Annotated in this window: 55 protein-coding genes (2 of these 55 only partly in view); 9 read left to right on the forward strand and 46 right to left on the reverse strand. The window is 40.4% G+C overall.

What is annotated here, in order from left to right; genetic code table 11:
* Positions 1–323: the start of a DNA-processing protein DprA gene (dprA, locus tag EZV76_RS02355; protein ID WP_136564975.1), read on the reverse strand. 784 nt of this gene lie to the left of the window's left edge; only the first 323 of its 1107 coding nucleotides appear in the window; its start codon is at positions 321–323; the stop codon falls past the left edge of the window.
* A gap of 105 nt (positions 324–428) precedes the next feature.
* Between dprA and EZV76_RS02360 the strand changes: the two genes are divergently transcribed.
* Positions 429–1373 (forward strand): HU domain-containing protein, encoded by a 945-nt coding sequence (locus tag EZV76_RS02360; protein WP_136564976.1) that lies wholly within the window; start codon positions 429–431, stop codon positions 1371–1373.
* Between the two features lie 58 nt (positions 1374–1431).
* The gene (locus EZV76_RS02365; RefSeq protein WP_129653951.1) at positions 1432–1944 is read left to right on the forward strand and encodes an acyl-CoA thioesterase; all 513 of its coding nucleotides are present in this window, start codon (positions 1432–1434) and stop codon (positions 1942–1944) included.
* A gap of 342 nt (positions 1945–2286) precedes the next feature.
* On the opposite strand, the gene EZV76_RS02370 is transcribed toward EZV76_RS02365, so the two are convergent.
* From EZV76_RS02370 to EZV76_RS02465, 20 genes are all read right to left on the reverse strand, one after another.
* The gene (locus EZV76_RS02370; RefSeq protein WP_136564977.1) at positions 2287–3162 is read right to left on the reverse strand and encodes a HEPN domain-containing protein; all 876 of its coding nucleotides are present in this window, start codon (positions 3160–3162) and stop codon (positions 2287–2289) included.
* A 158-nt stretch (positions 3163–3320) separates the two neighbouring features.
* Positions 3321–4169: a hypothetical protein gene (locus EZV76_RS02375; protein ID WP_136564978.1), complete on the reverse strand. Its 849-nt coding sequence runs from the start codon at positions 4167–4169 to the stop codon at positions 3321–3323.
* 359 nt (positions 4170–4528) lie between these two features.
* Complete coding sequence (locus EZV76_RS02380; protein ID WP_136564979.1) at positions 4529–5365, reverse strand: aldo/keto reductase; 837 nt, start codon at positions 5363–5365, stop codon at positions 4529–4531.
* A gap of 3 nt (positions 5366–5368) precedes the next feature.
* Positions 5369–6595 carry a murein hydrolase activator EnvC family protein gene (locus tag EZV76_RS02385; protein WP_136564980.1) on the reverse strand — a complete coding sequence of 409 codons (1227 nt, stop codon included), beginning with the start codon at positions 6593–6595 and terminating at the stop codon, positions 5369–5371.
* A gap of 1 nt (position 6596) precedes the next feature.
* Positions 6597–7382: a lipoprotein insertase outer membrane protein LolB1 gene (lolB1, locus tag EZV76_RS02390; protein ID WP_136565536.1), complete on the reverse strand. Its 786-nt coding sequence runs from the start codon at positions 7380–7382 to the stop codon at positions 6597–6599.
* 2 nt (positions 7383–7384) lie between these two features.
* Positions 7385–8311, reverse strand: a complete 927-nt coding sequence (locus EZV76_RS02395) for a tetratricopeptide repeat protein (protein WP_136564981.1) — start codon at positions 8309–8311, stop codon at positions 7385–7387.
* A 37-nt stretch (positions 8312–8348) separates the two neighbouring features.
* Entirely contained in the window at positions 8349–9365 is a 1017-nt protein-coding gene (locus EZV76_RS02400) for a sugar phosphate nucleotidyltransferase (protein ID WP_136564982.1), read from the reverse strand.
* 26 nt (positions 9366–9391) lie between these two features.
* Entirely contained in the window at positions 9392–9826 is a 435-nt protein-coding gene (dut, locus tag EZV76_RS02405; RefSeq protein ID WP_136564983.1) for a dUTP diphosphatase, read from the reverse strand.
* Positions 9816–11285 (reverse strand): lipopolysaccharide biosynthesis protein, encoded by a 1470-nt coding sequence (locus tag EZV76_RS02410; RefSeq protein ID WP_136564984.1) that lies wholly within the window; start codon positions 11283–11285, stop codon positions 9816–9818. Before EZV76_RS02410 ends, dut begins: the two co-directional genes overlap by 11 nt.
* Positions 11286–11466: 181 nt before the next feature.
* On the reverse strand, positions 11467–12327 hold the full coding sequence (gene atpG, locus EZV76_RS02415; protein ID WP_136564985.1) for an ATP synthase F1 subunit gamma: 861 nt from the start codon (positions 12325–12327) through the stop codon (positions 11467–11469).
* 78 nt (positions 12328–12405) lie between these two features.
* A complete protein-coding gene (gene atpA, locus EZV76_RS02420; RefSeq protein ID WP_136564986.1) occupies positions 12406–13986 on the reverse strand; it encodes a F0F1 ATP synthase subunit alpha in 1581 nt (526 codons plus the stop codon).
* 2 nt (positions 13987–13988) lie between these two features.
* A complete protein-coding gene (atpH, locus tag EZV76_RS02425; RefSeq protein WP_136564987.1) occupies positions 13989–14528 on the reverse strand; it encodes an ATP synthase F1 subunit delta in 540 nt (179 codons plus the stop codon).
* 6 nt (positions 14529–14534) lie between these two features.
* The gene (locus EZV76_RS02430; RefSeq protein ID WP_136564988.1) at positions 14535–15035 is read right to left on the reverse strand and encodes a F0F1 ATP synthase subunit B; all 501 of its coding nucleotides are present in this window, start codon (positions 15033–15035) and stop codon (positions 14535–14537) included.
* A gap of 84 nt (positions 15036–15119) precedes the next feature.
* Positions 15120–15311 (reverse strand): ATP synthase F0 subunit C, encoded by a 192-nt coding sequence (gene atpE / locus EZV76_RS02435; RefSeq protein WP_045801726.1) that lies wholly within the window; start codon positions 15309–15311, stop codon positions 15120–15122.
* A 66-nt stretch (positions 15312–15377) separates the two neighbouring features.
* A complete protein-coding gene (gene atpB / locus EZV76_RS02440) occupies positions 15378–16514 on the reverse strand; it encodes a F0F1 ATP synthase subunit A (RefSeq protein ID WP_136564989.1) in 1137 nt (378 codons plus the stop codon).
* A 101-nt stretch (positions 16515–16615) separates the two neighbouring features.
* Positions 16616–17023: a DUF6168 family protein gene (locus EZV76_RS02445; RefSeq protein ID WP_136564990.1), complete on the reverse strand. Its 408-nt coding sequence runs from the start codon at positions 17021–17023 to the stop codon at positions 16616–16618.
* Positions 17023–17247: an AtpZ/AtpI family protein gene (locus tag EZV76_RS02450; RefSeq protein WP_136564991.1), complete on the reverse strand. Its 225-nt coding sequence runs from the start codon at positions 17245–17247 to the stop codon at positions 17023–17025. The genes EZV76_RS02445 and EZV76_RS02450 overlap by 1 nt, the downstream gene beginning before the upstream one ends.
* Entirely contained in the window at positions 17225–17659 is a 435-nt protein-coding gene (locus EZV76_RS02455) for a bactofilin family protein (protein WP_136564992.1), read from the reverse strand. The genes EZV76_RS02450 and EZV76_RS02455 overlap by 23 nt, the downstream gene beginning before the upstream one ends.
* A gap of 21 nt (positions 17660–17680) precedes the next feature.
* The gene (gene porW / locus EZV76_RS02460; protein WP_236640838.1) at positions 17681–20221 is read right to left on the reverse strand and encodes a type IX secretion system periplasmic lipoprotein PorW/SprE; all 2541 of its coding nucleotides are present in this window, start codon (positions 20219–20221) and stop codon (positions 17681–17683) included.
* 114 nt (positions 20222–20335) lie between these two features.
* Positions 20336–21349: a GlxA family transcriptional regulator gene (locus tag EZV76_RS02465; protein ID WP_136564993.1), complete on the reverse strand. Its 1014-nt coding sequence runs from the start codon at positions 21347–21349 to the stop codon at positions 20336–20338.
* Between the two features lie 203 nt (positions 21350–21552).
* Between EZV76_RS02465 and EZV76_RS02470 the strand changes: the two genes are divergently transcribed.
* Together EZV76_RS02470 and EZV76_RS02475 are read left to right on the forward strand one after the other, a co-directional pair.
* Positions 21553–21921 (forward strand): nuclear transport factor 2 family protein, encoded by a 369-nt coding sequence (locus tag EZV76_RS02470; RefSeq protein WP_136564994.1) that lies wholly within the window; start codon positions 21553–21555, stop codon positions 21919–21921.
* A 107-nt stretch (positions 21922–22028) separates the two neighbouring features.
* Positions 22029–23078, forward strand: coding sequence for a ferredoxin--NADP reductase (locus EZV76_RS02475; RefSeq protein ID WP_136564995.1), 1050 nt, complete (start codon positions 22029–22031; stop codon positions 23076–23078).
* Between the two features lie 8 nt (positions 23079–23086).
* On the opposite strand, the gene EZV76_RS02480 is transcribed toward EZV76_RS02475, so the two are convergent.
* Positions 23087–23863 carry a patatin-like phospholipase family protein gene (locus tag EZV76_RS02480; RefSeq protein WP_236640839.1) on the reverse strand — a complete coding sequence of 259 codons (777 nt, stop codon included), beginning with the start codon at positions 23861–23863 and terminating at the stop codon, positions 23087–23089.
* Positions 23864–24140: 277 nt separating this feature from the next.
* Here EZV76_RS02480 and EZV76_RS02485 point away from each other — a divergent pair, with 277 nt between their 5' ends.
* The 3 genes from EZV76_RS02485 (at position 24141) to arsS (ending at position 26378) form a co-directional block, all read left to right on the forward strand.
* Complete coding sequence (locus EZV76_RS02485) at positions 24141–24854, forward strand: TIGR04282 family arsenosugar biosynthesis glycosyltransferase (protein ID WP_161594381.1); 714 nt, start codon at positions 24141–24143, stop codon at positions 24852–24854.
* An 89-nt stretch (positions 24855–24943) separates the two neighbouring features.
* Complete coding sequence (locus EZV76_RS02490; protein WP_136564998.1) at positions 24944–25279, forward strand: arsenosugar biosynthesis-associated peroxidase-like protein; 336 nt, start codon at positions 24944–24946, stop codon at positions 25277–25279.
* A gap of 10 nt (positions 25280–25289) precedes the next feature.
* On the forward strand, positions 25290–26378 hold the full coding sequence (gene arsS / locus EZV76_RS02495) for an arsenosugar biosynthesis radical SAM (seleno)protein ArsS (RefSeq protein ID WP_201741813.1): 1089 nt from the start codon (positions 25290–25292) through the stop codon (positions 26376–26378).
* A 35-nt stretch (positions 26379–26413) separates the two neighbouring features.
* Here arsS and EZV76_RS02500 read toward each other — a convergent pair whose 3' ends face one another.
* Positions 26414–26851, reverse strand: coding sequence for a hypothetical protein (locus tag EZV76_RS02500; RefSeq protein WP_136564999.1), 438 nt, complete (start codon positions 26849–26851; stop codon positions 26414–26416).
* Between the two features lie 373 nt (positions 26852–27224).
* On the opposite strand from EZV76_RS02500, the gene EZV76_RS02505 reads away from it, so the two are divergent.
* The gene (locus tag EZV76_RS02505) at positions 27225–27836 is read left to right on the forward strand and encodes a TetR/AcrR family transcriptional regulator (RefSeq protein ID WP_236640840.1); all 612 of its coding nucleotides are present in this window, start codon (positions 27225–27227) and stop codon (positions 27834–27836) included.
* On the opposite strand, the gene EZV76_RS02510 is transcribed toward EZV76_RS02505, so the two are convergent.
* The 3 genes from EZV76_RS02510 to EZV76_RS02520 are packed head-to-tail and all read right to left on the reverse strand — an operon-like array spanning position 27833 to position 30439.
* Complete coding sequence (locus tag EZV76_RS02510) at positions 27833–28906, reverse strand: glycosyltransferase family 9 protein (protein WP_236640841.1); 1074 nt, start codon at positions 28904–28906, stop codon at positions 27833–27835. The genes EZV76_RS02505 and EZV76_RS02510 overlap by 4 nt on opposite strands.
* Positions 28866–29471: a DUF4254 domain-containing protein gene (locus EZV76_RS02515; protein ID WP_136565001.1), complete on the reverse strand. Its 606-nt coding sequence runs from the start codon at positions 29469–29471 to the stop codon at positions 28866–28868. The genes EZV76_RS02510 and EZV76_RS02515 overlap by 41 nt, the downstream gene beginning before the upstream one ends.
* 35 nt (positions 29472–29506) lie before the next feature.
* Positions 29507–30439: a DUF6427 family protein gene (locus EZV76_RS02520; protein WP_136565002.1), complete on the reverse strand. Its 933-nt coding sequence runs from the start codon at positions 30437–30439 to the stop codon at positions 29507–29509.
* Between the two features lie 39 nt (positions 30440–30478).
* Here EZV76_RS02520 and EZV76_RS02525 point away from each other — a divergent pair, with 39 nt between their 5' ends.
* On the forward strand, positions 30479–30700 hold the full coding sequence (locus tag EZV76_RS02525) for a DUF6341 family protein (RefSeq protein ID WP_136565003.1): 222 nt from the start codon (positions 30479–30481) through the stop codon (positions 30698–30700).
* Here EZV76_RS02525 and purD read toward each other — a convergent pair.
* The 20 genes from purD to rfbA form a co-directional block, all read right to left on the reverse strand.
* Positions 30695–31966, reverse strand: a complete 1272-nt coding sequence (gene purD / locus EZV76_RS02530) for a phosphoribosylamine--glycine ligase (RefSeq protein WP_136565004.1) — start codon at positions 31964–31966, stop codon at positions 30695–30697. The genes EZV76_RS02525 and purD overlap by 6 nt on opposite strands.
* A 227-nt stretch (positions 31967–32193) precedes the next feature.
* On the reverse strand, positions 32194–33165 hold the full coding sequence (locus EZV76_RS02535; RefSeq protein WP_136565005.1) for a UDP-glucuronic acid decarboxylase family protein: 972 nt from the start codon (positions 33163–33165) through the stop codon (positions 32194–32196).
* Positions 33162–34313, reverse strand: a complete 1152-nt coding sequence (locus tag EZV76_RS02540) for an MraY family glycosyltransferase (RefSeq protein ID WP_136565006.1) — start codon at positions 34311–34313, stop codon at positions 33162–33164. Before EZV76_RS02540 ends, EZV76_RS02535 begins: the two co-directional genes overlap by 4 nt.
* Before the next feature lie 24 nt (positions 34314–34337).
* Entirely contained in the window at positions 34338–35531 is a 1194-nt protein-coding gene (locus EZV76_RS02545; RefSeq protein ID WP_136565007.1) for a glycosyltransferase family 4 protein, read from the reverse strand.
* A complete protein-coding gene (locus EZV76_RS02550) occupies positions 35528–37114 on the reverse strand; it encodes an alginate lyase family protein (protein ID WP_136565008.1) in 1587 nt (528 codons plus the stop codon). The genes EZV76_RS02545 and EZV76_RS02550 overlap by 4 nt, the downstream gene beginning before the upstream one ends.
* A complete protein-coding gene (locus EZV76_RS02555) occupies positions 37096–39213 on the reverse strand; it encodes a bi-domain-containing oxidoreductase (RefSeq protein WP_136565009.1) in 2118 nt (705 codons plus the stop codon). The genes EZV76_RS02550 and EZV76_RS02555 overlap by 19 nt, the downstream gene beginning before the upstream one ends.
* 92 nt (positions 39214–39305) lie before the next feature.
* On the reverse strand, positions 39306–40667 hold the full coding sequence (locus EZV76_RS02560; protein ID WP_136565010.1) for a hypothetical protein: 1362 nt from the start codon (positions 40665–40667) through the stop codon (positions 39306–39308).
* On the reverse strand, positions 40668–41891 hold the full coding sequence (locus tag EZV76_RS02565; protein ID WP_136565011.1) for an O-antigen ligase family protein: 1224 nt from the start codon (positions 41889–41891) through the stop codon (positions 40668–40670).
* A complete protein-coding gene (locus tag EZV76_RS02570) occupies positions 41892–43007 on the reverse strand; it encodes a glycosyltransferase family protein (RefSeq protein ID WP_136565012.1) in 1116 nt (371 codons plus the stop codon).
* Between the two features lie 131 nt (positions 43008–43138).
* Complete coding sequence (asnB, locus tag EZV76_RS02575; RefSeq protein WP_136565013.1) at positions 43139–44968, reverse strand: asparagine synthase (glutamine-hydrolyzing); 1830 nt, start codon at positions 44966–44968, stop codon at positions 43139–43141.
* A gap of 82 nt (positions 44969–45050) precedes the next feature.
* On the reverse strand, positions 45051–46538 hold the full coding sequence (locus EZV76_RS02580; protein WP_136565014.1) for an MATE family efflux transporter: 1488 nt from the start codon (positions 46536–46538) through the stop codon (positions 45051–45053).
* Positions 46531–48483: an alginate lyase family protein gene (locus EZV76_RS02585; RefSeq protein ID WP_136565015.1), complete on the reverse strand. Its 1953-nt coding sequence runs from the start codon at positions 48481–48483 to the stop codon at positions 46531–46533. The genes EZV76_RS02580 and EZV76_RS02585 overlap by 8 nt, the downstream gene beginning before the upstream one ends.
* A gap of 35 nt (positions 48484–48518) precedes the next feature.
* A complete protein-coding gene (locus EZV76_RS02590; protein ID WP_136565016.1) occupies positions 48519–50639 on the reverse strand; it encodes a bi-domain-containing oxidoreductase in 2121 nt (706 codons plus the stop codon).
* Positions 50640–50645: 6 nt separating this feature from the next.
* A complete protein-coding gene (locus tag EZV76_RS02595; protein WP_136565017.1) occupies positions 50646–52265 on the reverse strand; it encodes an SGNH/GDSL hydrolase family protein in 1620 nt (539 codons plus the stop codon).
* Between the two features lie 5 nt (positions 52266–52270).
* Positions 52271–53725 (reverse strand): MBOAT family O-acyltransferase, encoded by a 1455-nt coding sequence (locus tag EZV76_RS02600; protein ID WP_136565018.1) that lies wholly within the window; start codon positions 53723–53725, stop codon positions 52271–52273.
* Positions 53726–54184, reverse strand: a complete 459-nt coding sequence (locus tag EZV76_RS02605; protein WP_136565019.1) for a hypothetical protein — start codon at positions 54182–54184, stop codon at positions 53726–53728.
* A 52-nt stretch (positions 54185–54236) separates the two neighbouring features.
* Positions 54237–55448, reverse strand: coding sequence for a UDP-N-acetyl-D-mannosamine dehydrogenase (wecC, locus tag EZV76_RS02610; RefSeq protein WP_136565020.1), 1212 nt, complete (start codon positions 55446–55448; stop codon positions 54237–54239).
* Entirely contained in the window at positions 55441–56577 is a 1137-nt protein-coding gene (gene wecB, locus EZV76_RS02615) for a non-hydrolyzing UDP-N-acetylglucosamine 2-epimerase (protein WP_201741814.1), read from the reverse strand. The genes wecC and wecB overlap by 8 nt, the downstream gene beginning before the upstream one ends.
* 73 nt (positions 56578–56650) lie before the next feature.
* Positions 56651–57190, reverse strand: a complete 540-nt coding sequence (gene rfbC, locus EZV76_RS02620) for a dTDP-4-dehydrorhamnose 3,5-epimerase (RefSeq protein ID WP_201741826.1) — start codon at positions 57188–57190, stop codon at positions 56651–56653.
* Positions 57190–57671, reverse strand: the 3' portion of a protein-coding gene (rfbA, locus tag EZV76_RS02625) for a glucose-1-phosphate thymidylyltransferase RfbA (RefSeq protein WP_136565541.1). It continues 388 nt past the right edge of the window; only the last 482 of its 870 coding nucleotides appear in the window; the start codon falls outside the window, past its right edge; the stop codon is at positions 57190–57192. Before rfbA ends, rfbC begins: the two co-directional genes overlap by 1 nt.

Raw genomic sequence — 57671 nt, forward strand, 5'->3', positions numbered from 1 at the left:
TTGCCCTTCTTAAAAATAAGAATGGGACCATCCACACAATGTTTCAAATAAGTCGGATAGTCTTCATCCATAAAATAGGATGCCACGATGTTTTCCTTGGAAAGAAATTGGTACTCGGATTCGGCCTCATCCAGATACATGGCATCGTGGAGTCCCTTCAAAGTAAACTGACCAATCCCCTCTATCTTTAAAAGGTGGTGCAGCTTGTCCTTAAAAACGGCCATTGGGCTACCGCAGTGGGAAATTAATTTTTTGGCCGTGATGTCGCCAATATTGGGAATGGCCTGCAGGCGGAGCGCCGCAATAATTTCAGGTTCAGTCATTTGATTTGGGTGTGATAATTGTTCACAAAATACAGATTTTCAAATGTTAATAAAAAGTTATCCCTCCTATTTTGTTCTCCTATATTTTTTGCAATATTTGTGGCCATGCGGATTGATTCTTACATAGAAAAATTGCTGTTCGATTACAATTGTGTTGTGGTTCCCGGTTTTGGGGCTTTTTTGGCACATGGAAAATCCGCAGAGATTGATGTGACCACCAACACTTTGGTCCCTCCTTCCAAAACCATTTCCTTTAATGCCCAATTGTCCAAAAATGATGGGCTTTTGGTGTCCCATATTGCCAAGGAAAAAAAATTGGGCTATGAGGAGTTGTTGCAAGAAGTGGAAGAAGTATCCCGTTCATGGAAAAGTAAGTTGGAACAAGGGGAAAGCATTGAACTTTTTGGGGTTGGAAAGCTTTGGCACAATAGGGAACAACGGATCCAATTCCAACCAGAGAACAAAACCAACTTTTTGACGTCATCTTTTGGGTTGTCTGCTTTTTCGGCCACCCCTATCCAGCGCGAGGTGCTCAAAGAGGAAGTTGAGGAACTCGAAGAAAAAATTCCGTTCATTATTACTCCTGAAAAACGGGAACAAACCTCCTTCAGGCCTTGGTTAAAATATGCTGCCGTGTTGTTTTTGGCCGTTTCCTTGGGTGTTACTTCATACCGCACTTATGGTGACCTTCAACAAAAACAGTTCGCCGTACAGCAAGAGGCCCAAGAACAGGTGTCACGTTTAATCCAGGAGGCCACTTTCTTTGAAAGTGATCCCTTGGAACTGCCTGCCTTGAATTTGGATGTAACCAAAAAGAAATTAGGCAAACACCATGTCATTGCTGGCGCTTTCCGTATGGAAGAAAACGCTGAAAAACGTGTGGAACAGCTAAAAAGTAAAGGTTTCAATGCATTTTATTTAGGCATCAACAAATATGGCCTTCACCAAGTGGCCTACGATAGTTTTGAAGATCCCAAGGAAGCCTTGGCTTTTCTTAAAAAGGTAAAGACCTCCGAATCCCGTGATGCTTGGCTCCTTTCCGAGAAATAAGCCTACTTTTCTTTAAAACGATACGACACTTCAATATCTTTGCGCAAAATTTAAAGGTATGCGCGCCAAAACTCCAAGCGAATCCAGAACTGTAATGACCGATTTGGTCCTCCCCAGCGAAACCAATCCCTTGAACAACCTGTTTGGCGGGGAACTCTTGGCCCGAATGGATCGGGCTGCCAGCATTTCGGCCCGTAGGCATAGCCGAAGAATCACAGTTACAGCCTCAGTGAACCATGTGGCCTTTAACCGGGCAGTGCCCCTAGGTAGTGTGGTGACCGTGGAAGCCGCTGTTTCCCGGGCGTTCAAGACCTCCATGGAGATTTTTATTGATGTGTGGATCGAGGATCGTTTTACCGGCGAACGCACCAAGGCCAATGAGGCCATTTATACCTTTGTGGCTGTGGACGATACTGGAAAACCTACCGAAGTCCCAGAACTTGCCCCTGAAACAGACTTGGAAAAGGAACGTTTTGCCGCCGCTTTACGGAGAAAACAGTTGAGCTTGGTCTTGGCCGGAAAATTGAAGCCCTCAGATGCTACCGAGCTAAAGGCTTTGTTTCTGGGTTGATTCTCGATCCAGTCTTTCTTGGCTTCAACAAGTTCATCTGAAGGAAAAACCACTCAGGTTGCCAATTTTTAAGGGAAATTATGACAAGTCGAGCGTAACCCATATCATATTTTAGGATTATGGGATTCCATGTCAAGCACGGAATGACGTTGGGGACGGACACGAATTCCCCCAATTGCCCGAATGTTCATGTCATTTCGACAGAGCGAGGTACGAGCGACGAGAAATCCATGGTTGGGTGAGATTTCTCAATCGTCACTCCGTTCCTCATATCGAAATGACGATGGCAGCACAAAACATATGCAATTTACTCTCAGTTTCTATAGATTCCTGATACATGTTTCACGAATCCACTCCCCCGATCCGTGCTATCTTTTCTTTACAGATTTCCCCTGTCCTGTTCTTTAGTTCCAGCACATAGGATGAGAGCTTTTCCAGTTCAGGTTTGGTCACCGTATATTCATCCATTTTATAGCGGGCATCTATATAGGCGCGCTTCAACAGTTCAAACAAATGTTTGTCCTCCTCGGTCTGCTTGGGGAAGACATTGAACCGCCTGTCGCACATTTCCACTTTGATTCCCAAGGTCTCCAGATTGTGGTCTTTGGGGCGATAGTCCGTAAACACCAACAAGATAGTGGTGTAATAACGTTCCGTGGCCTGATGGAGATTAAATGCAGCTAAATGAAAGTCAGGTTTATTCAAACAATACTCAAACAAATCTAAAAATCCATTCGCACTCTCAAACCACTGGTTAAAATAGTCCTGCGCCTTTTGTTGACTCTCGGCGGGCGTCAGTATCTTGGGGTCGGCCAGTTTAAACTTTTGCGAGTCGTACAACACGATGCCCTCTTTCTTGATGTCCCTAAAAAAGTAATTGCCCGCGCGAAGGGCCTGATTCAGGTGCTTTATGCCATGGAAAATAAGGTTTACGGGGGTGGTCACCTGGCCTGTGGTGACCAGTTCGGCTTTGATCTTGTCCTCAATGCGATATTTTTGTTTCAGGTCTTCGTGAGTGAGCACTACCAGCAGGTCATAGTCGCTCCGATATTCGTAGGTGATGCCTTTTTCCATATAGGTGTCCTCCACCCAGTTATCGCGGGCGTAGCTGCCAAAAAGAAGGACCATTTCCACTTCCTTAAAGCTGGACAGCAAAGCAGTGAGCTTGTGCAGCTCTTCTTGTTTTTGATTTGGGAGATGTGCCACGGTCTTGTTCAACGCTTCGGTCTGTTTATGCCTGAAAGGTAAGCATTGTTCTGCTTTTTTTAGCTGTGGGGTTTAGAGGTTGGCATTTGCCACAGAATATGATTTTGGGGTAGCGGGGTTCAAGGGCTTGTGCAACGGTTACCGTTGTTAGGTGCAGTTTTTACTTTTTATTAAATTAAATCAACATACATTCTTATGTTTCTACCTCCGTAAGTTTCAATATAAACTGGATAGGAACCATCTCCCATAAATGTATTAAAAGCAACTGCTGCGCCTTCGTGACCTTTTTCGTGCTTCATAGCCCCAAAGCCTTCATCACTTAAAGTCGCATAGCAAGCACCTGCATAAGAATATGAATATTCCGATTTTCTATCAACCTTTATTCGTTCGAATCTTTCTGATTCCAATAATTCATTAACTGTATTGTCAAAGCCTTTTATTTTTTCCTCAAAGTTGTTGAAGTCTTTTCTAAACTGATAGGTTTTTCCACTTTCTTTATCTTTAAAAAGTCTCAAATCTTCATAAGGCTGTTTTTTCCATTGAGAATCCACGTAACAAGGGTCAGTCAACATCAATTGTCCGCTATCTACATCTACATAACCAGCTAAAACAGTCTCTAATTCTTTATCTTTATCTAAAAAATCTCCAAACTCTCCAAAATCCTCAATTAGTTGGGAAATAATATTTTGTACTTCGCCTGTTTTCTTTAATTCACTTTTAAACAGAAGTAGTTCTTCATTCTTTTTTTGGATTTCAAGTGCGTGATTTTCTTTATCTAAATTTAGTCGTTCAATTTCTTCTTCTCGAATTTTTATTCTTTTACTCAAGGCATTTTCTATAAAATCGGGTGTCTTTCTTTCTAATTCAGACACTCTGTCTTTCCACAAGTTCAGATTTTTTTCTACAACTTTTATTTGCTCATCTTTAGCAGTAACTGTGCTTTTAAATTCTGAATATAAGCTTTGTAAATCCAACCGGCTGCACCAAGAGCGAAAGCATTGATGATTAGCTGAATCCATTTAATATAATCTTCTGGGTTCATATTATTTTTTCAAATTACACTTAAATTGTTTATATAAGTAAATTTTGTCATCACATCATACACCACCATTTTGGAAGGCTATGCCGAGGCTGTGCTGTTCTCTATCCAGTATTAAATGTAGGAATTTTCCAAAGATCTTAACACAGTGGTCTTGGAAATCGTGGGTTGGTCATTTCGACAGAGCGAGGTACGAGCGACGAGAAATCCATGGTTGGGTGAGATTTCTCAATCGTCACTGCACTCCTCATATCGAAATGACAATTGCGGATTTCCGATGGGAGTTGTTCACCATAAGATAAATACAACCTTGCGGTAGAAGGGTTTACTTCTTGATCTTTAGAAATCAAAATTATCCGGGTCCGGGCCAAAGCGTTTGCCACGGTCCAAGGAATCCAATCCTTGCATATCTTCTGGGCTGAGTTCAAAGTCGAAAATAGCTGCATTGGAGATGATTCGCTCTTTTTTGGAAGATTTTGGAATGGTGACCACCCCTTTTTGAAGGTCCCACCGCAACACGATCTGCGCAACGGTCTTGTTGTACTTGGAAGCCAAATCCTTCATAATCTCAAGGTCAAATATGTTCCCTTGCATCATTGGGGACCATGCTTCGTATTGAATGCCTCTGGCATGACAGAAATCTACCAAATCCTGCTGTACCAAATAGGGATGGAACTCCATTTGATTGACCATGGGGACAATTTCGGCCGAGGTCAACAAATCCTCCAAATGGTGCTGTAAAAAGTTGCTCACACCAATGGCTCGTACTCTTTTTTCCCTGTAAAGTTGTTCGAGGGCTTTCCAGGTTTCTTTGGATAGTTCACCTTTGGGCCAATGGATCAAGTATAGGTCCAGATAATTGGTGTCCAATCGTTTTAGACTCGCCTCAAAAGCTTTTAGGGTACTATCATAGCCTTGATCGGTATTCCAGACCTTGCTTACCAAGAAAACATCTTTTCGAGAAACATTGCTTTCTTTAATCCCGATGCCTACGCCTTCCTCATTGTTATAGATGGAGGCGGTATCCACATGCCGGTATCCGTGGTTCAGGGCATCCTTTACCGCGTTGATGACTTCAGTGCCGTCTTTGGAGAGATAGACTCCTAACCCAAAATAGGGCATTTGAACACCATTGTGCAGCGTAAAACTTCCTTGTAAATCCGTGATTTTTCGCATAAGTTATAATTGATAGATCCAATCCTCTGGGTTCAACCTATTGGAATCTTGATACAAATAGAACTTTAATTTTGTGGTGCCATCAAACCGATTGGTATAAACATCTCCCAAAACCTCCTTGGCCACAACCTTATCTCCTTTTTTTACATACAGTTTGGAGAGATTATAATAAGTGCTTATATAGTTTCCGTGCTTCACCGTTACTCCTTTACTCCCTCCTGGAACGGAAATAATGGCGATGACCTCTCCTTCAAAAATGGCCCTTGCCTGACCTCCTTTATCAGTTGTAATGGTGACACCGTTGTTCTGGTGCTTTATCCCGGGATATATCTTATCAGCATATACACCATACCCTTGGCTTTTTATCCCATTTTCCACTGGCCAAATAAGTCTTCCCTTATTTGCTGAAAAATTATCGGCCACCAACTTGGCTTCAGGTGTCAAAGCAAATTTTACCGCACTGGTAGACTTCCCTGAGCTTTTGTTGGAACTGGCAATGGCACTTTTGATCAACCTTTCTATTTCCCGATCAATTCTACGGGCCTCCTTTTGCTTTTCTGCTATTGCCGAAGTATACTTGGCCTCATTTTGGCGAACACTTCTTAAAAGGTCTCTTTGTGCCTCCACTTCGCGGGAAAGCTCGTTCTTGGCTTTGGTGTTCTCGGCCAACAATTGATCTTTTTCCTTACGTTGCATCACCAAATCTTGGTTGAGCTTGGCCAACTCTTCAGTCTTTAGAATAATTCCCTCTCCTTGTTTTTTTCGATGCTTCGCATATTGTTGCATGTATTGAAGCCTTTTAAAGGCCTGAAAGAAATTCTCGGCACTCAACAGGAACATCAACCGATTGTTCTGGGATTTGTTCTGATAGGTATTTTGGATAAGTTGGGCATAATCCTCCTTCAAAACTTTAAGGTCTTCTCGAAGCTTGCTAATGTTTCTAATGTTGACATTGATTTGCCTATTCAGCAAATTGGATTGTTGATTGGTAACTCTGATCAGCTCTTGGCGAACGTTTATTTTGTTGTCCAAGGCCTCCATCTGATCCAAAATGGTCCCTTTTTCCTTCCGTTCAGCGAATAGCAATCTGTTGATTTCCTTGATTTCCTGTTGTAGCCGTTCCCGCTTGGCCTCCAATGCCTTTTGCTCACTGGTCTGTGCAGTCGATGGAATAACAAAAAATATTGTAAAAAACAGAAAACAAATGCAATATGAAACTTTACTTCCCATATTACTTCAATGTGATTTTATCAAAACCTTTTGGAATTTTATAAGGAAAACTCATGGGTTTGTTCAATTCCAGATTCCTAAAGTTCAAATCTATGGTGGTTTTATCCTTGGCTTCGGCCGCCACAATCTTAATATCTTCAGGAAATATACTTCCAGAAATATCTTGATAGGTATATTTTATTTGAAGCTGTCTAGACTTTTCGGGTTGGGATATTTCTTGCGAAGCAATCTTGAAGTTTTTAGGTTCCAATTGCAGCAAGATCTTGAACAGCTCCCTTGCCCTTCTGGGTTTCAACTCATAGTTCTCCCCACTTACGGCAGAAGTAAACTTTTCCTTCCTTAAATCCAATACGGCATTGCCCAGTAATAAGTTCTGAACTTTGTCAAAATCCAAATCGGTTCCCAAAAGATCACTTAAGTAGCTGAAATCCCCATCAAAGTACTCGTTGTCCAACTTATTGTAAAAAGACACCTTCTCTGGCGTGATATGCGCTTTGACCACTCCCAACGGAGCACTCATCCAGATTACTTTGTCCTTTTCCATTCTTAGGCTCACGTTTACCCCTTGTGTGCCATCTCCATCTGAGTAATCTATCTTGACCCGTCCACTTAGAGTTTTAAATTTGGGTTGGTTACCATAATGGTTGTCAATGATGTTTTTTGCGGACATTCGCGAATCTACTTCGCCTCCTGTCACCGACTTGGTGCCTTTACAAGAAGCCACAAGTGCGGACATGGACAACAGCAAAATCACTGCCCTATTCTTACCTATGTCCCTTATTTGCATCCTCATAGTCCAGATTTAATCTTGTTTAAATATTCATTTGCCTTTGAGGTGTTTCCAATACTGGTATACGCCTTGGACAATTCTCTATACAAAAGGTTTGCCAAAGCATCTGTATCGTCCAATAAATAATCCAACCCACTTTCCAAAACTTCAATAGCCTTGTTAGCGTTTGATGTATTGTTCAGAGCAGCCCCATAAGCGTAATAAAAATAAGGCTGCAAGGGATACGTATCCAAAGCTTCTTTGGAAATGGCCAATGCTTCTTTATAGTTGGTATCTGCCAACAAATCGTCAATCTGACCTCGATATCGAGCTACTGGGTCGTCCTCATTTGTTTGGGGCTCCTTTCTAGTCACAACAGTTTCCGCTTCTTTCTTCCCATACTCCAAAGAATCCTTGATTTTGGAGGTCAAATCTGTGGCAAAAGTTGAATTTCCAATCTCCTTGAGTATATTCAAGGCATCCTGATACTTTTGCTTTTTGAAATATCCCAAAGCCAAGTTCTGCTTTAGCTGTCCGTTGGAATATGGAATTTGCTCTTTTACGGTATCCCACGACACCCCTTGTTTTTCCAAAATACTGAGCAGATTATCCAAATACCAAAAGTCTGTAGGTTCGGCATTTAGAGCCCTAATGGCATATTCTTGAGCTTGAATGTATTGTTTGTCCGACAAATAGGCTTTGGCCAGCTCGTAATCCACGACACTGTTCGCGGGATCCAATTGCTTGCACTTTAGGAACAAGTCAATTGCCCTGTCATAATTCTGAATCCCTTTTTGTTTGAGGGCCTCAAAAAAGCTTTCTTGGAACTCATCGGTGTACTCCTCCAAATAGACTTCGGAACTTTCTTGCTCTTCTTGGGCATGGCCTGTACTCCATGTCATCGTGGACACTGTCAAACACATCCATAAAAGAGCCGTTCTATCCATAACTATCAGGTCTCCATCGAAAACTAAAAAAGTGTCTTTACTCCATAACGGAATAATCCCCTATACTTATTGTCTCAAAGTTACCATTAAAAACCACATGATTGCCAATCATGGCATTGTCCAAATTGGCATTGGATATTTTGCTGTTTTTTTGAATAAGGCTATTCTTAACGGTTGAATTTTCCAAAACTGTGTTCGCCCCAACCGATACAAAAGGACCTACCGTGGTATTTTTGAGCACCACATTTTCACCAATAAAGCAGGGTTCTATAATATTTGCGTTTTCAGTTTTCACTGAATCGGCTATCAATTTTTCACCATCTTTTTCCAAAAAGCCCAACATGCGCTGATTGGTCTCTACGGTCACATTCTTGTTGCCGCAGTCCATCCACTCATCCACTTGTCCTGGCACAAATTTCATCCCTTTTTCCATCATGCGCTTAATACCATCGTTGATTTGGTACTCACCACCATTGGTGATATCGTTATCCAATACATGCTGTAGCTCGTTTTTCAATACGGCCACATCTTTAAAATAATAGATGCCTATCACCGCCAAATCGGATACAAACTCTTTGGGTTTTTCCACCAATTCCACAATGTGGTTGTCCTTACTCAATTTAACCACTCCAAAAGCTTCGGGGCGCTCCACTTGCTTCACCCAGATAACGCTGTCTGCTGTTTTATCTAGGTCAAAATCGGCACGGATAAGAGTATCTGCATAGGCAATGACCGCTGGACCACTCAAGGACTCCTTGGCACTCATTATGGCGTGGCCGGTTCCCAAAGGCTGATCTTGTCGGTAAATAGATCCTTTTGCTCCAAGTTCCTTGGCAAGTTCCATCAAACTCTCCACTACATCATCCCCAAAAAAAGCAGGGTCTCCCAAAATAAAGGCAACTTCCTCGATAGGTTCGCCCAGTACTTTGGCAATATCACTCACCAAGCGATGCACTATAGGCTTTCCTGCCACTGGAATCAATGGTTTTGGTACAGTTAACGTGTGTGGTCTCAGTCGGGAACCTCTTCCCGCCATTGGGACAATAATTTTCATGTTTTAAGTTATAAGGTTGTTCGTGTTTATTTTGTTCCGGTACTTCCAAAGCCGCCTGCTCCCCTGTCTGTTTCTGAAAGAAAGTTTACTTCTTCCCATTCAGCTCGTTCATGCTTTGCCAATACCATCTGGGCAATCCGCTCACCATTTTCAACAATGAACACTTCAGAGGACAGGTTCACCAAAATTACCCCCACTTCTCCACGGTAATCCGCATCAATGGTTCCAGGGGCATTCAAGACAGATATTCCCTTTTTGGCCGCCAAACCACTACGGGGCCTTACTTGGGCTTCATACCCTACAGGAAGTTCCATAAAGATTCCCGTGGGCACAACAGCTCTTTCCAAGGGTTTTAGTGTGATTGATTCTTCTAGGTTTGCCCTTAAATCCATCCCTGCGGAGGCCAATGTTTCATAATGGGGCAGTTTATGACTTGACTTGTTGATTACCTTAATTTTCACGCTTTAAAAATATGCTTCTTAGATTATCTCCTTCCATTCTATAAATCAGCATCAAAAATAATAAAAGAAGAAGGCTACCAGCTATTAAATTTCTATTAAAAACATAGAACGAGAGGATGGAAAACAGAAGTGAAACAGAAAGATAGAAGATTATTTTGCGCATATTATAAGGTACCGGATAGTATTTTCTTCCAAAGAAATACGACAGGAGCATCATGCTGCCATATGCAGCCAATGTGGCCCAGGCCGACGCCATATACCCCATTTTTGGAATCAATGCAACGTTTATGATTAAAGTGACCAAAGCTCCAATGGACGAAATATAGGCCCCAAACTTGGTCTGGTCCGTGACCTTGTACCAAACAGAGAGGTTGTGATAGATTCCCAAACAAAAACTTCCCAGCAGGATAATGGGCACAACATTTAAGGCTTCTCGATAAATTGCATTGCCGATTAGAATCTTGGCCAGTACATCTACAAAAACAATAACGCCCAGTAGAATAATACTGCCCAGAATTACAAAGTAATTGGTAATCTGTGCATAGGTTCGTTGGGGTTTTTCCGATTTGGCATGACTGAAGAAAAAAGGCTCTACACCCATCCGGAAAGCTGTACCGAACAAGGTCATGAACAAAGCCAATTTATAGCATGCACTATATTTCCCTACTTCGGCTTCCGCTATATCCTCTGGCAACATTTCGGTGAGTAAAATCTTATCGAATACTTCATTGATTGTAAATGCCACTCCGGCCAGCATTACTGGACCAGCATATTTTAACATCTTTTTCCAAAGATTTGTATCAAACGTATAGGGAACCTTAATATACGTTGGGAATAGAATCAACAGTGTAACACCGCTTGCGATAACATTCGAAATCAACACATAATGAATTTCCCAATCTGTTTTGTAAATAGAATGGTACAACCCACTTTCCGTTTCTTGGGCCATTTGGGGCAAAATCAGCAGGAAAAAGACATTAAAAACCAAGTTGATGACTACATTGATGGTTTTTAATACCGCGTAGCGCATTGGCTTTTCTTGGGCCCTCAATAGGGCAAACGGAATAATAACCAAGGCATCCAAAACCAAAATAAAGGCAGTGAACTTTATATAATCAGGGTTGATGTTGGTTACTTCAGACAGCCATTGTTTTAAAGAAAGTACCATTATCAAAAACAGCAATGATGACCCCAGTAAGGAAATAAGGGATGTTGAAACTACATTGTTTTTGTCTTCCCTCTTATGGTAAAACCTGAAGAAGGCTGTCTCCATACCATAGGCCAAAAACACGTTGAAAATGGCAATCCAAGCATAAATATTGGTATACTGCCCATACCCTGATGCATTTTCGAAAACTGAAGTGTATAGGGGTAGCAATAAGAAGGAAATGACCCGCGGCAGAACGGTGGCCAGGCCATAGATAAAAGTCTGCTTAAAAAGCCTTCTTAACGGGTTCAATAGGTGTGTTCTTTAAAACCTTTTAAATAAAGCCACAAGTTACACAAAACCCTTTAGTCCACTGGTGTCAAAATTGCGCAAACAAAAAAGGCCGCTTCAAGCGGCCTTTACATATCTTTCTTTTGAACTCTAGTTGTTCAATGCTTAAGCTTTTGACTATTTAGCCTCGCTTTCGTTCGGCTTAATTGTTCAATGCTTCCGCGCCACCAACAATTTCAAGGATTTCGCTGGTAATGGCTGCCTGGCGGGCCTTGTTGTACGTCAATTTCAATTGGGACCTCAATTCTCCGGCGTTGTCCGTAGCCTTGTGCATGGCCGTCATACGGGCACCGTGCTCACTGGCAAAGGAATCACGAATGGCCTTGAACAATTGGGTTTTTAAGGATTTTGGGATTAGCTGTTCCACTATTTCAGCCTTAGAGGGCTCAAAAATATAATCCGTGGTACCAGCAGCATCTCCCTCAACTGGAACAATAGGTAAAAATTGTTCGGTCATGACCTGCTGCGTTGCAGCATTTTTGAATTTGTTATAGACCAAATCTATTCGATCATATGTTCCTTCCGTAAACTGGTCCATCAAAAATTGAGCGATTTCAGCAACTTTATCAAAGGTCAAGTCGTCGTAAACATCACTATGGTTGGCCAAGATGGTGTTCTTTTTACGAAGGATATCGTTGGCTTTCTTCCCAATGGTCACAAAATCCACTTTTTTACCGGCATAGGTTTCCTCTAACAAGATTCTACTCTGTTTGATGATGTTGGAGTTGAATGCTCCACACAAACCACGGTTGGATGTGATTGCAACCACCAAAACCTTGTTTACCGGCCTTGCAGCGGCAAACTTACTTCCTGCATCCCCTTCCAAACTTGCACTTAATCCTTGTAACAATTCGGTAAGCTTATCAGAATAAGGACGCATGGCCGTAATGGCATCCTGAGCCTTTTTCAACTTTGCGGCCGATACCATTTTCATGGCACTGGTAATTTGCATCGTTGAAGAGATGGATGAAATCCTATTCCGTATTTCCTTTAGATTCGCCATACTATTTGTAGTATTTAGATTCTAGTATTGAGTATTGAGCTTTACCTTGACTCAGTACTATCTACTGAATACTCGTAACTAGTTTTTGTACTTACTTGAAAGGTCCTTACAAACAGCTGTCAATGTATCGGTAACCTCATCGGTTAATTTACCAGCTTTAAGGGCATCCAAAACATTTCTGTGCTTGGCGTTCAAAAACTCCAAGAAATCCTTTTCAAACTCTTTTACCTTGTCCACAGGAACATCTCTCAACAAGTTCTTGGAACCTGCAAAGATGATAGCCACCTGATCTTCCACTGTAAATGGATCGTTCTGTCCTTGTTTTAAAATCTCAACGTTTCTACGTCCTTTCTCAATTACATTCAAGGTGGCGGCATCCAAATCGGAACCGAACTTGGCAAACGCTTCCAATTCACGGAACTGCGCTTGATCCAATTTCAAGGTACCTGCTACTTTCTTCATGGATTTGATCTGTGCGGAACCACCCACACGAGATACGGAGATACCTACGTTAATCGCGGGCCGTACACCCTGGTTGAACAAATCTTGTTCCAAGAATATCTGACCATCTGTAATAGAAATCACGTTGGTTGGAATATATGCGGAAACGTCACCTGCCTGTGTTTCAATAATTGGAAGTGCTGTTAGCGATCCACCTCCTTTTACTATAGGTTTCAATACCTCTGGAAGGTCGTTCATGTCTTTTGCAATATCATCATCCGCAATCACTTTTGCGGCACGTTCCAACAATCTTGAGTGCAAATAGAATACGTCACCAGGATAGGCTTCACGACCTGGAGGTCTTCTCAACAACAATGATACCTCACGATAGGCAACTGCTTGTTTTGACAAATCATCATAGATGATCAAAGCTGGACGACCTGTATCCCTAAAGTATTCACCAATTGCTGCACCAGCAAATGGAGCATATACCTGCATAGGCGCAGGGTCTGATGCGTTGGCGGCAACAATAGTGGTATAGGCCAAGGCACCTTTATCTTCCAAAGTCTTTGCGATGGCAGCCACAGTTGATGCTTTCTGCCCTACAGCAACATAGATACAGTATACAGGCTCTCCGGCATCATAAAATTCTTTTTGATTTAGGATGGTATCGATACAAACGGTTGTTTTACCTGTTTGTTTATCACCAATTACCAACTCCCGTTGTCCACGACCAATTGGAATCATGGCATCAATAGCCTTGATACCAGTCTGCAATGGTTCGTTTACAGGTTGTCTATAAATTACACCAGGGGCTTTTCGCTCCAAGGGCATCTCATAGGTTTCTCCAGAGATAGGTCCTTTTCCATCGATGGGATTCCCCAGGGTGTCCACAACACGGCCAACAATTCCTTCACCCACTTTAATGGATGCGATACGTTGTGTACGTTTTACGGTAGCACCTTCCACAATCTCTTTGGATGGGCCCAACAAAACCACACCAACGTTATCTTCTTCCAGGTTCAAAACGATTCCTTCCATACCGCCATCAAACTCTACCAACTCCCCGTACTGGGCATTGGAAAGTCCGTAAACACGGGCAATACCATCACCCACTTGCAATACGGTACCTACTTCATCCAAAGAAGCGGTAGCCTCAAAACCTGATAACTGTTTTTTCAAAATTGCTGATACCTCAGCGGCTTTTACTCCTGCCATTTTTATAGACTATTTGTAAATTCTCTTTTTAAATTGTTCAATTTGTTTGCGATACTGGCATCGTACTGCAAATCGCCAACACGCAACACAAATCCTCCTATGATGCTTTCATCAATCTTGTTTTGGATAGTGACCTTATTTCCGGTAATCTTGTTTACCTCGGCCAACATCTTCTTCTCCAAATCAGCGGTCAACGGCACTGCTGTTGTCACATAAGCTACGTCTTCCCCTTTCAATTTTTCATGAAGTATGATGTATTTATAGGCCACTTCCCTTAACATCCCAATTCTTCGGTTATCCGTTAGTGTGGTGATAAGTCCTTTGGTTATCTCGTTGGCATTCTTAAAAACCTCCAATAACGCATTTTTCTTAACCTCACCTTTAACTATCGGGCTTTCCAAAAGATTTTGCAACTCTTTGCTTTCGGCAACTACCGAGGCAATGTCCCGCATGTCGTTCTCAACGGCATCTGCCGCCTTCTTTTCGATAGCAAAATCCAAGGTTGCTTTTGCATAGCGTATGGCTGCCCTGTTCTGGTTCATGCTCAATTAGTTCAGTTTGATGTCTCCCAACATGTCCTCGACCAACTTCTGTTGCTTTTTCTTGTCGGACAACTCTTCTTTTATCACTTTTTCCGCTATTTCTACGGAAAGATTGGCCACTTGAGATTTAATATCTGCCACAGCGGCTTTCTTTTCACTTTCTATCGCAGCTTGGGCCTGCTTGATCATTTTATCGCCCTCTACCTTGGCTTGTTCCTTGGCTTCAGAGATAATTCCTTCTTTGATTTCCCTTGCTTCTTTTAACAATGAATCTCTTTCGGCGCGGGCTTCTTTCAATAATTTTTCGCTATCGGCGGTAACGTTCTGCATTTCCTTTTTGGCAGCTTCGGCCGCATCCAATGCATTTTTGATACCTTCTTCACGGTCATTTACCGCATTAAGAATGGGTTTCCATGCAAACTTCCACAATAGGAACAACAGCAATCCGAATAAAATGGTTTGCCAAAAAAATAGTCCTACTGAAAACTCTTCCAATAACTTTTCCATATCTAAATTTACTTTGCTTCTTAATTATTTAAACTAAGCAAAAGCTGTAACCAACCGTTACAACTTTTGCTTTAGAGTTTTTGATTACACTGCAAATAGGGCAGCAAAACCAATACCTTCAATCAACGCTGCTGCAATCAACATCGCTGTTTGGATTTTTCCGTAAGCTTCAGGCTGACGGGCAATAGCCTCCATAGCAGAACCACCGATTCTACCAATACCAAGACCAACACCGATAACTACCAAACCTGCACCTACCATTACTGGAATTTCCATATCTATCTAGTTTAAAAATTAAAAATTCAACTTACTGGATTCCCACCTACGCGGGAATTACAACTATTATAAATGCACCAACTCGGGGTCATTTTCATGGCCCTCTTCATGATGGTCCTCGGAGGCAAATCCGAAGTACAACGCACTCAACATGGTGAATATATAGGCTTGTAGCAATGCTACCAATATTTCTATCAACGAGATGGCAAAGGCCAAGAAAAAGGACAATGGGCTTCCCAACCAACTCTTAAAGATGAACATTAACCCGATCAAGCTCATTAAAACGATATGCCCAGCTTGCATGTTCGCATACAAACGAATCAACAGGGAAAATGGCTTAATGAAGAGTCCCAAAATCTCAATGGGAACCAATATTATATATAAAGGTATCTTGGCATACCAAGGCATGGTGTTGCCCAATGGATTGAATTGGTGCATCCAATAGTCCTTGGTTCCCGTAAAGTTGGTGATCAAAAAGGTCATCAACGCCAACGCAAAGGTTATGGCGATGTTTCCTGTAACATTGATCCCAAGTGGAGTCAACCCAAAAATGTTCAAGAACCAAATAAAGAAAAAGATGGTCAGCAAGAACGGCATATATTTTTTGTAACGCTTTTCACCGATGTTCGGCCTGGCGATATCATCACGAATGTAAAGTACAATAGGTTCAAAGAAACGCCCTGCCCCAGTAGGTATCCCATTGTTCTTGGCATATGATTTTGCCAAGCTGGTAAACAACCACAACATCAACAATCCAGTGACAATGATCATGACCACATTCTTGGTGATGGAGAAGTCCAAAGGTTTTACATTGGTGGGATGATGTTCTTCATCATAGTTGATGGTGCCTTCGGAATCGGTCTTGTATATTTTGCTATGGTACAGCTTGTAGTGATTGCCATCTACTTCGGCAATGGTTTCGCCATGATGGAATTTTGAAGAGGAAAAGACTTTTAGCCCATTGTCCCATAAAATGACTGGCAATGGAAAGCCAACATATTTATGCTCACCATTTTCCTTGGTATAGGAAAACAAAGAAAAGTCATGGGAATCCTTAAGGTGATGGGAGATGTATTCCTTAATTTCGGTTTTTAAATCCTTGCCGTGCTCTTCGGCTTCATGTTCTTGCTCATTGGCAAAAGTGAACTGGGCCAACAATAGTGTTGCAACAAGAAAAAATCTCGTAAAAAAAGTCTTTCGCATTTCGCTCAAAATATCGGTCTCTCAAAATCGGTGCAAATGTAAGCCATTCTTCTAAAAAGAAAAAAGCTTTCAAACTTTTATTTTTGAGGATTTTGTGTGTGCTATTCTTTGGAAGCCTCTTCCAGATTTTTGAGGATTTTGGACATAAAATAGGTCTCCATCAACAGGGCTATGGCGTAGGGCACGAAAAAAGCAGCGAATTCCAGACCGGACATTTCGCCATCAGCTTTGTAGGTTGGGTAGAACAATAGGAAGAAAAACACAAATTTCAGTAAGCTGCCCGCCATAAACAAAAATCCCATCTGATTTTTCAGTTTTTCTCGAAAACGGTACAAAAGACCAAAAATCGTAGTTGCCAAAAGGCCGTTGACCACATAGGAGCGTACAATCAAATTTCCGAAAGGAGCAAGGTCCCTGCTTATAAGAACAAAAAGATGGATGCCAAAGGCCAGAAGGAGCAAAAGGAGCAGAAGTAGGGTAAATTGGATGAAAATATTTTGTTTCAACATCAGTATTTAATACGTTTCAACTGCTGCAAAACTACCCAAATAGAAATTGCCACTCCCAATAAAGTGGCAATTACCGTAAAAATATTTTTTTCATTTTGGTACTGGGCATCCAACCATTTCCCGCCTTGAACGGACAAATAGATAATTATCCCCATTTCAAAAGCGATTCCCGTAAGAATCGCTGCATTCTTGAATCCGTTCTTAGGAGGCTTTTGCTGGCTCATTGGTCTTTGAAGGCTGCATTTTTGGTGCCGCAGTGGTTGCACCGGCCATTGCTCCCTTGCCCATGGTACAAGCTGCGTTGAATGTGGCTCCCGGCTCTACGGCCAATTTGGATACACTGACAGTTCCCTCAATAATGGCAGAAGCCTTAAGTGAAAGTAGGTCTGTTACCGAAAGTTCTCCATTGAACTTTCCTTCAATATCGGCATTGACGCATTCTACTTTTCCGTTGATATAGCCATCCTTTCCAATGACAACCTTGCCAGAGGTTTTTACGTTGCCTTCAAGTTTTCCGTCGATTCTAAAATCGGCTTCGGAAGTAATGTCGCCTTTTATCTTCGTGTTCTTTTCTATTCTGTTGGGCTGTCCTCCAAATTCATTCATAGGTCGTGGTTTTTTGTTGTCAGAAAACATTGTGTTCTAGGGTTTTGGGGTTTAAAATTGTGCTTTGTATGATTCTAAGTTCTTATGTACTTGTATAATTTTATAATTGTCTGATAAAATTACGAAATTCTCATCTTTGATGCGGTAGTCCTTGTTGTTTTTTATGAGCTCGGCAAAGCCTAGGGCAAAGTCTTTGGAACGAAAACCATGGACCACCACAAACTCGTCCTCAAGGGTATATATGTCTTTGGAAACCGTATTCCTATAGTTGAGCTCCTTGATGGCTTCCACCAGTCTTTCTTGCAGTTTTAATGCTCTTTCATCATCCCGTATCTTAAACGGAAAAACCACTTTCCAATTACCAGCGCCACTAGATCCGGTTTCTGGAGAAAAATCCTTTTTTTCCAATTTGGGCAATTGCTCTTCAACCATTTCCTCGGCTTTTTTTCCCTCTGGATTGTTAGGATAGGTCAGAGCCACATAGTTCAAGGCCTCCTTAAATGGTTCAAAACCTTGCAGACGACCAATGGCATTGGCCTTCAACATTTCAAATTTGGGTACAATGGGATCTCCCGTGAATTGGTTGATGTATCTCTCAGACTGGGTAATGACCTGAAGGAACTCTTGCTTTTCATACAATTTAAAAAGGGCTGCGTAACGTGCATCCGGACTATCGGTGTTTCCTTCCAGAACAGCTTGTGGATTCAATAAAATTTCCGCATAGCGAGTATCAGGGTGATTGGAGATGATATCCTGCATCATGTTCTGGGCCAATGGACTGCCGCTTTCCTCATAAATCTTGAACAGGTTGTATTTTGATGGAAGAACCAATCGTTCCTCTGGATTGGAGGCCAATACCTTTTCCAACTTTGCGGCGGCCAACAGGTTGTCCTTGAATTTTTCCTTGTAGATCAACCCCAATTGGTAGTTGGCAAAGTTTCTTTCCGTTCGAAGGCTGTCGATTTCAGCTACATCGGTGGGAATCCGATCCAAATAATACTCCGTTGAATATCGTTGGTCTTCCGTAAGGTTTTCAGATGATGGATCATTGCCTGCCACCTGTTCTCCCGTAGCTTCAGATATCAGGGTTCGGGATTTATTGCTCCAGCGCCAATCATCTTCCAAGCTGCGGTCTCCCCAGCGGGTCTTAAAATCGTTTTTACCATACCCCAAGCTCGTTACATTATAAAAGTAGAACTTCCCTTGGTTTTGTTTTCCTCCTTTGCTCTTCGCAAAAGTGGCAAAGCCTGCAGCGGCCTGTTGTTTCTTCTTTTCCTCTTCAGCTTCTTCCTTGCGTTTCAGTTCGGCAACGTAATCCTCAAAATACGCTTTACGCTCCGCTTCCGGCATTTCGTAAAGCGTTATTATACTATCGGTGTGTTGAACGATGTCCTCATATTTGATGACATCTTCCAGATTGTCCAATCTTTTTTTAATGTTCCTGAATTGTCGGGTATTCTCTTTTAGATTGGTCAAGGTACTATCATAGTAAGCCCCAGCGATTTTGTACGCATCCTCATCAAAATAGTAATCGGCTAAACTTTGATAGTTAAGGGCATTGAGCTTTTGCTCTCCTTGGGTAGTTTTTAGGGATTTGTTATAATAAACCAAGGCTAGGCTATCCGAATCGTTGGCCAAATGAAATTGGGCCACTTCACGATAAATCTTGTCCAAAAAGGGACGGTTCTCACGGTTCTCCTCCAATTCGGTGAGATACTCCAACAGCCCTTCCCTATTACCATCTGTAATTTCCGTATTCTGGATTTTCTTCAGGTGTGCATTGATCATATACACTCGTGGTGACCTGCGGTTGAGCGCAATCACTTTGTCAAAAGCGTAATTGGCACTGTCCTTATGCCCCAATTGGTCATACAACTGGCCAATGATAAACAAATACCTCCCTTTTTCCGGGTTCTTTTTGGTATAGGCCTGGGCAATCTTAAGTTTTTGGATGGCGGTATCCGGTGCATTCAAATTGATATAGCATTGCGCCAAAACAGCATTGGCATCGGCATATTCCTGATCTTTGAGCGACTCGTACTTGAATAACCTTTTGAGGTTCTTAATCGCCACTTCAGGATTGTCCAACCGCATGTTGGTTTTTTCCCGCCAAATAGTGGCCTCGTTTAACTTATCGCTTTCAACGTACTTCCTTAAAATGTAATTGAACGATTCCAATGCTGGAATATAACGTTGGTCAAAGTAGCGCGCTTTGCCCAAAAGCAGAAAGGCTTCATCGGTTTGCGGATTGCGTTCTTGATCCTTAATATCCATGCTGTGCTTTTGGATGGCCTTGGTGGCCTTTTCCTCGGCAATGATAAAATTGGGGTTGTTGTCTTCAGAATCCAGCTTTACCTCATCCGTGACCTCCAAACGTTCCACGGGGAGGATTTCCCAATAATCATCCCGATAGTTGGCATTGAGTTCTTCCCTGCCTACTTCAAAGGCAAGATTGCCATTATACAAGGTGTTGTACTTGGTATTGAGTGCGTGCCAGTTTCGGTTGATGAACTTGTCCTTTTGGGTAGAACAGGAGTCAAGAATCAACCCTCCTAAAATTATGGCGATAAAAAATATGTGTCGAAGCTTCAAAATTATCGATGATCTTGTGTATCCTTAACTAAAAAAAACACAGATTATTATAAGGCTCATCGATAAAGTGTTAGATTTTTATTTTGCTTGGCGGCAACAAACAAAAAAGCACTCTTACCATGCGGTGGTTCGTTCACGATTTAATACCGCCATATTGTATTTGGCCTTATACGCCACAGGCGACAATCCCACATATTTTTTGAAAACCGTGCGGAACGCTTTTTGGTCTGCGTAGCCTACTTGATACATGACCTCATTTACATTTTGCTGGGTGGTTTCCAAACAACGCTTTGCCGCTTCCATTTTAACACGTTGTATGTATTCCAAAGGGGTGTTTTGGGTGGCTTTTTTAAACCTGCGAACAAAGTTCCTGCTACTTATGGCAGATTTTTTGGCCAATTCTTCCACAGATATCTTATCGGTTACATTGCTCTCAATAAAATTTTGCGCTTCCTTGATCGCCACATCGTTATGCTCTTTTTGCCCCTGAAAAATGACAAATTGGTTTTGGTCCTGCCTATCAATCTCTATCTCAAAATATTTTGAGATATAAATGGCCGCATCTCTACCACAGTACTTTCCAATAAGATGCAGCATAAGATTTAAAAAGGAATAAGCGCCTCCGCTTGTGTAGATTCCGTCTTCTTCGGTCACTATTTTATTGGAAACAAGATTAACCTTGGGATACATCTTCTTGAACATTTCCATGGCCGCCCAGTGGGTAGAGCATTGTTTGCCATCCACCAACCCAGTCTGGGCCAGAACAAAGGCGCCCATGCACATGCTGGCCACCTCGGCATTGTGTATGTTCCGTTGTTTAAGGATCCAATCCACAAAAGGCAGGTTATCTTCTAGCTGTTCCAAAAAATTATCAGTCTTCAACGCTGGAATTAGTATGATGTCTGTTTTATCCACCTCATCAATGATCTTATCGCAATGGATGCTAAAAAGACCGTTGTATAGTGACAGGTCTCTATCAAGACCTACTAAATGGATATCAAAAAAGTCGTCGTTCCTAACCCCGCTATTCTTTAGAAAACGATTGGTGGCGGACAAAATCTTATACGGCCCCACCACACTGCTCAGTATGGCATTGCCTTTAGGCACCAAAATGCTTACATGTTTCATAATCATATGTTTACAAATGATAAATGTACGGGTTCTCTTTGGCAGAATCAACCCTTAAAAGTGTCTTATTTGCCCATAATGCCCCCTATCCACATTTTGTAGTTTTGGTGAGCCGCCTAGAAAGAAACATAACTGATACCTATAAAATCTGAATGCTCCCCTTCTAATGAAATCCTTTTATTAATGATAAAAACAGAAACAAAATGACCACACAAGAAATTGCAGACAAATTAGTGACCTATTGCAGGGAAGGTAAATTCAATGAAGCGTACAGTCTATACGATCAGAATGCCGTGAGTATTGAAATGCCAGGAGTTCCCAATGAAGTGACCAAAGGATTGGACAACATTCTGGAAGGGTTTAAACAATGGGGCGAAAGCATTCAGGAAACCCACGGAGGTTCCGTTGGTGACCCCGTTGTAATGGGCAACCACTTTGTGGTTCCCATGACCAGTGATGTTACTTTTAAGGATGGCAATCGTATGAACATGGAAGAAATCTGCCTCTACCAAGTGGAGAATGGAAAAATCACTAAGGCCAGTTTTCATTATGATACTTCAATGATGGGATAGCCATCTCGTGATTTTAATTATATAAAGGCGCGCTCTTGTGGCGCTTTTTTTGCAGAATGCATTACTAAAATGAGTTGAATGCTTAGTTTTGCAGCAAAATTGATTTTATGAGCGATTCCCACACATTGCAGATTACCGCAGTGGAGCCATTGACCCCAAACTCCGTAGCCCTTACTTTTAAAGTTCCAGAAAATCTGAAGGACATCTATACTTTCGAAGCTGGGCAATATATTACCATAAAACACCATATCAATGGGCAGGAATTGCGCAGGGCCTATTCGATTTCCTCAGCGCCTTCTTCAGGAGAATTGACTGTGGGGATCAAAAAAATGCCGGAAGGTACATTTTCCGTTTATGCCAACGAATCCCTAAAGGTTGGGGATGTATTGGAAGTGATGCCGCCAGAGGGACGATTTATTTTTGAAAGTGGCCCCAGAGCCAAAAAAGTGGCCGCCTTTGCCGCTGGAAGTGGGATAACCCCCATCATGAGCATTGCCCAAACCGTTCTGGAAAGCCATCCAGAGAACATTTTTGTACTGGTCTTCGGAAATCAGTCCCCGGAAGAGACCATGTACTTTCAGAAAATACAAGAGCTGAAACAAAAATATACCAATAGGTTTTTTGTTCAATATATCTACAGTCGTTCCAGGGAAGATGATGCCCTGTTTGGTCGAATAGAGACCTCTACGGTAAACTTTGTAATAAAAAATAAGTTTAAGGGCACCACTTTTGATGCCTTTTATCTGTGTGGGCCAGAAGATATGATCCATGCCGTTTCGGATACTTTAAAGAATAATGGTGTTGATGGGAATCTTATCCATTTTGAATTATTCACCAGTGCGGACACTGAAGATACTATGGCCGAAAACTTGGAGGGAATGACCCAAGTAGAGGTGATTTTGGACGATGAGACCTTTTCGTTCACCATGGATAAAAAGAAATTGGTACTCGATGCCGTCCTGAACGAAGATATTGATGCGCCGTATTCATGCCAAGGAGGAGTGTGCAGCAGTTGTATTGCCCGCATCAAGGAAGGGAAAGCTGAGATGGTGAAAAACCAGATTCTTACCGACGGCGAAGTGGCCGAAGGCTTGATTTTGACCTGTCAGGCCCATCCTTTGACCCCCAAACTTATTGTGGATTATGATGATGTGTAATGCATTTATTACGCCGATAGCATTTTTTCAATAGCGCGGCTACCATGTTCGTACCCGATGGCATAGGCGTTTTCAATCCCTTTTTTGTCCAAAACCCCAATTTTGTCCAACTCTTTGGGTTCTATTGAAATATGGCATTCGGCTAATTTTGCCCTGTTCGAAGCATAAATCATTAAACTGGTGACCCTTCCGGCCAACTGAAGGGAATTTTTTAGCTCGTTTTTATGTACTTCGGCAGCAATGGAAACATTACTGCCAATAATGTAGGAGGCATGCTCATCTACATACTCCTTTGGGAAATTGTTCATAATACCTCCATCTGCATAGAGTATTCCATCAATTTCAACCGGACTGAAAACTGGGGTCAGCGCCGCAGAGGCTAGTAAAGGCTTGATCAATTCTCCTTGGTTGAACATTCGCTCCTCTCCCTTCAATAAGTCTGTGGCCACCACATAAAGTGGTTTGCCAAGACTCTCAAAGGTGTCCTCCGGAAAATAGCCCTTAAAGATTTTAAAATAGCGTTCGGTGTCTATAAATCCGGGTTTGTTGATAGCGAAAAAACTGTATTGGAACAAAGGGGTCTCCCTAAAAAAGCTCAACATACTCTCCACCGAGTTGCCATTGGCATACAGCGCCCCCACCAATGCCCCAACACTTGAGCCGGCCACAAGGTCGGCCTCCACCCCATGTTCCCGCATGGCTTTGATCAATCCAATATGGGCCATACCACGGACCCCTCCTCCAGAGAGTACCAAACCAATTGATTTTGTATTGTTTATGCTCATATTTTTCATGTTTGTTGGGTAAATCGAAAAAGAAAAAGAGTCTTTTTTACCGACTGAAGGGTCTGTTCTGATTTTAAAATACTCCTTTTTTAACCGCTTGTCGTGTCATTTTCGAATTTAATCCCAAAAAATGTAACCCCCTGATTTTCAAAACCGACTAGTGGGTCGGTATGTTAAATTTCAATATTATGCTGCAAAAATGTAATCAAAAATAGTATCTCCCGACCAAATTCAATGCTAAGTTTATTGTAAGTTTAGGCTAAATATTTTATTGGTTTTGCCCATTTCCGTCATCCAAAATTCAGCCATTCTAATTTTCGCCAATTCGGCGGAGAAGGATGGTGGCATTAAAAATTTTGGTGGGGATATTTCTCTTTTGAACAACTTAACGGTGCATACCCTTGAAATTGTAAGTGCATCAGGATTGCCATACTATCATTTTACGGAAAAAGAACAGAATGGGAGTACTTTTGGCGAACGGTTCTCAGCTGCTATACAATCTGTTTTTGATCAAGGCCATACCCATATTATTGCCATTGGCAATGACAGTCCGCAACTAAAAAAGCAACACCTGATCAAGACTCAACGGTTACTTGAGGCCGGAAAGCTTGTTGTAGGCCCAAGTATGGATGGTGGATTTTATCTGATAGGATTAAGCCATTCACAATTCAACATAGCACAATTTAAGGCCCTTCCATGGCAATTGCCCTCTTTACTCAACGAAACGCATTCTTATTTTACTTGTAAGGGTGAAAACGTAGTTTTATTAGATCCTTTAATGGATGTAGATTCATCCGCAGATGTCAAACGCCTTTCCAACTTCACCAAGTCGTTGTCCAAAAAATGGTTGGTTCTTTTTTCTTTGATTTTCAACAAAAGGGGGCGAATCGAGACAATGAAAAACGAAGTCTTCAAGATTAATTTTCAAGATATCCAATACAATAAAGGCTCTCCCCTTTTTGCTTTTCCAACATTTGTTCTCCAGAGATAAGTACTTGGAAAACCCATTCATTTTTTTGATGCATTAATCCCAATCTATCTGGGATATTCACATTTTTAAACCACTGAAAAGCAAAAAACATGGCAAATTCATATTACGACCCAGCAGACCTACGCAAATTTGGCAACATTACGGAATGGAGTGAAGAACTTGGAAACAAATTCTTTGACTACTACGGAAAAGTCTTTGAAGAAGGTGCCCTCTCCGCTCGCGAAAAATCCTTGATTGCTCTGGCTGTGGCCCACGTGGTCAAATGCCCCTATTGTATTGACGCCTATACCAAAGATGGTCTGCAACGGGGCATCACCAAGGAAGAGATGATGGAGGCCGTGCATGCTGGGGCTGCCATAGAAAGTGGTGCCACCTTGGTGCACGGCGTGCAAATGATGAACAAGTACAACAAACTATCCATGTAAATCAGCTCCCATGGCAGAAAGCATTATGCCCCAACTGAAAAAGGCGGCAAAAAAATCCCTTAAGGCCCGTGAAAACGAACTGGCCTATACCTCAAAACAAATGGAGGTTTTGAACGGCGGCCTGTTTGCCGATGGGGAACTTCCCCTTTTTAAGGACAAGATCGCTGAAATTGGCCATTCACCACTGCGGCCCAAAGCGTTGGAAATCCTACAGATCAATGTTGGTTATATGTGCAACCAGGTCTGCGAGCATTGTCATGTAGATGCAGGACCGGACCGCAAGGAGATTATGACCCGGGAAACGATGGAACAGTGTTTGGAGGTCATCCGCAATACCGGTGCCCATACTTTGGACCTTACCGGTGGTGCTCCAGAAATGAACCCTAATTTCAGGTGGTTTGTAGAAGAGGCCTCCAAAGCGGGCATTCAGGATTTTATTGTACGCTCCAATCTGACCATCATTCGGGCCAATAAAAAGTATCATGACCTCCCGGAGTTTTTCAAAAAACACAATGTGCATGTGGTGTCTTCCATGCCGCACTATACCCGAGGGAAAACAGACAAGCAACGCGGGGACGGGGTTTTTGACAAATCCATTGAGGCCCTGCAACAACTCAATACCGTGGGCTATGGCATCCCGGGCAGTGATTTGCGATTAGATTTGGTCTACAACCCTTCAGGAGCATTTTTGCCCAGCGACCAAGCGGCCATGGAACGCGATTTTAAAAAGGCGTTGAAGGAGGATTTCAACATTGAGTTCCACAACCTTTTTGCGATTACCAATTTGCCCATTTCCCGGTTTTTGGATTACCTCATCGCTTCTGACAATTATGAGGATTACATGTATTCTTTGGTGGAGGCCTATAACCCCGCCGCTGTGGAAAATGTAATGTGCACCAACACCATTTCGGTGAGTTGGGACGGTTGGCTCTACGATTGCGACTTTAACCAGATGCTGGGCCTAAAGGTGGCCAGCAAGGTAAAACACATCAAAGATTATAACGAGGAAGTTTTGAACGACCGCAACATTGTGATCTCGCAACATTGCTATGGCTGTACGGCCGGAGCGGGAAGTAGTTGCCAAGGGACGGTGGCTTGATTTTCGTGCTTTGCTTCTTTTAAGTTTTACATTTTTCAGTAATACGGTTTAGTTGTTATGGGAACCGCCGTATTGTTCTCTATCTTATAATATTCATAACCATCATAGGTGGTATAGGGAGGGTACGGTAAGCACTTGATGTAGACTTCATGGTTATGAAGGTCCCTGTATGCTTGGACAGACTGAAACTTAGGGGGCAAAATGGGTTTTTTATTTCCGTCGGAGATTCCCAGTCCGTAAAAATCATCTGTCCGGTCCACTCCGCCACCAAAGCCTATGGCCCAAATATGTTTGGAATACTTATATTTTTTAATGAGATAAAATGTCCCCCCATGCTGTTGGTTCAATATGGATAGATTCTCACTGTTTTTTATATGGTCTGTCCCGACCAAGGATAGTCTTGGGTAAGGGTTGCCAAAAAAGTAATACATATATCCCCCAATAAAAAGTATGGCCACCACTAGTGTTATCATTGTTGGTCTGTATCGTTTTATCATTTCATTTGAAGTCCGTTTCTTGTCCCTTGGTTTCAAAAACTACAAAATGGTGAATATTTATAAACCCATTATGTGGAACTTGATCAATACCCCTTAGTAATTGACCGATACATTCCATTGATTGACAAATGACTTATGTCTTCTCATACCAAGTCTTCTTTTTCATCCCCAAAAACTATCCTCTAAACCGACCCACTAGTCTGGTTTCTTTTTTTAGCATCCGGTTTTTCATCGATTTTTGAACACTTCACCGATTTTTCATACAGCTACATCTTTATTTCTTTGGCAGGGGTGCATTCCAAGGAATCTTTGTAACCGACCAAACAGTCTAAACCCAAATCTTATGCAAATGACCCTCAAACGTAGAGAGACCATGCACCGCCTGTGTGGCAAAGGCCTTGAAATCTTTAATGAAAAAGGCTATTACAACACTAGTTTGGATGATATCCTCAATGAACTATCCCTTTCCAAAGGTGCCTTTTATCATCATTTTAAATCCAAGGAAGACTATTTCATCAATATTGTGCAAAACTTGATCGTACAGAAGGTATATGCCTTATTGGTAGAACCCTTGAACACCTGCGAAAATCCATTGCCCGCCATTTTGGAGAGTTTGGAAAACGCCTTGGAACCTGGCAAAAAAAATGAAATGGCCTATGGTTTTATGCTCAATGATTTCTTGACCGAATTCAATAAGCGCAACGAAGAAATAAGCAATCACCTAAAGAGTATCCTGAGTGTTTGGGAAGTAAATCTGGTATCTGTACTGAAAAGAGGAAAAGTAGATGGCCATATTGCCCGCCATGTAGATTGTGAAGGTGCCGCTACCTATATCATTGCCTCTTTCTTGGGCATGCGTTCCCTGATGATGGATTCAACCAACGGACAGCTAAAATATCAATACATACAGCAGTTGAAGCAGTATTTTAACGCCATAGCAGCGCAACGGGTTGCCGCTTAGGGCTTTAGAATGTTCAAAAGTACATCCACCACTTGCTGGGGCTTTATGCTTTCCATAACGGCATCGTAGCCTTTGGGCACTTTGTTCCCATAAACCGAAGTAGGTATCAAGGGATATTTTTCCCGGTCTGCCATAAGTGCATTTTCCATGGGTTGGTTGAAGGGGTAAAAACCAGCATAAGGATGGGTAACCCCCCAAAGCGTAACAACAGGGATGCCATAGTTGGCTGCTAAGTGAGCATTGCCACTGTCCATGGAGAGCATAACATCTAGATTGGAAATAAGTTCCAATTCTTCCGACAGATTTAATTTTCCGGCCATGCTATATACATTGGAATATGGTTTGGCTAAGTGCTGCATCTTTTCCACTTCTGAGGCTCCCCCACCAAAAAGCAGAATTTTATACTCATTGGTATTGTTAAGTATGTCAACCACTTTCTGGGTTAAATGTAGCGGATACATTTTTCCTTCGTGGGCAGCAAATGGGGCTATCCCTACCCATTTCTTGGTGTCTTGTTCCACCAACTCCAGAACCTTTTTGGAAAGTGGCAAACGTTTCAAAGGTTTAACCGTTGGCATTTCAACGGGATAACCCAGCTGTTCAAAAACATCCCGATAACGTTGATGTGTAGTTTTTAGAGGTTCAAAAACTTTGTTTTTAACGCGAGTGAGTGCTTTCTTATCTGCCCGCCCCTTATTGATCTGCGCAAAGGGAATCTTTTCCAGGGCGAAATACTTTTTCAGTACCCTGCTTCGAAGTACGTTGTGCAAATCGGCCACTGCATCAAACTTAAAAGGTTTCAGTTCTTGGTAGAGTCGCCATAGGCCCATAAGGCCTTTATGTCGTTTTTTAACATCAGCCTCATACACTTGCACACGCTCCAGTCCTGAAAAAATTGGTATAAACGACTTTTTGGTAAGTATGGTAAGCTCTACCTCGGCATATTCTCTAATTATGGCACTGAGTATGGGCACGGTCATTGCAACATCGCCCATAGCAGATAAGCGGATGACGAGTATGTGGGCCGGTTTACCCTTTTTGTCCACGGAGTACCGGATTGAGTTCCTCATCGTTGTACATTTTCATCTGTTTGTAGACTTTCATGTACTTGTTTCCTGCCTCAATGTCGTTCAATAATTGATCTATGGCAGTAGATAGGTCTTTTCTTTGCTCTAGTAGTATGGCAAGCTTTTCGCTGCACTTTTTAATGTGTTCCAGAGATGCATCGGTTCGGTTTGCCTCTTCTCGCATGTGATAGATCTTGAGAGCCAAAATAGAAAGGCGATCTAAGGCCCATGCAGGGCTTTCTGTATTGATAGTGGCATTATCCTTTACCTGAACCGATTGGTATTTATTTAAAAAATAACTGTCGATGTACTCCACCAAATCAGTGCGGTCCTGATTACTGGCATCTATCTTACGCTTAAGATCCAAAGCGGCCACCGGGTCAATGCCCGGATCCCTGATAATATCTTCATAATGCCATTGGACCGTATCTATCCAGTTTTTTCGATAGAGCAAATGCTCCACTTTATCCTTTGGATAAGGGTTCGTAAACTCTTGGTATACATAGTCCTTGACATGGTATGTATCTATACTTTCCTGAAAAATGGCAAAGGCAAAATCACTGAACATGGTCCAACTGGGTTTTGCGCAAAGATATTGCTTTATTACCAATTAAGCTGAAAAGCAAAAAGCATCAGTGAAACTGCTATGCAAAGTACAAAGGCCATTTCCTTTAACTTGGGTTTCTTGATCATCTCCATATAATTGGCCAAGAAAATTGATGCCGGGAAAAAAGTGAACAGTAAGGGAAACAATTCTCCTGGTGCAAAAACACCGATCAGTAGTCCAAGTATGAGGGTCAAAAAAACTATCCTTAGACTCAATAGTTTACCCCCTCCTACTTTTCTCATTCTAAGAAATACAATGAACGTGGCCAAAAGAATCAGTATAATGTACAGGAACACTTTTAGGTTGATTCCCTTTTGTAATGAGAACTTGGTCAAGGGTTCAATTGAAAACCGATAATGTTCTTCCAAAAAACCCATGGACCCAGATATTCTAAGTGCTGTAAACACTAGTATGAATACCGTTGCCAGAGCCAAAAAAGGAACCAGCCAATTTTTAAATGCCTTTCGGTCATATAGGTTGATGACCAAAAACACCAATGGTAAAAATGCCAAGGCCCAATCATAAAACAAACTTGCAATACCGATTAAAAGGGATGCGTCAAAAATTTTATGCTTTACATTTTTTATGGATTTTATGGCCAAAAGCCTCCAAATGGCCAAAAGCAGAAAAAAATTGGCGAAAATGATATTCCTGTCAGCAAAAGTCTCCGCAAACCCTATCAAAAGCAGCACAAAAAACAATATGGCGTAGGAGTTAAAATCCGTGATCTTTTCGGAGCGGACAATCTGATTGATTGTAAAAACCATTAACAGTAACGTGGCAAAGGTCAGTAAATTAAGGAAGATGCTGTTGCCCATTTCGCTTACACCCAGGCCTAAAAACCTATCGGCAAAATAAAAAAAGAACAAAAAGATGGACAGGACAATATAGTTTATGGGTTTTGTTTTACCGAAAAAGCTTGAAATCATCCTATCTTTTGCTACTTTTGCAAAGTAAATATAACCAAGATGAGCAAGTTTTTTTACGGTATAGAAGACTTATTTGTAAACCACCTTTTTGCCCCATACGATTTCTTTCGATTTACACACAGTTGGTGGGGTGCCAACACGATTAACTGGATGTTCTCCATTATCGGTTTTATCGCCATGGTGTATTGGATGAAGCAGTTGAAAATCTTCAACGATAATAATGAGGAAGACAAGAGCATAAGCTCTCACTCTTACTTATAGATCAAACCCTAGGTCTTTTCTGTAGTACATCCCATCAAAATGGAGTTTTTCCATATTTTGATAGGATTGCTGTAACGCTTCCCTAAAGTCTTTTCCAAAGGAAGTGATAGCGATTACACGCCCGCCATTGGTAACTACTTTTCCATTGGATACTTTGGTTCCCGCATGGAATACAATGGAATCTACAACATCTTCAGTTCCTGTGATTTCCTTACCCTTTTCATAGGCTTCGGGATACCCTCCTGAAACAGCCATGACCGTTGTTGCTGTCCTTTCATCAATCTGTAGATCAATCTGGTCCAACGTTCCATTGGCCATAGCCGAAAGTACTTCCACCAAATCACTTTTAAGACGAGGTATAACGACTTCGGTTTCTGGATCACCCATCCTCACATTATACTCGATAACCTTGGGCTCGTTGCCCACCTTGATCAATCCGATAAAAATGAATCCAACATAAGGCAAATTGTCCTTTTTAAGACCCTCTACGGTAGGTTTCACAATTTGACGCTCTATCTTCTCCATGAACACGGAATCTGCAAATGGAACGGGCGAAATTGCGCCCATGCCACCTGTATTCAGTCCTGTATCGCCCTCTCCAATCCGTTTGTAATCTTTGGCCGTTGGAAGAATCTTGTAGTTGTTACCATCAGTAAGTACAAAACAGCTTAACTCTATCCCATCCAAAAACTCTTCGATTACAACAGTGGCGCTGGCATTCCCAAATTTGGAATCGACCAACATGGATTTTAGCTCATCCTTGGCTTCTTGTAAATCTTTGAGAATCAAAACTCCTTTTCCTGCTGCCAGCCCATCGGCTTTTAGTACATAAGGTGGATTTAAGGTTTCCAAAAAGGCATAGCCTTTTTCCAAAGTATTCCCTGTAAAACTTTGATAGGCTGCCGTTGGAATATTGTGCCTCATCATAAATTCTTTGGCAAATTCCTTGCTTCCTTCCAAAGCAGCGGCGGCCTTTTGAGGTCCTAATACTGGTGTATCCTTTAACGAGGAATCATTTAGGAAAAAATCATGAACGCCATTCACCAATGGGTCTTCGGGACCTACCACAACCAAATCGATGTTTTCTTTCAACACCAATTGTTTAATGGCTTCAAAATCATTTACACCTACCTCAACATTTGTGGCAATCTGGGACGTGCCGGCGTTACCAGGAGCAACAAACAACTTTGTGGATTTAGGGCTTTGAGAAATTTTAAGGGCGATGGCATGCTCTCTTCCACCAGAACCCAGGACCAAAATGTTCATGAAAATAAAGTTTTGGCAAAAATAACCCAATTCAAATTTAATTTTGGTGTAATGTGATTTTTTCAGGGTAATTTGGAATCCTCACCTAGGCCACTTTGTTCAAATCCTCACTAATTCTAATAAAACCTCTTATTTGTTATTTCGAGCGTATGCGAGAAATCTACAATAAGTCAGATTTCTCAATCGTCGCTTCGCTCCTCATTTCGAAATAACATTTGACGAATGATTTATGGTAAAAACTCCCTGTGGGACTCCCACAGTTGATCGTGTGGAAGTGATTTAAAATATTCATAGACCTTTTTGAGGCCAACGGAGCGATGCACTTTGGGTTCCCAATTTAGGATTTCCTTTGCTCGGGATATATCGGGCTGTCGCTGCAAGGGATCATCTTGTGGCAGGGGCTTAAAGACAATTTTCTGATCAGTTCCTGTCAGTTTTATAATCTCTTCCGCAAATTCCAGAATGGTGGTTTCGTCCGGGTTTCCAATATTGATGGGCTCCACATAATCGCTCATCAAAAGTCGATAAATGCCTTCAATCTGATCATCGATATAGGTAAATGACCGGGTTTGTGAGCCATCTCCAAAAACCGTTAAATCTTCTCCCCGTAATGCTTGGCCCATAAATGCAGGTACCACTCGCCCATCATTCAATCGCATGCGGGAACCGTACGTATTAAAAATCCGGACAATGCGGGTGTCCAATCCATGATGCCTGTGGTAGGCCATGGTTATGGATTCCATAAAGCGTTTGGCCTCATCATAAACTCCTCGTGGACCAATGGGACTTACATTCCCATAATAATCTTCATTTTGTGGATGTACCAGCGGGTCTCCATATACTTCTGAAGTAGAGGCTACCAGAATACGTGCCTTATGATCTCTTGCCAAACCTAAAAGGTTCAAGGTGCCCAATGATCCCACTTTCAAGGTTTCAATCGGAATTTTTAAATAGTCAATGGGGCTGGCAGGAGATGCAAAATGTAGGATATAGTCCATTCGTCCAGGAACGTGGACAAACTTGGAAACATCATGATGAAAGAACTCAAACCGTTTTAAATGGAATAAATGTTCAATGTTCTTTAAATCTCCTGTGATAAGGTTGTCCATGCCAATGACATGGTGGCCTTCGGCAATGAACCTATCACAAAGGTGTGAGCCAAGGAATCCGGCAGCGCCTGTTATGAGTGTTTTTTTCAACTTTTCTTTTCTTTCTTTTTAGGGGTCGATTCCTTTTTTCCTTTTAAAGCATCAATCTTACGTCGTAACAATATTTTCTGTTTCAAGGTTGTAAAGTTGTAATTGTACTTGAAGAAAATATAGGCCAACAATATGACCACACTTACTAGCATGATCACCATTCCCAAATTTTTTGCCTTACTTCCCAAAATAATGAACAAAACAACGAACAGTATATTAAAACACCCTATAATAAAGCTTGCCTGTTTATGGGACAAGCCCCAAAAATCTATGAGAACATGATGTACATGGTTTCTGTCTGGTGAAAATGGTCCTTTTTTGTTTGCTATTCGAATAGTGAAAACACGGGCCGTATCAAAAAGAGGAACTATTAGGATGCTTATGGCAATGAGCGGTGCATTTTCCAACAAAAAAGGAAGCTCTCCATAAGAAGTGGGTTCCAGGGCCAAAAACTTTAGTGTTAGTATACTAATTATAAATCCCACAATGAGAGAACCTGTATCTCCCATGAATATCTTTTTGCTGGATGACACATTGAAACCAAAAAATGCCATGAGGCAGGCGTTCATAATGATGGCTATCAGGGCAAAAAAGTATTCGTGGGATAGATAAAAAATAGTTGTATAAATTATCATGATCACTATTCCCACAATGGAGGCCAATCCATCTATCCCATCAATCAAGTTGTAGGAGTTGATAATAGTGAGCATCAGGAATCCCGCAATAATCAAATATAGGTAATAGGGAATTTCATAAATGTTTAAAAAGCCATTAAGAGATTCAATGGTAAAACTTTCATTAAGAAGCACAAAAGTTATCGCCAGAACCTGAGCTATAAGCTTTGATCCCGGGGAGAGTACTACCAGGTCGTCCTTTAATCCTACAACAAACAATATGGTTAGGCCCGGAATTATATATATGTCCTCCTGAAATGTATGCCAACTTTTAATGAAAAAAAAGGCGACAATCAAAGTAAAGAAAAAAGACACCCCTCCCAAGGTAGGTGTTTTTTTGTTGTGCGAACTTCTTTTGTTCGGGTCGTCCATAAGTCTTTTATACTCAACAACACCTATTATCTTGGGAATTGTGAGATACACCAACAGGAATGATCCCATGAACAACAAAATGGCCGTTTCTAAAAAATTCATCTTGGCAAATGTAGAAAACTTACGCTATTCACTTAAAAATAATAGCATTTGGTTTGCAAGATTCTTTCTTTTAAAGTTGGATACAAAAGAGTCAAAGGGGTATTCACTTTCTTTTTTGGATACGATTTGATCAACTTTTTCAATAAAATCGTTGCTGTTTTCAGGCTCAAAACAAACCCCTATCCCATAGGTTTCCACCAAATCTTTGGATTCACCTTCCACGCCTAACAATATAGGCTTATGCATGGCTGCCAACTCAAAGATTTTAGATGGTATGACCGATTTGAACGTATCCGATTTTTTTAAGTTTACAAGCCCAGCATCCAAGATGGAAATATATTTGCTCACTTGGTTTTTTGGAACAGAGTCTAACATGGTTACATTTTGCAAGTTTAACCCCTCTTTTAACTTTATTAGATTTTCTTTTTCGGCACCAGCACCCAAAAAAAGGAAATGAATTTGGTCATCTTTAATTTCTTTGGCTGTTTTCAGAATAAAATCCAACTTGTGTGCCATCCCGTGGGTTCCAATATATCCGATGACAAACTTCTTTTGCAACCCTAACTCTTTCAGCAATCCCGTATCCTTTGCTATAGGCCGAAACAAGGATGTATCTATCCCGTTCTTAAAAACCCCTATTTTGGTTTCAGGAATGGCATGCTCTTTTATAAGTTGCTTTTTGAAGGAATCTGTAACCGTAACAATTTTATAGGCCGATCTGTACATTCTTTTTTCCAAGTATTCAAAATACCGGATAATCCAATTGCCATCCATTGCCCCAACCGCTTTTATGGATTCGGGCCATATATCCCTCACTTCCATAACCCATTTTTTTCTTTTAAAAAAGGAAAGCCATCTTCCTGAAATAGCTGTGAAGAATTGTGGAGAGGTAGCCACTATAAGATCTGTCTTGATAAAAAGGCCTGCCCAAAAGGACGTAATCATAAAACTAATGAAATCAAGGGTCCTCTTAAAAAACCCTTCATTTGCGGCAATGTATGTCCAAACACGGATTACACGTATTCCGTCTATATATTCTTCCTGTTTCCATCGGTTTTTATATCCCTCAAAAACCTTTCCCTTGGGAAAGTTTGGCACCCCCGTTATTACAGTAACTTGTGCCCCCTGTTCTACCCATTCTTTGCAATGTGCATACGTACGTGAGGCCGGTGCATTGAACTCCGGTGCAAAATTATCCGTTAAGAAAAGTATTCTCATAAAAGCCTACGTCTAATGGTTGTTTTTAGGGTTTTATCAAAATCAACAGTAATCATCCGAGCTTCCTCAAGTCTATTGAATCCTGATGCAATTTTGCAGGGATGTAAGGCAATACCAATATTAGTTCCTTCAAAATGTATTTCTACACCATCATCGGGAAACTCAATACAGTTTCCTTTTGGATTGATGTTATTTACATTTGGGTGCAAATGAAAATAGGCCGTTGCATCCTCTTTCTGATTAGAGATATTGTCATTGATGATAAGTGCATCGTCATCAAATTTAAATTCTCTTTGGTGAATTGAGGGAGCATACCCATCATGAGAAGCCGTTACACTTATGTCGCTTACTTCCAAAGAAATGATTCGCGCTCTTTTTGCTACTCGAAAACCTCCCCATACCTGCGTTTGTTCCTTGTGTCCTAGCTTAACCGTATTATGTGCAGCGGTCTCCCGCTCCTTTTGTCTTATTTGATTTTTCTCATAGGTAGAGGTTCCTGTATCCACAATGAAAGGGTTTTGGTCCAGATACATCTCAAAACTTAGGGTATCTGAGTGTGCATGCCCTGGTTGATAATCGGGGCCAACATTGCCAACATCCATTACAACTTCAAAACCATTTTTGTGGAATTTCCTATATCCCGAAGCTCCCATGCATGAAGTATTCCACTTAAGGCCCATGTAGGTTGCATACTCCATTATCTCCTTGGTGTTTGGAGCAATCCCGTGAGCCGCATCATTAACCATTGGAATTTCTCCATTATCGTATGTGATATTATCTAACCATGACAACATTTTTACGGCCCTTTCTTTTAAAAAGGGAAGTAATCCATCTTCTTTCCATGAGTTGTTTTGGGCCAAGTTTATACAATCCAACAACCGATGCAATAAAATCTGATGGTACATTGGCGACAGCTCAAAATGGGCACCATCATCTAAAACCTGCTCCTTTAATTCTGTTTCAAGAATCTTTTTGGATTCTCTGTAAAATTGCTCAGACTTAAAATAATAGGCTCCAAAAAATAAGGACAATCCGTTTTCCAAGAGGTGGTTCCCAAGCAGGTGGTATTCCAGATTGTGGTGCAGCCTCTGATAATGCTTGTAAAGGGTTTGGTTTATGGCATGGTCCTTTATCTGGTTTCTTGAAAGAAACTTTATCCAGTTTATTCCTCTCAACGAAATTGGATAGGGTTCCAGACCATCTTGCAGTTGGCTTTCGGCCCCCATGTAATCTTGAATTAAATCAAGCCCTTTTTTGGTTGCAATGTTTTTTTGGTTGAGAAAATCAAAATAATTTAGGTTATAGGTCCACAGTTTTCCAAAGCCATTGTAGTTCCAATCTATTTTGTTTGTGAAATCATGCTGTAAATTGAGAAACTCAAACTTTTGAGCTTCATGGAATGCGTTTTGAAAATAAATTTCCTTCCCATTCCATACCAAGCCGTTCACTTCCTTATTAGGGCTTTTATAGGCTTTCTTGGAAAAGAATCTATTCCTAACAAAGTAAAACAGCCTGTAATAGATTTGTTTACCCTTTAAAAACTTAAGTGTGTGGAATAAAGTCGTTATTCTATGGTAATCCATTTACCTTGTTTAAGGGATTCAATGGCGGCAAAAGAGGCCTTAGTGGTGTTCATTAAACTTTCAAAGGGTATAATTGGTTTTCCTCCGTTTCGTTGTTGATCCAACAGGGCCTTAAACTGGTTAAAATGTCCTTTGTCCTGCCCTGAAGACATATTACCCCCTTTAAAACCATATGTCTTTAACTTTCTCCAATTGTCCATGACCAACGTGCGTTCTTGGGAATAAACCTCTACACGTTCCTTTGAATAGGATTTGCTGCCATTGGAAAAATAATTGATGACTGCGTTAGTGCCATTCTCGTATTTAAGTAAAATACTAGCATTATCAGTGTTCTCCTCTGGGTTTTCCCCCATGGCGTTCATACAAACTGCAACCACCTTGCTATCTGCCAGATAGCTACACAAGTCTATAAAATGACATCCTTCTCCAATAATTCTTCCTCCACCAACTTCCATATCGTGCACCCAGACCTCTGGTGGAATATATCCAGCATTCATGGTGGCCACAATATTTATGGGTGTTTGTGCTTTGCCAAGTAGGGTTTTCATTTTTTGGGCCAATGGGGCAAACCTTCTGTTAAACCCAACTGAAATACAGGAATTGCTTTCTCCATACGCCTTTTCAATATTGGAAAGTTCCCCATGAGTCAATGCCAATGGTTTTTCCACAAAGACACTTTTGTTGGCTTGTATAGCTTCCAATACCATTGTGGCATGCATATTATGTTGCGTTGTTACAAAAACAAGGTCCACATCATTATCTTGCAAAATCTCTTTGTAATCTGATGTTGAGTTGGATATTCCATGCTTTTTGGCCTGTATAGTTCCGGACAGCCCACCTGAGCTTGCAATATATTTTATATCTGCCTTGAGTTTTGAAAGGTTAGGAAGAATTGTGGAACTGGTAAAATTTCCGGCGCCGATAATTCCAATGACACCCTTTTTTCCTTTATAATCCTTTTCAACAATTTGTACGGTCTTGGACTGTTCCTTGGTGTTGTCATATTTCAAAATCGATGCAATTGACCTCGAATTGGCCATGTCGCCATATATCTTTTCATAGTCTTCCAACAAAAGGCTTTCCGTGATTAACGGTTTAACGTCTAGAGTACCTTTTGATATCGCATTCAAAATCGCTTCAAAGTTGCGTTTTTCTGTCCATCTAACATATCCAATGGGGTAATCGTTCCCCTTTTGCTCATACTCATCATCATACCTGCCAGGGCCATAGGAGCATGATACTTGGAAGGTGATTTCCTTTTCATAAAAGTCCGCCCTGCTGATATCCAATCCTATTACCCCCACCAATACGATTCGGCCTCTTTTTCGGCACATGTTGGCAGATTGAGAGATAATTTCATTGCTCTTGTTGGACGCTGTGATTATGACTCCATCTACACCTATTCCGTTTGTGAAGGATTCTACAAATTTGACTTGATCGGTTCCTTCAGCTGGATTTATTGCCGTAATCCCTTTTTCTTTTGCTATTCTAACCTTTTCAGGGTCAAAGTCAAAGCCTATCACATTACAACCGTTGGCCAATAACAATTCTGCAGTTACAAGACCAATCAATCCCAATCCAACCACGACAATGGTTTCCCCAAAAGTGGGGTTTAATAATCTAACTCCCTGCAGTCCTATAGATCCTATCACTGTGAAAGTTGCCTCATCATCGCTGACATTGTCTGGAATCTTGGCCACAAGGTTTTTGGGCACACAAACATATTCTGCATGATTTCCATTGGAGGCCACGCGATCCCCAACCGAAAATTCACTTACGCCTTTACCAACTGCAACCACTTCTCCCACATTGCAATATCCAAGCGGTAAAGGTTGATTAAGTTTATTGAGAACAGCACTAACAGTTGGCTTTAAACCATCTGTTTTAACTTTATCCAAAACCATTTTAACCTTATCTGGCTGTTGCTTTGCTTTTTGGATGAAATTGGCTTTGCCAAACTCAACCAACATTCGTTCAGTCCCTAAAGACACCAAGCTACGAGTTGTTTTAATTAATACACTCCCTGCCTTAACACGTGGTACAGGAACTTCTTCCAATAGGGTATCGCCGTTTTTAAGGTCTTGAATGATTTGTTTCATTATTGTGGATTAAGTTAAATTCTTGCGCAAAAGTAGTATAATGCCCCTTGTTTAGAAAAACATATTGTTATTGTGATCTCCTTATTTAGCCTTTACTGTTTTAAATGTGTTCGCAACCTAATTTTAAACCCTTTTTGCAAAAAGAGCCAGGTAAGCACAAAAAATGCAAATCCATATCCCAACAAAGCTCTTGGCAAACTTGCTTGAGATAAATAGTAGGCAAATACAAAACAAAAAACAATGAATACCAGATTAACACTATTCTTGGCCAACATATCCAAAAACACATCCAAGGCTGCCAAAAACAATCCCAAAAACAGGTTTCCAAAAACAACACCGACATACCCAAAGGCCCCATAAAAATCCATAACACTGTTTATAGCCAAAGAACCCTCCTTCTTGGTTGCTGAAAAATAGCTGAATAGCACTTGGGTGTCCGGAAAGTGAGGAAAGCCAAAAATCTTGCTAAATACACCAATGTTGGTAAGGCCATAGTATCCCTCAACTGCTGGAAAATAATGAATGTAACAAAATGCTGGCACCGAAAGTCTGCCAAACACTCTTGTCAGCACAATTTCGGACAACTTGAGGATTGCCTCAAAAATATTTTCGAACTTATAGGTTGTTGCCGAGTAATAAAGCACCAATAAGAGTATAAAAAGTAATCCTAGATAAATAAAATATCTGCGTTTTTTTGACTTTTTGGACCTTACTTTTTTTACTTTTTTTGGAAAAAGGTTTTGCCTAAAGAGAAACCCCGTAATGAACAAAGAAAGCATAAAAATCATCAAAGGCCTTTTTTGGAAAAGTGATAATATCAGAAAAAAAGATACCGCAAACAAAAACAAAAACAACAGCTTGTTCAGGAGCTTTTTTCTTTTCAATGAAATGTAAAATGAGGCAATGGTTATAAAAGGCAGAACATTGTAGATTAGAATAGTATACAGGTAGTTGGAGGTGATTGCCCTTCTTGATTCCAAAATGGCATCGGGCTGTCTACCAAAAAGGCCTTGTAGTATCCCAATCAACAATACATCCCGTTTTAGGAAAAGATAAACCATTATGAACATTAAAACCCCAAGGGTCAACACATAAAAATTTACCCTGCTAAGATTGTCTTTTATTTCGCCCTCTATCCTAAAATGATTTATACACTTTACCCTTTTGTATATAAGTGCAATTGTAAAAACATAGGCATATAAAACGGATAATATCCCAACGGTTGCTACCGTTTGGGTCTTAACAATGTCCACATTGGTTATTAAGTTTAATTTGAACGAACTGAACGCTTCTAGAAAATAGGGCTTGAAAAATGGAAAGGCCATAATCCCCACCATGGAAAACAGCATCGTTGCTATAAAAAACACCCCAAACACATTCCATTTGAAAATTAACTTTCCAAACAGAACCAAATGTAGCAGTAATATGGCCAACAATATGTAGGTAACAGCCATTTAATCTTTTTTGGCGTTCAGGTATAAAAGGTAATTAAAGCAAGCATAAAAGGTAATTCCCCATTGTCGACTAAATATGTTCTCAGTCACACAACAACCCATAATAATCAAGGTAAAACAAAAATAAATATAATTGCCCGTTCTAATGGCATGAAACAATGCGGTAGCTAAAACAACCAAAAACAAGAGCAGGCCTATAAGGCCAAAACGCAATGTATAATCTAAATATTGGCTATGGACATTGCTTTTGGATGTAACCCCTCTTACCTTATATTCCGCATGCAATTTGTCTTGGACATCACCGGTACCAACCCCAAGAACTAAATCTTCCTTGATGATTGGGATTGCTGAACTCCACAATTTTATTCGGGTCTCACGATTTGCCATTTTCCCTTGGCCAAGCTCTTCAAACCTTTCCTTTATTCGCTCTACAGGAAGTTTTAGATAGGATTGAGACAAAATTCCCAAAGCAAGTATCATTATTAGTGAGAATAAAAGGAGCTTTATCTTTTTCTGTTTAAACAAAATAAAGCCCAAAGACCCCAATACCAAAATGGTATTCAAAACGATAGCTGTTTTTGCTATCATTTGGAGCAAAAACAAAGATTGAATACAAATCACTCCCAATAAAGCAAGAAGCTTCCAAGTACTTTGAACTCGGCGCAAAGCATCCAGATATAGGATGTTGGCAAACAAAATGTACATTCCAAAATAGGCGTTGTGCATTTCGATCAAGCTTGTTAGGTTGGCTCCCGTATAACGATAGGATAAAAATAAATCCAAGGACAGTGGAAATGTATCGCTCTTATAAAAAAAACGGTATAGCGCATCGATTTCCAAAAGCAAGACAAGGGCAAAAACGCTCAAGCAGTATACTTTGAAAAGAAGTTTTATGTTTTTAACCCGATATGTAGCATAAAATAATGGGAACAAAAGGAAGCTGATTTGCCTTCCGATCATATCAAAACCTCTGGCAATGTTCTCCGTGTAGGACAGGCCCAAAAGGCTCATCACAAATACGGCCATTAGAATCCAAAAATACCTTGTGGTTTCAAAATTTAGATTCCTCTTCCAGGTCATTAAGGTGATTTGAGCCATAAACAACCCTACGATCAAAATCGGATTGATTTTTTCAAGCGCAAATGTGGCCGCTACACCAAGAAGCAACAAAAAAACTACATCTACGTGGTTTAAAGCGGCTTTGACCCTTTCCAAGTTCTTCATCTATTCCATTAAAAAGGACTCCAGTTTAATATAATCAGTATCTCCTAAATACAGGTTTTTATCCAATGTTGTAAAATGCGCTTTCATTGCGTCCTTGTTTTTCATTAAGAATGCCACTCCTTCTTCAATCCCTCCATCAACCTTGTAATCAATATCAGTGCCCACACCATATTCCTTAACTTTTTCTGCAAGATAAGTGTCTTTGCTGCACAACAAAGGAACGCCATAGTACATACATTCATAAAGTTTATTAGGAAGCGCCAATCTGTTGTTCAGTGACACTTGATCAACATCGTAAATCAAATATATGATATCAATGGATGCATATATTCTTTGAGTATCGGTAAATGCATTGTACGGCCCAAAATAGGTTATGTTATCATACCTATCGGCATAGTCCTTGACCAAATCCTGATATTCTCCTTTACCATAAATATGGATTTCAACAGTTGGATTGTCCTTATAGGTTTCAAAAAGCTTGATATATTCGTCCTTTCTAAGCAGCAACCCTACAATACCGATGATGGTCTTTTGGGAATCTTGTTTTTTTAACTCCCCAAAAGTTTTGATCTCCTTGGACAACAGTTTATTTTCTAAAACAAAAACATCCTTATTGAAGAATTTTTTAAAGTGATACGAGAAATACTTCTCTGATGTGACAATAAGCTTGTCTATGTATTTTTTATACAACATCCTTTCCAGGGTTCGCAATGTTTTGGCCCCAAGACCATTTCCAAAAACAAATTCCCGCAGGTCGGATATTTCAATGGCAACTGTTGCCGTTCTTCTTCCAAAAAACCTAATTGTTGAAAACAAATACAGCAGCAATACATCTAGATTGTTCACCAAAACTACATTGTATTCATTGGTCTTTATGAGTTTTTTTATGTGCCCAATCGTTTTTATGTAGGTCCAAATCCTTTTTACAGGTTTAGATGCGTTGGGGATTTTTCCAAAGTTGGTTTGAATTACACGTTCATCAATGGAATCATCTAAATTGGCCAAAGTACTCCTTTGAAAATAGGCCAGCGAGACGGTATTGTTCTTTGCCAAAAAATTAATTTGTTTTACAAATCTTGGATTGGGCTGATGGGAGATAAAAAAGAGAATGTTCACTTCTATCGGTTTTCTTTACTGCGCTCGAAGATACTTTATTTTAAGGTTCCAGACTGTTTCTATATTGATTGAAAAAGAATGGAGGAATCTAGCTTTTCATATTTATACCATATCTTATTTGACCTATATCTTTATTTTTGAAGTCCCAATAGCCATCTATTTAATGAATAGATTATCCATAATCGATACCCCAAATAAGGGTCTGTCTTTTGTTTGCACAACTCATCTAGATATGAAGATTTTATGTATTTTTTAACCGGAGCATATTCTACAGTTACTATTTCTTCTTTGAACATTTTGGGCAACGATTCCGTCAAAAACGGGTGCAACAACATCCCAAACCCCACTTTTTTTCCATTGGTGACGTAATCTGGCAGATATTCTCGGGCAATGTCCTTGATTATAGACTTTGGTCCATTATGCATCTTCAAATCAAATGGTAGACCGGCACAGTATTCAATCAGTTCATAATCCATGTATGGTGAACGAGCCTCCACACTTGCCGCCATGGTAGGATAATCCACCCTTGCCAGAATAAGTTCTGGCAATCTAAGTTTATATTCAACATTCAACACTTTTCGTAAAAAATCATCCCCCTTGACCTCTTTCATCAAACTGTGAAGTATGGCATATGAACTATGGGATTTACCTTTCCAAAACTTTCGCTTTTCGTACTCTGTAAAACCATGAACTTGTCTTCTGGAAACCACTTCTCCTTTATAAAAGAAATCGAATCTTTTTTTGGTGGGCACATATTTTAATAGACCTCTTAAAAATCCTGGAACTTTTTTTAGAAATCGAAACTCCTTAAGCATTTGGGAATATACAGGATATCCCCCCAACTCATCTCCTCCTTCTCCTACCAATAAAATTTTAGAGCCCATTGAACGGGCTTTCTTTGAAATGTAATATAATAATACAGAATTAGGGTCTCCAAAAGGTTGATCCTTTTGAATATCGCAAAGTGTCAAAAGCTCTGATTCGAACTTTTTCTGGTTAATGTCCATTTGTGTGTATGGAACCTTTAACTCTTTGGAAAACCGTCTGGCATTTTCTGATTCGTTGAAATCATGTCTGGTTTCATATTCCAGGTTGATCGCATTGATGTTCGGATTATCCTTGGCGCTGAACAGTAGGTTCATGGAACTATCCACTCCTCCACTTAAAGCCACCGCAATGGGAACATCAGAAACATTCCTATATTTCATGGACCGAATCAGTTTCTCCTTGATGTTTTCCGTGGCTTCATCATAGGAGTCCTCGATATTGGTGTTGATGGCATTTGCCACATCCCAATATTTTGTCTTTTCCATCCCTTCTTTGGAGTATGTAAGATAGGTTCCAGCTTCCAACTTGGAGATATTGGCAAAAAAAGTGTTTGGCGCATTTACCGTCAAAAAGGACAAATAATGATAAATAGCCTCTTCATTTACGGAACTATCTACTTGTCCAGACTCTAAAATAGCCTTAATCTCAGAAGAAAATAATAGCTTTTCCCCAACATTTGTATAATACATGGGTTTTTTGCCCAAACGATCCCTTACCAAATAGATAGTTTCTTTCTTTATGTCATAAAGGGCAAAGGCAAACATCCCCTTAAACTTTTTCAAGGCTTTTTCCAATCCCCATTCCTTATAGGAATTAATGATCACCTCCGTGTCAGAATGGTTCGTTCGGAAATTTTGTGAATGAATGAGTTCCTCCTTTATTTCGGCGTGATTATATATTTCTCCATTAAAACAGATTACAATTTCACCGTCTGTAGAACTCATTGGCTGATTGGCTTCGTCGGACAAATCAATTATTGAAAGTCGATTATGACCAAGAATCACCGATTTATCCTTCCAAATACCCTGATAGTCAGGTCCTCTATGTATAATCGCATTTCGCATAGCGATCAACGAAACTTCGTCGGATTGTTCTAACTTATGTTGGGATATTATCCCAGATATACCACACATATATGATTTATTATAAGAATATCAATATTAAAACTGCCCCAGAGTCTATTCTAAACGTTTAAATCAACATTCTATATTACGATTAAGAATCTCTTAGATTATTTGTAAATCGATTTAAAAAAGGCAATTTGAAAGTACTCAATACATCTTTGACAAAGGCAACTTTTCCATAAAAAATAAAAGTAAAAATGACAAAAACGGTAAACAATAGAGCCAGTGTCAAGCCCATCACATTGGGAAGGTACCTATTGATAAAATAGTTTGCCAAGAACAAAAGTAAAGTGACACCAGCAAAATAAAATAGCTTAAAATAATCATGCCCGTTGATATCTTTTCTACACCAATAGAAAGAGCATAGCCCCATGTTTACAAACGCAGCCATCAATGAAAGAGCCAGTGCCGACAATGCGCTATACAGTCCCTTAAACAGAAAGAACAAAACCACATGGATGATTGTGGCCATTGCAATGGTAAACAAATTTACAGGCTTAAAAAAGCGGATTTCAATAAACCCTTTCAATCCCTGAAATATGCAATACGGCAACAGGCCAAAAACCAAAATTTTAAATACTGCGATCACGTCGGTAATTATACTTTCTTTGGTCAACCAAAACCGAATCAGCAAATCAATCCAATTGTACAAGACCACAATGACAAGCGTACTGGAATAAATAATTCCTCCAAACAACAGGTTAAGTGTTTTCTTCGGTTTGTCGGTTTCGCTATTATGACCTACAATCACAGATGATAGTAGTGAAATTGGTTGAAGTATTATTAACACCACCCGCGCCAAGGTAATGGCTATTAGAAAGGATCCCACAACTTCTTGATCTTCCTTTACCAACAACGATCCAACGGTAAGCATGAACATCTCAAAAAAAGTCATTCCGGCCCTCGGCAGTCCATACTTTAAAAAAGAAGTCCCTTCAATCTGCAATTGTTCTTTTGAAGGGAGTCGGTACAATTTCAACTTTGCTACGATATAGCTAAGGAAAATCAACTGTATTAAACCCATAAAACAAAGTGAGATTCCGAGAACGTCAATTAAATTTTCCGAATTGCCCAACACCAAAAAAACGGCCAACATAATCAAACTCGCATTCATCATATTAATAATATTGTAAACGAGAATCTTCCTTAGGTTAAGAAAATATGGTAGAATTATGTAGCTAAGGTGAAGTATGGATATATAGACAAAAGTCAAAGCCAGATAAGTGTCTCTATTCTCCGTATCAGGCAATAACAATTTACCGATGTACTCTTTGAAGAAGCTATACAAAAATAATTGGATAAGAACACTTAGCAGCCATATACAAACAGAGATGGTATAATAATTCTTGATTTTTCCGCCATCGTCCTTGTTCAGGCTCATGAAACGAGTCAGCGCTTGGGAGCACCCCAGTTGACTTAAATTTGAAAAAGTCGGAGCAAGTCTCCTGATCAGCATAAAAACTCCTAGAAGGGCCGTGGACAGGTAAAATTCGGCCTCTTTAATCAGCCAAAAATTAAAAAGAACCGCCAAGACGGCAAAAAGAGAACTGAACAGGACATCCAAACTGATCTTATTCATTACCGATATATTTTTTTACAGCAAAGAACAGCTCACTGTTGCCCTTAATCTTTGATTCCAAAACAATTTTTTTTGAGCGTCCCCTATGGCCATAATTGTAGCTGAGCTGAAATTCCTTTTCCTTTATTGAAGAAAGCTTGTCAAAAGTAATTAAATACGACATTCCCCCCACCTTTGCGACAACTTGGTCCCCAGTAACTTCCACCGCTACATTTTCTGCAAAATGAATGTGCCTTTGCACCTTGTGTTGAAGCCTGCACTTGACTGCGTCTGTGCATAAAAGTTGAAATGACTTTTTGTCCAATGAAAATACTCTCTTATGTTCCACAGGGTCATTAAGTCTCATAAATCCATGGTGTTTTCCTGAAACTCGAATAATGTCCTCTTCCTGAACAATCTCAACATTAAGCGGCTTGGCTACATCTGCAATACCCCAGTTGCCAATTAGAGGTGCTATTTCCTCTTCATCAATAGTTAATATGTTATGGTAGGAAGAAGATTTCATCTCATTCTTGAGCTCTAGATTGCCCGTATAGGTATAACATCCAGGGTCTACTATAAAATCTTTTCCGCTGAGCATGAGCTCAAAACTGTAAAGATCATTGTGGCCGTGGCCGCCCCTGCCTTTCATCCCGACTTCACCTACATCCGTGATAAAGTAATCTTCCTTATTCTTTGCGATAATAAAACCGCCATCAGGAAATTGAAAAAGTTGTTGATCTTGAATTTCAGCCTGCCTAGAAGTTGGCCTTTCATTCAAATTGAAGACTTCCACTGCAGACAGGTATAGATTGTCGACGATATTAAGTGTATCATCCTTTAAAAACCAACTTGCCAACTGTAAAAGGTTTGAATGGTCATTTAGAGGTTGTCCATCATTCTCAAGCACTGACGCACTATCATTGTCACCAATTATGGGCGCCAAAGAATCAGGTTTTGTATAAGCCTTAGTAAAAAGACATGCATTCCTAAAGATCTCAACTGTTTTGGGTTTTATTGCAACCCCCATGCGCTCCATGGTCAAAAAACTGATGAGAAACAGCTCGACCACGAGCCTATGATAGGGTATTGATTTTTCAAAGTTGACACCGTCTTGATAAAACTGTAGGTGAAACTCTTTCTCTATTTTGGACAAAGCGTATTTTAGCCACTTCTTTGCCTCTTTAAAGAATTCTCCAAAAACATTGCCCAACAACAACAGCGCAGTTAGGTTTGCAGAGTAATGATTTCCCCGCACATCAGTATATTCAATATTTCGCCACAGAAAAACGCCATGTAAAATCAAGATTTCATTGATCAGGTTTACAGTTTTCCCCGTATTTGGTGATTGTAATACTATCTCTCTTAGCTGTACCAAATTGATACTACGGATGGACACTTCCATGGGATACCAGTTCACCGAGTGGGCGATTGGATTATTCGTTTTCCAATCGTTCAATACCTCGTGAATGTAGTCTAGGTGTTCTTTGTCCCCGTCCAACAGGTAGTGTCTGGCCACGGGAATCAAAAAGCTCAACCTGGAGAGTTCCCATGGGAACTTAACATCGTATTCCTCTTTTTTTTCCTTCTCGTAAAAACCGTATTCCTTAAAGTATTTGTTTTCCCACGTATGGCCCACACGCCAATCCATATGCCAGTTGTAAGGTTTCTGGAGTAAATACGTGTAGTCGAAAACCGAAACTTCTCCACTTAAAACGCTTTTGGACGTTGTTCTTATCTGGTCATGAATAACATCAGGCAAGCCATTACTGTACCCTTTAAAACTTGGGGAGAAGAACAAACTTTTCTGACTCCAAACCGAATTGGAAGTTGAAATCATCCTAGAAACCTTCATCTCTATTTTGGGCCAAAATCCAGTTCTGTGATATCCCTTTAATCGAAAAAGTTGTACCGCCCTGAACCAGATAACAGGCAATGGCTTTGACAAAATAGTTTTGATGGTCACACCAATTGATTTTTGTTTAAGGACTCGTTTAAAGGCTAACTGTTTTGGATCAAAAAGGTTGCTCTGGTGGTTTGGACCATGTCTTCCAAGGTAATTGCCCACTTCCCAGCAGTAATGGCCTCATGCATATGCAATAGCTCCTCATATTGTCCTTTTTCAGGAATTTTGCCCATAAGCTCATTCACCTTTAATCCGTATCCTGTCAACTTTTTAAAATCGTCCATAATTATGGTCTTTCCATCATAATGCACCTCCAGATTCTCTTTTTGGTAACTCTTGTTGCCCACTGAAAAATATTGTAGGTTGCCAACAGACCCATCTTGATATTTTAAAACTATGGCCACATTATCATCATCTCGAACTTGGTCATTGTTTGGGCTTATTTTATCAACACTTACAGATACCAATGGGGCATTGGTTAGAAAAGATATCAAATCAATAAAATGGCATACTTCTCCAACAACCCTTCCGCCATGTTCGTGTATGGCATCATCAGAAGGCTTAAACCCAGCATTGATGCGATAGCTAACATATAAGGGATTGATTCTATTTTTGGTATGTTCATTTATTTCCTGAGCATACTTGCTAAACCTACGGTTAAATCCGGTCAACAAGAATGGTTTTTCCGAAACGGAATCATCTTTATAGAAGGCAACAATCTTGTCCAGATCTTCTTGGTTGGTAGCCAATGGTTTTTCTACGAAAACATGCTTTCCTGCTTGTAGTGACTGTAAAACCAAGCTGGCATGGTCTTTATGTTGAGTCGTTATAAATACTAAATCGACCTCATCATCATTGAGTACATCGGCTATGTCTGAAGTTACATATTTTGCATTGAAATGGGTTGCCACAGATTTTCCTTTGTGCCCAGTTCTGTTTACAACGGCATACAAGGCGTATTTATCCTTCATTTTTTCCATGTTTGGAAGATGCATTGCCGTAGCAAAACTCCCTGCACCTACCAAAGCCACATTTAAAACCTCTCTCTTACTGCTGAATTCTGGATTTACCACAACTTTGGCGTTCGCTTCTTCGGCCTCCTTTGGCTCATAGCTCAGCAATACTATAATTGGTTTTTCTGGACCTTGTAACGAATCATATGCTTCTTCTGCTTGGTCGATAGGGTATACCTTATTGATTAAAAGATCGAGTTTAACCTTATCCTCCTGAAGCATCCTGAGATACTCCGCCATATTTCTGTTTTCGGTCCATCTGACGTAGGCATACGGGTAATCATGCCCAAGGTCTTCATATTGACGATCATATCTGCCGGGCCCATAGGATGTTGATATCTTAAAATCCAGTTCTTTTTGATAGATATCACCGCGCTTGATTTCCATTCCGGATACCCCAACCAAAATTACCCGTCCTTTCTTCTTGCAGGACTTGAATGCGTCTGATAATGGTTCACTACTGGCCGTTGCTGCTGTAAAGATAATTCCATCAGCCCCATATCCACCAGTAAAGTCTGTCACTGTCTTGACCAAATCTGTCTTTGCAGGATTGATCACCAAATCCGCTCCAAGCTCCTTTGCAATCTTCAACCGGTCTTCATTAATGTCACTAACAATGGTCCTAATTCCAGAATTTTTGAGAAACTGCACTGTTAACAAACCAAGAATTCCCGCGCCTATTACCACGCCAAACTCTCCCATTCTTAAATCTGCCCTTCTAACACCTTGTAGGGCAATGCCCCCTAAGGTAACCGTTGATGCCAGTTGAAGATCGAGCGCTTCCGGAACTTTCATAACCAGATTTTGCGGGACCACTACATACTCTGCATGATTGGCCAGCCCTGCACCTGCAGCAGCGACCTTGTCGCCAACCTTAATGTTGTTTACACCTTCACCAACAGCAATTACAATCCCTGCGTTGGAATATCCTGTAGGCGTCCCATATTTTACTTTTTGCTGTACCTTGGAAAAAGCTTTGGCAATACCTTGCGCTTTGGCTAAATCAATAACTTTTTTTAGGTTCTCCGGCTGTTTCATGGCTCTAACCAATAGGTTTTCTCCACTATTGCCAACACTCTTAAGTTCGGTTCCTGCAGAAATACAACTATACGAGACCGCTATTAGAACTTCGCCTTCAGATAATATGGGAGAAGGAACTTCTTCCGCTATTACTTTCCCTTTTTTAATAATTGCTTGTAACATTTAGTTTTATGGTTCTATATTATTCTTTATGTACCTTGCCAGTTTTTCATGGCCTTTTGTGCCAAAATGCAAAGGCTCTATCATGCCTTTTCTGGACCCAGATTCGTACTCAATAAAATGCGATTCATCCAACAGTCCATTTGCATCCAACAATTGAACATTGTTGTTTTTACAAGCTTTATCCAGTTGCTCCTTAAATTGTTGTAACATAAAATCCTGCTCGTATCCCTTTTTGATTTCCGAGTTATATATCGGTGGAATCAAAACATAATATTCCCCTGCATTTTTTGAGGCCATCTTTCCAACATAATCTACCATGTCTTGGGCGTTTTCAAAAATCTTGTCCCAAACCTCATCTTCAAATTTAAGTGTATGCACGTCCTTAATGTTGCTTTCATCTTCGACATTGGCATTTAGAATAACGTTTTCCCCAACCTTGCTATAGATTGGCCTGGCATATATATCATCGAACCAAACAGTTCCGGTTCCTTGGTAAAAAAGCATTTTCGGTGTTATAGACTTAATCTCTTTGTCAAATTGAAAAACGCGTTCTCTTTTTGTCCAATCATTGGTGCCTTCTTCAAACTCCAATCCTTGGTATATCCATTCGTTGGAGCCATCTACAAAGTCTATCTTAAAATCCAGGCAATATAATTTTGCCTTAACCACATTTTCACTCTTGCTCCAACCCCCAAGTACTATTTTTTTTGTTGGCTTCTCCAAATCCACTTTAAAGCCTCCCCAAGATGCATTAGTCTTCACTTCTTCCTTGGTAATCTTTAGACTCTTCCTTCCGCTGCGAAATACATCTTCTACCCATCCGGTAACGTCATTAAACTTTTGATTGTTTGTTCTCCAGCTCAATGCCTTTTTAGGACGGTAAAAGGGTTTGTTTCCCTTGAGTGCTTTTGCTTTTTCTTCCGTCCACATTTTAATGGCTCCTTTGTTCTCAAAAAAGAGTAATCTCTTTTCCAGCCATTTTTTCACGCCACCCTCAATTTCCGAATTTAATTTTTCTATATCAAAATTAAATGATTGTTCCATAGGGGCACAATCTTCTTTTTCAATGTGACCAAAGAGTTTGTTCTCAATCTGTTCTATGCCAGGCCTTACATTTATTTCACGACAGTCATAGGGCCCAATGCTAACAATTATCTTATCAAAATCCATAACTTGTTGAGCCTTGTCGAGTACAATTTTTTTCTCGGCAATTGTCATCCCCCCCATTGATAAATTGTATACAACAACTTCTTCTTCATAGCTGCTTTCCAATTTTTTGTCCACTCTGCGCAAATAGTTGTCAGCGGACCAATCATCATTTAAGGTTACCAGTTGGCTAGATCCCAATAAAAGAATTTTTCTTTTTGGAGAGCATTTTAAATTTTCCAGGACGGTTTCAATGCTTACACCGTTTGTGGGATCAAAAGTGACTTCATTCTGCTTTAACAAAGCATCTAAAACAAATGATGAGGATTCTCGCAAATTGGCAATTTTCTTCTCCGCCAGCACATAATTTCTACTATCTGGATCTTTATAAAACCCTGCACTAAAAAGCAATGCCAATGCCAAGAATGACAAAAATGTCAGTAGAAACTGAAACAAAAACAAACGGTGCTTTTCTTTCATCCTGATTAGAATTGAAAATATATAAATGCCTGATTGTCATCTTGTCCAAACAACAATATGGCAAATATGGCAATCCCCCATAGGATAGCTTGAAAGAATGGTCTTTTGAAAACATGGTTTCTGTCTTCCTCTATCTTTTGAAAGTATTTTACCCCAAAAAAATGGCCTATAACAATTAATAATAGAAGCAGATAAAAACCTACTGGAATGCTAAAATCAGATTCCTTAAAAAGGAACATATTCTTAATTATTTGCCATGAATCACCAAATGTCTGTGCCCTGAAAAAGACCCAAGTAACACAAACAAAAACCATAGTTATAAACCAAGAGGCGGTATTGTAGAGAACATATGGGGCTTTGCTAAACTGTATTTTATCCGAAACTTTTGTCTTGTATAGTTTATGCAAAATCAATGCAAGGCCGTGCAAGCCACCCCACACAACAAAGTTCCAGCTGGCGCCGTGCCATAATCCTCCCAAAAGCATTGTGATCATTAAATTTCTGTGGTACATTGCTTTTGTGCCCCTACTTCCCCCCAAAGGGATAAAAAGGTAATCACGAAGCCATGTTGACAAGCTTATGTGCCATTTTCTCCAAAAATCAGTGACATTAGTTGCCGTATAAGGCATATTAAAGTTCTCCATAAGCTTAAATCCCAATAATGCTGCAACACCAATTGCCATGTCGGAATAGCCTGAAAAATCGCAATAAATTTGAATGGCATATGCCATTACCCCTATCCAAGTGCCCAATGTTCCATATTGTGCCGGATCGGAGAATAGCGCATCCGAAATAGGAGCTATATTATCGGCGATCAAGACTTTTTTTACAAGTCCCATGATAAAGTAATTGGCCGCCAACTGAAAATTTATATCCTTAAAAAATTTATTCCCCTTTAATTGGGGAATAAAGTCTTTGGCCCTTACAATAGGACCGGCAACCAATTGAGGAAAAAAGGAAACGTACAATGAAAATTCAAAAAAATTCTTGGAGGGTTTCATTTTTCCGTAATAAATATCAATGGTATAACACATTGACTGGAACGTATAAAATGAAATCCCGACCGGCAACACTATGTTCAAAAAATAGTTGGTTCCTCCGTCTGGGGATACCATACTTGAAATTTGATTTACCGTATCCAAAAAGAAATTGGCGTACTTAAAATAAGCCAAAAAGCCAAGGTTCACCACAAGGCTTGTAATCAAAAAGAGCCTTTTCCTTTTTTTTGAGGTCGAATTATATATTTCCTTACCTGCAAAGTAATCAACCAGCGTAGAAAACAATATCAACAAGATAAAAATAGGGTTCCATGACATGTAGAAATAGTAGGATGCCAATAGCAAAAACAATATTCTAACCTTAAGTCTTTTGTTCTCGTCCTTGACCATGCCCAAGAAACCCCAGTATACGCAAAAAACGACAATAAAAAAGACTAAAAAAATAGTGGTTGAAAAAATCATCTAATCAACTTTTTGGAAATTAAGGTTTAGTATTGTCATCATCTTGCCTACCACTCCTTCGGAAGGATCATAGAGAAAAACTTTTGCCTGATGGAATTCTTTGGGGTGCATTTCAAATTCCCCAGATTCAACCACTAGGTCATTTTCCAGTAATTGAATTTTACATTTTGTGCCTATGGTCTTTGCTTTGGCCTCCTTATCTTCTTTTTGTTGAAATTCTTCAGGTTTTAAAGGATAAACCCTAAATGCTATGTTTAGCTTTTGGAGTTCGTTAAAATTGCTCTCCTCATCAAAGAAAAAGAGCAACTTAAAATGATTCTCTTTAATCTTGTGTAGTTCTATTCTTGCGATTTTTATCGAATCTGTAAAGTCAAACCCATAATCAAAGAGCTCCAGGTTCTTTTTTACTTCACTTTCTGTAACATTTTTGCTTTGGTTGCGTTGCTTACAAGAAAACACAAGTAGTCCTACAAGAAGACAGGTTAAAATGCTTTTGTATATCCCTTTTAAACTATCCCACATTGCAAAAATCCAGTACTATCTTATCCTTGGGAACCTGAACTTTCTTAAATTCATCATGGGCGACCAAAAAGGCAATTATGTCGGCTTCTTTAACTGCTTTTTCAACATCTGTCAATTTAAACACCTTATGACTTTTGATATTGGGCTCAACGATAAAGTATTCTTCATCATTGGAGTTTTGAAGTACTTTTTGGGCGATGTATTTTGCCGGAGACTCCCTTAAATCATCAATATTAGGTTTAAAAGCAAGTCCCATCAAGGCAATACTTGGTTTTCTGCCATGTTTTAACTCAAATTCCATTTTAGTGGACTTTATTTTTTCCGCACACCAAAAAGATTTGTAGTTGTTAATTTCCCGGGCTGTTCCTATAATCTTGGATTCCATGGGATAGTCTGCAACTATGAAATAGGGGTCTACTGCTATACAATGGCCTCCTACACCGCAGCCAGGTTGCAATATGTTTACTCTTGGATGCTTGTTTGCCAATTCAATAAGTTCCCAAACATTGATATCTGCTTTATCACAGATTAGAGAAAGCTCATTGGCAAAGGCTATCTGTACATCTCTGGAAGAGTTTTCGACCAACTTGCACATTTCCGCAGTTCTTGCATTGGTCTTATGCAGTTTTCCTTGTATAAATTGTGCATAGAATTCAACCGCTTTATTTGTGGATGCCGAGTCTACTCCTCCAATTACCCTGTCGTTGTTTACCAGTTCGTACATAACATTACCAGGCAAAACCCTTTCCGGGCAATAGGCAATATGAATTTTGTCTTTAAGCTCTGGCCTTTTCTCAAAAATCAGGGCCATCATGCGTTCGGTTGTTCCTATTGGGGAGGTAGACTCAATGATATAAAGATCATCCTCTTTTAGCAAAGGGATAACAGCTTCTGTAGCAGACTGCACAAAAGAAATATCTGGTTCGTTTTTATCCTTGAACGGCGTTGGCACCACAATAAGGTACGTATTGGCTTCCACAGGAGTTGTTGCCGCTTTTAAATACCCTTGCTTTACAGCGGTTTCAACCGCTTGATCCAACTCTGGCTCTACAATATGTATTTTCCCTGCATTAATGGTCTCAACTACAGCTGGGTTAATATCCACCCCATGCACTTGAACTTTATTTTGTGCAACCAATGCCGCTGTGGGAAGGCCAATGTACCCTAATCCCACCATTACTACCTCTGGTTTGTTATTCATTGCTAACTTCTATAATATGGTTTACTATTTTTTTGCATGCATTCCCATCGCCATATGGGTTGTGAAGCTTACTCATTTTCTGGTACTCATCTTTTCCTTTTAACAATTTTGAAGCTTCAGCGACAATCTTCTCTTTATCTGTTCCAACGAGCAATACGGTTCCTGCATCAACTGCCTCTGGCCGTTCTGTGGTATTTCTCATCACCAAAACCGGTTTCCCCAAACTTGGCGCTTCCTCTTGTACGCCACCACTATCTGTTATTATCATGTAGGATTTGTTCATTAACCAAACAAATGCAGGGTAAGACAAAGGTGTAATCAGCTTGATTGCTTCAACTCCCTCCAATATTTCATATACTGGTTTTTGGACATTTGGATTTAAGTGAACGGGGTAAACAATTTGTATGTCTGAATGATCCAAGGTCAACTGTTTTAGTGCCTCACAAATATTGATAAACCCCTGTCCGTGATTTTCCCTTCTATGTCCCGTGACCAAAACGATTCTTTTGCTAAAGTCTACTTGGGATTCAAGGTCTTCTATCTCTTTGTCTTTATATGATGATGTTACTTTGCCAACACTAAACTTTAAAGCGTCTATGACAGTGTTTCCAGTAACCACAATGGATTCCGGTTTTTTGTTTTCCGAAAGCAAATTTTCCTTGGATGTTGCTGTTGGGGAAAAGTGAATGTTGGAGACAACCCCTGTAACACACCTATTCATTTCTTCAGGAAATGGCGATTGCATGTTGAACGTTCTAAGGCCAGCCTCTACATGGCAGACTTTTGCTCCTGCATAAAAAGCGGCAATACTGGTGGCCATTGTGGTTGTAGTATCCCCATGTACATAAACATAGTCTGGTTTAAATTCCTCGAGTACAGGTTTTAACCCCTCTATGATGTTCGCTGTAAGCGAAAACAGGTTTTGATTGGGTTTCATTAAGTCTAGGTCATACTCTGGGCTTATCTCAAAAAAAGTAAGCACTTGATCAAGCATTTCACGGTGTTGGGCCGTAATGCAGACCTTCGTTTCAAAAATGTTGCTATGTTTCTCAAACTCCTTCACCAATGGGGCCATTTTAATGGCTTCGGGCCTGGTTCCAAAAACTATTAAATTCCTTTTTTTTGCCAATTCAGGGATTTTTTTGGTTAATTATTTATTTGTTTTACTGAATGGGTTATCGCCCCCATCACTTCCTCTTCTTTCAAATTGGTAGAGTGGTCTGCCATCTTTTGTCCCTTTCTGAAAGCAATATATGATCCGACGCCATTTGCCAATCAATCATCAAATGTTTGTCGTCATACTTAATTCCCTCTTCAGCTTCCTTGTTATAATAGTTATCACATTTATAGAATAAATGTGCCGTTTCGCTAAGCACTAAAAAGCCATGGGCAAAACCTTTTGGCACGAACAGTTGCTTTTTGTTCTTTTCGCTTAATTCAATCGATAAATGCTGGGCAAAGGTAGGAGAATCTTTACGCAAATCAACTACCACATCCTGAATTCTTCCTTTCAATACAGAAACCAATTTACCCTGGGCGTATTCTCCTTTCTGATAGTGCAACCCCCTTAACACCCCTTTGGTGGAGAACGAAAAATTGTCTTGCACAAAGTTTACTTCTTGGCCAATTGCCTCACAAAAATCTTTGTGGTTGTAACTTTCAAAAAAAAAGCCACGTTCATCTTCGTGGATTGTGGGCTCCAAAACAAAACAGCCTTTTAGTTTAGTCTCTGTTGCTTTGATCATACTTCTCTGTTCAATATACCTAACAATCGTTTTCCGTAGCCACTTTTCATTAGTGGTTCTGCCAATTCTGCAAACTGCTTTTTGTTGATATATCCCATTTCATACGCTGCCACTTCAATGGATCCAATTATGGCACCTTGCCGTTCCTCAATGACCTCAACAAATTGCGAAGCCTGCATCAATGCCTGAAAGGTGCCCGTATCGAGCCAAGCTGTACCTCTATCCAAAATGCTTACATTGAGATTTCCTTTTTTAAGATACGCTTTGTTTACATCGGTGATTTCCAGTTCTCCTCTTGCGCTGGGCTTAATATTCCTTGCAATGGAGACCACCTCATTATCATAAAAATAAATCCCAGGAACCGCATAATTGGATTTTGGCATTTTAGGCTTTTCTTCAATACTAATGGCTTTTCCATCTTCATCAAACTCAATAACACCATACCGTTGGGGATCGTTTACCCGGTACGCATAGATAA

The sequence above is a fragment of the Flagellimonas alvinocaridis genome, from assembly GCF_004916895.1.
In the GTDB taxonomy this organism is placed as follows: domain Bacteria; phylum Bacteroidota; class Bacteroidia; order Flavobacteriales; family Flavobacteriaceae; genus Flagellimonas; species Flagellimonas alvinocaridis.

What these genes read in the sequence shown, in the direction of transcription:
- EZV76_RS02360 (WP_136564976.1), top strand. Translation starts at nt 429, where the DNA reads ATGCGGATTGATTCTTACATAGAAAAATTGCTGTTCGATTACAATTGT.
- EZV76_RS02365 (WP_129653951.1), top strand. Translation starts at nt 1,432, where the DNA reads ATGCGCGCCAAAACTCCAAGCGAATCCAGAACTGTAATGACCGATTTG.
- EZV76_RS02375 (WP_136564978.1), bottom strand. Translation starts at nt 4,169, where the DNA reads ATGGATTCAGCTAATCATCAATGCTTTCGCTCTTGGTGCAGCCGGTTG.
- EZV76_RS02380 (WP_136564979.1), bottom strand. Translation starts at nt 5,365, where the DNA reads ATGCGAAAAATCACGGATTTACAAGGAAGTTTTACGCTGCACAATGGT.
- EZV76_RS02385 (WP_136564980.1), bottom strand. Translation starts at nt 6,595, where the DNA reads ATGGGAAGTAAAGTTTCATATTGCATTTGTTTTCTGTTTTTTACAATA.
- lolB1 (WP_136565536.1), bottom strand. Translation starts at nt 7,382, where the DNA reads ATGCAAATAAGGGACATAGGTAAGAATAGGGCAGTGATTTTGCTGTTG.
- EZV76_RS02395 (WP_136564981.1), bottom strand. Translation starts at nt 8,311, where the DNA reads ATGGATAGAACGGCTCTTTTATGGATGTGTTTGACAGTGTCCACGATG.
- EZV76_RS02400 (WP_136564982.1), bottom strand. Translation starts at nt 9,365, where the DNA reads ATGAAAATTATTGTCCCAATGGCGGGAAGAGGTTCCCGACTGAGACCA.
- atpG (WP_136564985.1), bottom strand. Translation starts at nt 12,327, where the DNA reads ATGGCGAATCTAAAGGAAATACGGAATAGGATTTCATCCATCTCTTCA.
- atpA (WP_136564986.1), bottom strand. Translation starts at nt 13,986, where the DNA reads ATGGCAGGAGTAAAAGCCGCTGAGGTATCAGCAATTTTGAAAAAACAG.
- atpH (WP_136564987.1), bottom strand. Translation starts at nt 14,528, where the DNA reads ATGAACCAGAACAGGGCAGCCATACGCTATGCAAAAGCAACCTTGGAT.
- EZV76_RS02430 (WP_136564988.1), bottom strand. Translation starts at nt 15,035, where the DNA reads ATGGAAAAGTTATTGGAAGAGTTTTCAGTAGGACTATTTTTTTGGCAA.
- atpE (WP_045801726.1), bottom strand. Translation starts at nt 15,311, where the DNA reads ATGGAAATTCCAGTAATGGTAGGTGCAGGTTTGGTAGTTATCGGTGTT.
- atpB (WP_136564989.1), bottom strand. Translation starts at nt 16,514, where the DNA reads ATGCGAAAGACTTTTTTTACGAGATTTTTTCTTGTTGCAACACTATTG.
- EZV76_RS02445 (WP_136564990.1), bottom strand. Translation starts at nt 17,023, where the DNA reads ATGTTGAAACAAAATATTTTCATCCAATTTACCCTACTTCTGCTCCTT.
- EZV76_RS02450 (WP_136564991.1), bottom strand. Translation starts at nt 17,247, where the DNA reads ATGAGCCAGCAAAAGCCTCCTAAGAACGGATTCAAGAATGCAGCGATT.
- EZV76_RS02455 (WP_136564992.1), bottom strand. Translation starts at nt 17,659, where the DNA reads ATGTTTTCTGACAACAAAAAACCACGACCTATGAATGAATTTGGAGGA.
- EZV76_RS02465 (WP_136564993.1), bottom strand. Translation starts at nt 21,349, where the DNA reads ATGAAACATGTAAGCATTTTGGTGCCTAAAGGCAATGCCATACTGAGC.
- EZV76_RS02470 (WP_136564994.1), top strand. Translation starts at nt 21,553, where the DNA reads ATGACCACACAAGAAATTGCAGACAAATTAGTGACCTATTGCAGGGAA.
- EZV76_RS02475 (WP_136564995.1), top strand. Translation starts at nt 22,029, where the DNA reads ATGAGCGATTCCCACACATTGCAGATTACCGCAGTGGAGCCATTGACC.
- EZV76_RS02480 (WP_236640839.1), bottom strand. Translation starts at nt 23,863, where the DNA reads ATGAGCATAAACAATACAAAATCAATTGGTTTGGTACTCTCTGGAGGA.
- EZV76_RS02490 (WP_136564998.1), top strand. Translation starts at nt 24,944, where the DNA reads ATGGCAAATTCATATTACGACCCAGCAGACCTACGCAAATTTGGCAAC.
- arsS (WP_201741813.1), top strand. Translation starts at nt 25,290, where the DNA reads ATGGCAGAAAGCATTATGCCCCAACTGAAAAAGGCGGCAAAAAAATCC.
- EZV76_RS02500 (WP_136564999.1), bottom strand. Translation starts at nt 26,851, where the DNA reads ATGATAACACTAGTGGTGGCCATACTTTTTATTGGGGGATATATGTAT.
- EZV76_RS02505 (WP_236640840.1), top strand. Translation starts at nt 27,225, where the DNA reads ATGACCCTCAAACGTAGAGAGACCATGCACCGCCTGTGTGGCAAAGGC.
- EZV76_RS02510 (WP_236640841.1), bottom strand. Translation starts at nt 28,906, where the DNA reads ATGAGGAACTCAATCCGGTACTCCGTGGACAAAAAGGGTAAACCGGCC.
- EZV76_RS02515 (WP_136565001.1), bottom strand. Translation starts at nt 29,471, where the DNA reads ATGTTCAGTGATTTTGCCTTTGCCATTTTTCAGGAAAGTATAGATACA.
- EZV76_RS02520 (WP_136565002.1), bottom strand. Translation starts at nt 30,439, where the DNA reads ATGATTTCAAGCTTTTTCGGTAAAACAAAACCCATAAACTATATTGTC.
- EZV76_RS02525 (WP_136565003.1), top strand. Translation starts at nt 30,479, where the DNA reads ATGAGCAAGTTTTTTTACGGTATAGAAGACTTATTTGTAAACCACCTT.
- purD (WP_136565004.1), bottom strand. Translation starts at nt 31,966, where the DNA reads ATGAACATTTTGGTCCTGGGTTCTGGTGGAAGAGAGCATGCCATCGCC.
- EZV76_RS02540 (WP_136565006.1), bottom strand. Translation starts at nt 34,313, where the DNA reads ATGAATTTTTTAGAAACGGCCATTTTGTTGTTCATGGGATCATTCCTG.
- EZV76_RS02545 (WP_136565007.1), bottom strand. Translation starts at nt 35,531, where the DNA reads ATGAGAATACTTTTCTTAACGGATAATTTTGCACCGGAGTTCAATGCA.
- EZV76_RS02550 (WP_136565008.1), bottom strand. Translation starts at nt 37,114, where the DNA reads ATGGATTACCATAGAATAACGACTTTATTCCACACACTTAAGTTTTTA.
- EZV76_RS02555 (WP_136565009.1), bottom strand. Translation starts at nt 39,213, where the DNA reads ATGAAACAAATCATTCAAGACCTTAAAAACGGCGATACCCTATTGGAA.
- EZV76_RS02560 (WP_136565010.1), bottom strand. Translation starts at nt 40,667, where the DNA reads ATGGCTGTTACCTACATATTGTTGGCCATATTACTGCTACATTTGGTT.
- EZV76_RS02565 (WP_136565011.1), bottom strand. Translation starts at nt 41,891, where the DNA reads ATGAAGAACTTGGAAAGGGTCAAAGCCGCTTTAAACCACGTAGATGTA.
- asnB (WP_136565013.1), bottom strand. Translation starts at nt 44,968, where the DNA reads ATGTGTGGTATATCTGGGATAATATCCCAACATAAGTTAGAACAATCC.
- EZV76_RS02580 (WP_136565014.1), bottom strand. Translation starts at nt 46,538, where the DNA reads ATGAATAAGATCAGTTTGGATGTCCTGTTCAGTTCTCTTTTTGCCGTC.
- EZV76_RS02590 (WP_136565016.1), bottom strand. Translation starts at nt 50,639, where the DNA reads ATGTTACAAGCAATTATTAAAAAAGGGAAAGTAATAGCGGAAGAAGTT.
- EZV76_RS02595 (WP_136565017.1), bottom strand. Translation starts at nt 52,265, where the DNA reads ATGAAAGAAAAGCACCGTTTGTTTTTGTTTCAGTTTCTACTGACATTT.
- EZV76_RS02600 (WP_136565018.1), bottom strand. Translation starts at nt 53,725, where the DNA reads ATGATTTTTTCAACCACTATTTTTTTAGTCTTTTTTATTGTCGTTTTT.
- wecC (WP_136565020.1), bottom strand. Translation starts at nt 55,448, where the DNA reads ATGAATAACAAACCAGAGGTAGTAATGGTGGGATTAGGGTACATTGGC.